Below are 57,671 nucleotides of genomic sequence, written 5' to 3'. Positions count from 1 at the left end.
GTGGTCGTCGACGCTGATGATGCGGGGCAGTTCGGTCGCGCTCGTCATGGGTCCCCTCCGCCGGCGTGTCCTGTGACGGCGTGATCTGACGAGTCGTCAGATACGGCTCACGGAGGAAGGCTAGCCCCGCACCCCTGGACCGACAAGGCGCCGGGCCCTACGCTTCCCGCACGATCTGACGGTTCGTCAGCAAAGGGGCCGGGGGATGGACGCCACCGCGCACGCACTGAGCGGATCCCGCACGCTGTGGGAGCTGGTGTCCCGGCGGGCCGCGCTGACCCCCGGCCGGCCCGTGCTGCTCCAGGACGAGCGCGCCCTGACCTTCGGCGGGCTGCGCGAGCGGGCCGAGCGGGTGGCGGCGGGGCTGTACGGCATGGGCGTGCGCCCCGGAACGGTCGTCGCCTGGCAGCTGCCCACCCGGATCGAAACCGCCCTGCTGTCCTTCGCGCTGGCCCGCCTCGGCGCCGTGCAGACCCCGCTCATCCCCTACTACCGCGAGCGCGAGGCCGGCTTCGCGCTGCGCGAGTCGAGGGCGGAGTTCTTCGCGGTGCCGGGCACCTGGCGGGGCTTCGACCACACCGCGATGGCCCGGCGGCTCGGCGCCAGGGGGGTCTTCGAGGCGTACGACTCGCTGCCCGACGGCGATCCCTCGGTGCTGCCCGCACCGCCCGCCGAGGGAGCCTCGGTGCGCTGGATCTACTGGACGTCGGGGACCACCTCGGCGCCCAAGGGCGTGCTGCACACCGACCGTTCACTGATCGCGGCCGGCTCCTGCCTCGCGCACGCGCTGCGCCTGACACCGGACGACGTCGGCTCGATGGCCTTCCCCTACGCCCATGTCGCCGGCCCCGACTACACGGTGATGCTGCTGCTGTACGGCTTCCCGGCGCTGATGGCGGAGCACTTCGCGCTGCCGGACACGCTGGAGGACTACCGCAGGCACGGGGTCACGGTGGCCGGGGGCTCGACCGCGTTCTACTCGATGTTCCTGGCCGAGCAGCGCAAGCGGCCGGGGCGGAAGGTGGTGCCCACCCTGCGGCTGCTCGCGGGGGGCGGGGCGCCCAAGCCGCCGGAGCTCTACCACAGCGTCGTACGGGAGATGGGCGTGCAGCTCACCCACGGGTATGGCATGACCGAGGTGCCGATGATCACCATGGGCTCGCCCGGCGACAGCGCTGAGGACCTGGCGGCCACGGAGGGGCGGCCGCCGCGGGAGATGGAGGTACGGATCGTCGACGGGGAGGTCCGGCTGCGCGGGGAGGCCGTGTGCCGGGGCTATCTGGACCCGGCGCAGACGGCCGAGGCCTTCGACGAGGACGGGTTCCTGCGCACCGGCGACCTCGGGCACCTGACCCCCTCCGGGCACCTGGTGCTCACCGGCCGCCGCAAGGACGTGATCATCCGCAAGGGGGAGAACATCTCGGCCCGGGAGATCGAGGACCTGCTGCACCGGCACCCCGCGGTGGGCGACGTGGCGGTCGTCGGGCTGCCGGACGCCGAGCGCGGGGAGCGGGTGTGCGCGGTGGTGGAACAGCCGCCGGGGGCCGGGGAGCTGACCCTCGCGGACGTGACCGCGTTCCTGCGCGCGCAAGGGCTGTCCGTGCACAAGCTGCCGGAACAGCTGGAGGTGGTGGACGCCCTTCCGCGGGGCGACACGCTGCGCAAGGTGCTCAAGTACCAGTTGCGCGAACGCTACTCGGGGACGGTGAAGTAGCGGGCGAAGGCGGGCACGATCTCCGCCTCGCCGACCCTGCCGTCCCCGTCGGCGTCCAGCGCGGCGGCGGTGGCGCGGGCGGTGCCGCCGGGCACGCCGAGCACCCGGAGCACGCGCTCGGTGTCCGCGACGGTGGCGGCGCCGTCGCCGTCGCCGTCGGCGACCGCGAGGGCTGCGTGCAGGAAGGGGCGGGCGATCTCGGCGAAGCGCTCGGGGTTGTCGCGCAGCCGCTTGACCGCGCCGGTCACGAACTCCTCGCGGGTGATGCGCTGGTCGCCGTCGCGGTCCGCGATCCCGGCCATGCCCTGCCAGAACGCCTCCGCGCCCGCGTAGAGGGCCTGGCCCCTGTCGGAGCGCGCGGTGACGCCGAACTCCGCGAGCAGCGCCTTGGCCGCCACGCTGAAGTCCTCCCGGTCGATCCAGCCGTTGCCGTCCTGGTCGAAGGTGGCGAACCGGGCCGCGATCCTGCGCTCGTACTCGCTGCTGACCATGTCTTCTCTGGCCGCCTTAGGTGAGGGGTCGGTCTGCCAGGGAGCGTACGACGCCGGGCACGCCTCGGGGACGGGAAAACGACGCTTGTGCCAAGACCGGGGGAATTCCCGGACAAGAGTGTGGCCCGGGGGCCGGACCGCCCGAGCGGATCACGAGCGTTCCCCGAGCGCGAGGCGCCTCAGGCGGAGAGCGGCTCCTCGTGGACGGCGGCCGCGAGGTCGGGGTAGACGTCGAAGAGGCGGCGGACGCCGAGCGCGTTCAGGACGCGGTTGACGTGCGAGCCGTCGAGTCCGCCGCGGGCCGGCAGGATCAGGCGCAGCCGGCCCTGGCAGGAGCGGATCAGCCGGCGGGCGGCGACGAGGACGCCGACGCCGCTGGAGTCGCAGAAGAAGACCTCCGAGAGGTCCAGTACGAGGTCGTGCCGGCCCTCGGCCACCACCTCGTGCACCCGCTGGCGCAGCGCCGGCGAGGTCACCAGGTCCAGTTCGCCCGCGACCTGGAGCACGCTCCACTCGCCCTCTTCACCGCCGGTCACCTTGAACGCCACGGCCCGTCCTCCGCTCGCCGGAACTTCCCGGAACCGCCCGGAAACGGAGCCAGTTCCTACGCTTCTTTCCGCGCGGCTGCCCAGCGGCCGTTCCCCCAAACTCCACGTGACAAACCGATACCGTTCATTCAGGGGCTTGTTCCAGTCACCTTCGATCGTGTTCGATCGGAGTTGGTGCAAAAGTGGACGCATCGGTTCGGAGGTCCACTACCACCTGCGACGCCGCAGGGGGCGCACATTGCAGCAAAGGGGCGTGCGTCCTTGGGCGTGCCGACTACATTCGACAAGACCAAGCACACACGCTGGAAAACGGGACGGACCGGCGAAGGGGGCCGCATGGCGAAGAAGGACGCACCGCCCCGCTGGGACCGAAGGATGCAGCAGCGGCTGGCGAGCGGGGAGGCGGCCGCCCTCGGCGAGCTCTACGACCGCTTCGCCTCCCTCGTGCACGGCCTCGCCCACCGGGTGCTCGGCGACGAACAGGCCGCCGACGGCATCACCCGCGAGGTCTTCGCCCACGTCTGGGAACACCCCGACGCCTACGACCCCCGGCAGGGCCCGCTGCGCTCCTGGGTGGCCGCCCTGGCCCACCGCCTGGCCGTGCAGCGACTGCGCGCCACCATGGGCGCCGCGCAGGCCCGCGAGGGCGACGGCTCGCCGGAGGAACTGGAGCGCAGGGTGCGAAGGGCCTCGGCCGCCGCCCGCGCCGACTACATCGTCCACTCCATGCCCGCCCCGCTGCGCGCCGCCCTGGAACTGGCGTACTTCCAGCGCCGCGACTACCGCCAGACCGCCGTCGACCTCGGCGTCACCGACGACGAGGCCCGCCGCCGGCTCCGCCTCGGACTGCAACTGCTGTCCACCGCCCACGACGCCGGCGCCCCGGACTCCCCCGGCGCCCCGCCGGGTTACGGGGGTGCGGCATGAGCGGGGGAACCGGGCCGCCCGCCGAGGGCGGCGCCCACGACGAGCACGGCGGACGCGCGCCGCGCATACCGATGCCCCGCACGTCAGTGGAGGACGGCGGGCAACCGCTGCCCGGACCGGAGGAGTTGGCGGAGCTGAAGGAGCAGGGCGGACTCGTGCTGGACCACGACGTCCTGAAATCGCTCCTCGGGGCGTGGGCGCTGGCCGCCTGCTCCCCGCAGGAGACCGCGGCCGTCGAGGCGCACCTCGGGGCGTGCGGCGGCTGCGCGGACGAGGCACGCCGGCTGCGCGAGGCGGTCGGCCTGCTCCACCCGCCCGAGAGCCTGGACCTCGACCCCGGGCTGCGCACCCGCGTCCTGGACGGCTGCCTCGAGCGCCGCCCGGCCCGCGTCCCGGTGCCCGGCTGGGCGTCGCCCTACGACGCCGAGACCGCCCGACTCGACGCGCTGCTCCAGGACTTCGGGGACGCCGAGTGGCACGCGCCGGTGCGGCTGCGGTGGTTCGAGGGCGAGGGCACGGCGAGCCGCCGTACGACCGTCGCCGGGGTCATCGCGCACCTGATGAGCGTCGACGGACTGGTCTCCGTCGCCCTCGGGCTCGACGACCCGCTCGGCGACATCCCCGGCGGCGGTCCGACCCCGGCCGCGCGCACCGAGGCGTACTGGCGCGCCTCGCACTTCCCGCCCACCCGCTCGGTGCGCACGCCGTGGCGGGAGCAGACCCACGCCCTGGTGCGGACCGTCTCGCTCACCGGCCCGGACGCGGCGCCCGCGCCCGCCGTCCCCTACGGCGGCTTCGAACTGCCGCTGCCCGACGCGATGCTCGACCGCGCCTTCGAGTGCTGGGTGCACGCCGAGGACATCGCGGACGCGGTGGACTACCCCTACGAGCCGCCCGCCCCGCGCCACCTGAACCGGATGATCGACCTCGCCGCCCGGATGCTGCCGGCCGTGCTGGCCGCCCGCCGCCAGGCCGGGCTCGCCTCCCCCGCCCACGCCCGCCACCTGGTGACCGCGGGCGAGCCGGGGCGCAGCCTGCGCCTGGAGATCGAGGGCCTCGGCGGCGGCGAGTGGCTGATCCCGCTCGACTCGCCCGGCGCGGTGGGCTCGGCCGAGTACGAGGTGGCCCATGTGGCGCTGGACGGCGTGGAGTTCTGCCGTCTCGCGGCCGGCCACGTGCCCCCGGACGAGGCGGCCGCCGGGCAGGCGGGCGACCGCCTGGCCATCCGCGACGTCCTGCACGCGGCGGCTTCGCTCAGCCGCATGTAGGCGGGCGGGGCGCTCCCGGCGCCGTCGCCGGGACCGGCTCAGGCGAAGACGACCGTGCGGCGTCCGTTGAGCAGGATCCGGCGTTCGGCGTGCCACTTCACCGCACGGGCCAGGGCCTGGCACTCCACGTCGCGGCCCACGGCGACCAGTTGGTCGGGGGTGACGTCGTGGCCGACGCGCTCGACCTCCTGCTCGATGATCGGGCCCTCGTCGAGGTCGGCGGTCACGTAGTGCGCGGTCGCGCCGATCAGCTTCACGCCCCGGGCGTGCGCCTGGTGGTACGGCTTGGCGCCCTTGAAGCTCGGCAGGAAGGAGTGGTGGATGTTGATGATCCGGCCGCTGAGCTGCTTGCACAGATCGTCGGAGAGGACCTGCATGTAGCGGGCGAGCACGACCAGTTCGACGTTCTCCCCGCGCACGATCTCCAGCAGCCGCGCCTCGGCCTCGGCCTTGGTGTCCCTGGTCACCGGGATGTGGTGGAAGGGGATGTCGTACGACCCCACGAGCTCGGCGAAGTCGGTGTGGTTGGACACCACGGCCGCGATCTCCACCGGCAGCGCCCCGATGCTGGCCCGGAACAGCAGGTCGTTCAGGCAGTGCCCGAACCTGCTGACCATCAGCACCACGCGCATCTTCTCGTCGGCCCGGTGGATCTGCCAGTCCATCGCGAAGGAGTCGCCGATCGCCGCGAAACTCGCCCGCAGCTTGTCCACCGTCACCGGGGCCTCGGCGGAGAAGTGGACGCGCATGAAGAACAGGCCGGTGTCGTGGTCGCCGAACTGCTGGCTGTCCTCGATGTTGCAGCCGGTCATGAACAGATAGCTCGACACGGCGTGCACGATGCCCTGCTTGTCCGGGCAGGAGAGGATCAGTACGTACTCGTCGGCCGTGGCCGCGGCTCCGGTGGACTGCTCGTTCATGCAGGACAGGGTCCCACAACGGCCCACCGGAGCGGGCGGCCGTCCCGCAGGACGGGACGGCGTCAGGCCCGTCAGGCCGAGTGGGTCATTATTCGCAGTACCTCGAGGCTGCGCGGCGGTGAGTCGGGGTCGTCGCCGTCGCTCGCCGCGAGCCGCACGTGCGCGTCCCGGGCCGCCCGCACCGCCTCCGGCCAGGCGTGGTGGTCGAGGTAGGCGGACACCGGCGCGTCCGGGCCGACCTGGTGCATGATGCGCAGCACCCGCAGCACCGCCGTGTCGACGAGCGCGGCCTCCTGCGAGTCCCGGAAGATCGTGCCGACGTACTTCTCGGCGGACCAGTTGTCCAGCCAGGTGTCCTCGACCAGGCGGTAGACGGCGTCCGTGACGTCGCCGTACCCCTCCACGCCGGCCAGCCAGACGTCCCGCTGGAACACCGGATCGGAGAGCATGTGCAGCGCGGAGCGCACATTGCTGCGCCAGCGCCACCACGGCATGTCGTTGAGTGGCATGCCGCCCATGGTGGATGAGCGACGGCCGCGACGGGAAGAGTTCTCCACACCTTGCACGGTCACCGATCGTACGTTCCCGGCCGCGGCGCCCTCACCGGCCCCGGCAATTCACCTTCACGTCACCCACCGTCGACCTCCGGTCACTGTTCGGTTATAGGTGTGACGGAATCGTGCATGCCCATGACCGGCAGGCGACGCACGCGCAGCACGTTCTCCCCCACCTCCGCCCGGCCCGCCAGAAGAAGGCGCCTGCTCCTCGCCTGCGCACTGGCGGCCTGCGCGTCGCTCGCCGCAGGATGCGGTGTCATCCCCGGTGCCACGGGGGGCTCCGGGGGCGACACCGTCACCGTCATGACCTGGGCGCCGGAGAACACCCGGGCCACCAACAAGCCGGGCATGCCGGCCATGGCCCGGGCCTACGCCCGCTGGGTCAACTCCCACGGCGGCATCGCCGGCCGCAAGCTGGACGTGCTGACCTGCAACGAGAGCAACGACGGCGTGGAGGCGGCCAAGTGCGCCCGGCTCGCCGCCAAACGGAACGTGGTCGCGGTCGTCGGCTCCTACAGCCAGTACAGCGACTCCTTCTTCCCCGCCCTGGAGGGCGCGGGCATCCCGTACGTCGGCGGCTACGGCGTGACCACCGCGGAGTTCACCCGCGCGCTGTCCTACCCCGTCAACGGCGGTCAGCCCTCCCTGCTGGTCGGCCTCGGCAAGGAGCTCGCCGCGGACTGCGGCCCCGTCGTCCTCGTACGGCCCGACACCATCGCGGGCGACGAGCTGCCCGGCCTGCTCAACGCGGGCCTGAAGGCCGCGGGCCACTCGCCCGCCCAGGACCAGCGGGCCCCCGAGGACGCCACCGAGTACTCCGACCAGGCCGACCGCGCGCTGCGGCAGGCCACCTCGCAGCCGGGGAAGCGGGGCTGCGTGATCCCGGCCCTCGGGGAGCGCACGGACATCTTCATGGACTCCTTCCGCCGCGAGCGCCAGAGCTACCCGGCGGTGCGCACAGCCGCCGTGCTGGGCAGCGTCGACCAGACGGTGATCGACGCGAGCGGCGGGCAGTCGGGGCCGTACGAGGGCTCGTACATCACCGGCTGGTACCCGGCGGCGGACGATCCGCGCTGGGACGCCATGAAGAAGGTGATCAACGAGGAGGCCTTCGGCGACAACCGCATCGACCCCGCGGACGCCGGAGTGCAGACCACGTGGATCGCCTACACGGTGCTGCGGGCGGTCCTGGAGAAGATCGGCCCCGGGGAGGTGAGCGCCGACACCGTACGGCGCACCCTGAACGCCGGGCTGAGCGTCGGCACCGGCGGTCTGACGCCGCCGCTGCGCTGGCGGCTGTCGGACCTGCTCGACTCGACCGGCTTCGCCCGCCTGGTCAACGCCGACCTGACCCTGCAGGTGGTACGGCAGGGCCGGCTGGAGTCGGCCACGAAGGGCTTCGTCGACGTCACGCGGACGCTGGCGGACGCAGACGTCGGCTGAGCCTCAGAGCTGGACCGGCTGGCGCTGGGTGAGGCCGTACTTCTGGGCGATCGCGTTCCACAGCCGGGCCGCCTTGGCCTTCTGGGCGCTGGCGACACCGCTCTCGCGGTTGCCGGCCTGGGTCTCGCCGGTGATGCGGGCGTGGCCCTTCTTGCAGCCCTTCTTGCCGTCGACCTGGTCGGCCCAGGCCGCGTAGTGCCGGTCGGCCTCCGCGGAGGCCTTCCAGGCGCTGTTGAGCGCGGCGGTCAGCGCGGCGTTGTCGGGGAGCTTGTCGACGGACAGCTGTCCCAGGCGGGTCACCAGGTCGTTGCGCTGCTTGGCGGCGTCCCGCAGGTTCGAGGCGGCCTCGCCGAGGTTGTCGCAGTTCCTGACGTCGGCCACCGCCTTGATCACGGAGGCGCGGCTGCCGCCGCTGTCGGCGAGCAGCTTGTCCAGCTGGACCGCCTGCTGCCGGGCCGGGTCGGCCGCGGCGGACGCGGTGGAGCCGTCCGTGGCGGGGGCGGACGCGGAGACGTTCTTGTTCTTGTCGCCGCTCTGGCCGTCGCCACCGCCGCCACCGCCGAGCAGGGCGCCCGCGCCGACGCCGAGCACCACGATGCCCACGCCCACGGCCGCGATCAGCGGCACCCGCGAGCCCCGGCGGCCACTGCCGGCGCCGTCGCCGTCGCCGTGCGGGCCGAAGGAACCGGCGCCCGGGCCCGCCGGCCCGGCAGGGGCGTAGGCGGGGCCGCCGGGCGGCTGCTGGAAGGGGGGAATCTGCTGGGTCGAGGGACCCCCGGCCGGGGGCGGGCCGCCGGCGTCGCTGCGGAAGAGGTTGTCGAACTCGGCGGGCGTGTGCCGTCCGCCGCCCTGCGGGTCCACGGACGCGATGAACTGAGTGGGCTCGGCGTCGGAGCCCCGGGGTGCGGAGCCGGGCGGCAGCGGTCCGGCGCCACCGCCCTGGGGTATGCGGCCCAGGTAGTGGGTCGAGGGGTCGCCGGCGCCCTCGGGCGGCAGGGCGCCCGGCGCGACCGGCGGCAGGAACTGCGTGGCCCCCTCGTTGACCGGCGCGGCCGGCACGGGCGGCAGGAACTGGGTGGCCCCCTCGTCCGCCGACGCGACGGCGACCGGCGGCAGGAACTGCGTCGCGCCCTCGTCGGCGGCGGCGCCGTGCCCGTGTCCGGCGTGGGCTCCCTGGGCGGCGTGGGCGCCGTGTCCGGCGGGCGGGCCGTAGGGGTCGCCGGGCGCGGGCGGCAGCGGGGCGCCGGGCGCCGCGCCGTAGGCGTCCTGTCCGTAACCGGACTGGGCCGGGGCCGGGGCGCCCTCCGGGGGCAGCGGGCCCGCGCCCGGGTGGGCGGAGCCGCCCTGGGCGTCCCACTGCGGCGCCTGCTGGTACGGCTCCTGGGCGCCCCAGGGCTGCTGCCCGGGCGCCGCCTGCCAGCCCTGCTGCGGGGGCTGGGCCTGGCCCTGGGCCTGGGTCTGGGTCTGCTGGTGGCCGGGGCCCCATGGCTGGCCCCACGCCTGGCCCTCGGCGGGGGCCGCGGCGGGCTCCTGGCCGGCCGGCTGCGCGGGCGGCTGCGGCTGCGCGCCCGGGTGCGGCGGCCTGCCGCCCGGTCCGCCCGTCATGCCCGGGAGCAACGGCTCGCCTCCATCGGAGGGCAGCACGATGCCTTCGCGCGCGGGCCGCGCCGAGGGCTCCTCGCCCTGTCCACTCTGCGTCACCGGGACTCCTACGAATGGGGGACCTTCGGAATCGTCGGCTCACGCTACCGGGTCCCCGGAGCCCCATGCCACGCAGCACAGGACGCGGCCTCCTTCCCTGTGACCGCAGTAACAAAACCCGCGCTTCCCGCGCTGTATAAGGTCCCGCACCCTCCTCGCACCCCTCCGCGGGCGCGGGACACCGCTCGCTCAGGCCGCCGCCTGCACCTCCAGCCGCGCCCCGAACTCCCGCACCACCGGCTCGTCCCGGAACGGCTCGAGACGCTGCTGGAGGTCCTCCAGATACTCCGCGCCCCGGTCGGAGCGGAGCGACTCCAGCAACTCCACCGCCTTCGTGCCGGTGTTGCAGGCCTGCTCGATCTCCCGCTGCTGCACCTGCGCGGTGGCGAGCAGCACGTAGCCGATCGCCCGCCGCCGTGCGCGCGTCGGGGGATGCCCGGCCAGCGACTCCTCGGCCCGCCGCGCCGCCGCCTCGGCCTGCCCGAGGTCCCGGTGGCAGTGCGCCAACTCGTCGGCGAGATACGCCTCGTCGAAGTGGGCGATCCACACGGGGTCGTCCCCGGAGTCCGGTTCGGCGGCCTCCAGCGCGCTCACCGCGCGTCCGGCCGACAGCTGCGCGGCCCGCGCGTCGCCCAGCAGGGCGTGCCCGCGCGCCTCCGCCGCGTGGAACATCGACTCCGCGCGCGGGGTGACCCGGCCGCGCGCCCCCTCCTGCGCCGCACGGGCCAACTGCGCGATCTCGCGCGGGTTTCCGAGCTGCGCGGCCAGGTGGCTCATGGACGCGGCGAGCACGTAGCCGCCGTAACCGCGGTCGCCGGCGGCCTGGGCGAGCCGCAGCGCCTGGATGTAGTACCGCTGGGCCAGGCCGGGCTGGCCGGTGTCCACGGCCATGTAACCGGCGAGCTCGGTGAGCCGGGCCACCGCGGCGAACAGGTCCCGGCCCACCGCCTCCCGGTACGAACCGGCGATCAGCCCGGACACCACGCTGTTGAGGTAGTGGACGACGACCGGGCGCACGTGCCCGCTGCCGTAGGTGTGGTCCAGGTCGACCAGGGCCTGCGTCATGGCCCGTACCGCCGCCACGTCGGACTGGCCCACCCGCGGGCCGGCCGAGCGCGCGACCTGGCCGTCCGGCGCGGAGATCAGCCAGTCGCGGCTCGGCTCCACCAGTGCGGAGGCGGCGACGGAGGAGCCGGACAGGAAGTCCCTGCGCCCCACGTCGCTGCGCCACAGCTCGCAGACCTGCTCGATGGCCCCCAGTACCGTCGGCGAGAACTGGAGGCCCACGCCCGAGGCGAGGTTCTTGCCGTTGGCCATGCCGATCTCGTCGATCGTGACCGTGCGGCCGAGCTTGCGGCCCAGGGCCTCGGCGATGACCGCCGGGGCCCGTCCGCGCGGCTGCTGCCCGCGCAGCCAGCGGGCCACCGACGTCTTGTCGTAGCGCAGGTCGAGGCCGTGCTCGGCGCCGCACATGTTGACCCGGCGGGCCAGCCCGGCGTTCGAGCAGCCCGCTTCCTGGATGAGCGCCTGCAGCCGTTCGTTCGGCTGCCGCGCGACGAGAGGCCTTGCGGCCATGGCGTGAACCCCCTGTGGCTGCGGTGCCTGTCCTCGCACCGGGTGGACGTCTCTTGCGCGGCCGGAGGCGATCGCGTCCCGGCGAACCGGTCCGGCCGTGAAGATCAATGCCCCACGGACACAACGAAAATGCGAGGCTTGCGAAGATTGCCGGGATGAAGCCGGTTGCCCCCCGGACCGAACTGCCCGGACTGCCCGGGACTGCCCAGACAGCACTACCCATCGCCGGGCGACGATCCTCCCGCGCGCCCCCACCCGTGCACCCGTGCGCCCCGGCCAACGAACCGATGCTCCTCCCCCGCGCGCGGTGTGTCGCGTAACCCCAGGTGGACACGGGAGTTGAGTGGGTCGTGGAAGAGACGATCCCGGGCACCCAAGCCGCACAGATTGCCGGTCAGATCCCCAAGCAGCGCGGAGACTCCCTGCTGGACACGGCCGTTCGCTACGCCGAGGAGCGCCACTGGGACGTGTTCCCCGGCACCTGGCTGGAGGCCGTGGACGGGGTGCAGTACTGCTCCTGCGGCGAGCGCGCGTGCGCCGCACCCGGCGCACACCCGGCGCGCGAGGACTGGGTGACGCAGGCGACGGGCAGCGCCACCGTCGCCCGCCGGATGTGGCAGAGGCAGCCGACGGCGTCGATCCTGCTGCCCACCGGCCGCACCTTCGACGCGATCTGCGTGCCGGAGACGGCCGGGTTCCTCGCGCTGGCCCGGATGGAGCGGATGGAGCTGACGCTCGGGCCCGTGACGCTCACGCCCGAGCGGCGCATGCAGTTCTTCGTGCTCCCGGGCGCCTGCGCGAAGGTGCCCGAACTGGTCCGCGCCCTCGGCTGGTCCCCGGCGTCCCTGGACCTGATCACCCTGGGCGAGGGTGCCTACGTGGCCGCCCCACCGACCCGCTACGGCGCCCGGGGCGCGGTCCAATGGGCCTGCCGCCCAACAGCAGCCAACCGCTGGCTGCCGGACGCCGAGGAACTGATCTCACCTCTGGCATACGCCTGCGGAAGAGAGCGGTAACAGCCACCGGCCTTGCCGGGGCGTACCGGCGGGGCCGGGGTGGCGGGCGGGCCGGCCCAGGCGTCCCGGGGCCTGGGCAAGGCCAGCGTGGGCGGGCGGCGCGGGGCCGGTGGCGGACCGCCGGGACGGCCGGGCGGCCGGTCGGGGGTCCGAACGGAACCGGCAGCGGGCGGCCGGGACGGCGCCGGTGGCAGTGGCGGTGGCCGGGCGGTCGGCCCAGGGGCCGGTGGTGGGCGGGTGGCGCGGCCCCGGTGGCGGTGGCCGAGCACGTCGGCCCAGGCGAGGCAGGGGCCTGAGCGAGGCCGGCGGCGGACCGCCGGGACAGCCGGGCGGGCTGCCGGAGGCCCGAACGGAACCGGCAGCGGGCGGCCGGGACGGCGCCGGTGGCCGGGCGGGTCGGCCCAGGCCAGGCCGGGCCTGAGCGGGGCCGGTGGTGGGCGGGCGGCGCGGGGCTGGCGGCCGGAGGCCGAGGCGGGGCCGGCGGCAGGCCGTTCGGTGGGCGGGCGGACGAACGGGGACCTGAACGGAACCGGCAGCCGACGGCCGCGGCGGGGCCGGTGGCGGGCGGGCGGCGCGGGGCTGGCGGCCGGAGGCCGAGGCGCGGGCGCCGGTGGCCGGCCTGGAGGGACGGGCCAGGGACCGCAGGGGAAGGCGGGGGCAAGCGGCCGGATGGTCTACGTTTCTTGTGGCGGCTGGTGCCCGTAGGGTTCGGGGCATGACGGGTGTAGGTGCGGATTCTGCCGCCGTGCGGGTGCGGGGGCTCTGGAAGCGGTTCGGGCAGCAGGTCGCGGTCGCCGGGATCGATCTCGAGCTGCCCGCCGGGAAGTTCATCGGGCTGGTCGGGCCCAACGGGGCCGGGAAGACCACCACGCTCTCCATGGTGACCGGGCTACTGCGGCCCGACCAGGGCACCGTGGAGGTCGTCGGGCACGACGTCTGGCGCGACCCGGTGGCCGTCAAGGCGCGGATCGGGGTGCTGCCGGAGGGACTCCGGCTCTTCGAACGGCTCTCGGGGCGCGAACTGCTGTCGTACTCCGGCCGGTTGCGCGGACTGCCAGGGGCGGAGGTGGACCGCAGGGCCACGCAGCTGCTCGACGTGCTCGACCTCGCCGGCGCCCAGCACAAGCTGGTCGTCGACTACTCCACCGGCATGCGCAAGAAGATCGGCCTCGCCACCGCGCTGCTGCACAACCCCGAAGTCCTCTTCCTGGACGAGCCGTTCGAGGGCGTCGACCCGGTGTCCGCGCAGACCATCCGCGGCGTCCTCGAGCGCTACACCGCCTCCGGCGCGACCGTCGTCTTCTCCTCCCACGTCATGGAACTGGTGGAGTCCCTGTGCGACTGGGTGGCGGTGATGGCCGCCGGCCGCATCCGCGCCCAGGGCACGCTCGCCGAGGTGCGCGGCGAGGCGCCCACCCTCCAGCGGGCGTTCCTCGAACTCGTCGGCGCGCAGAGCCGGGACACCGCTTCCGACCTCGACTGGCTGGGGGGCGGCCCCCGATGAGCACCGGCGCGCACACCGACCCGGCAGTCGGCACGTTTCCGATCACGCCGGTCGTCGTACGGCTGAAGCTGTCCCTGCTGCGCAACGGGCTGAGGCAGTCCGGCGGACGGCGGGCCGCGTACGTCGCCTCGGCCGTCGTCGCGCTGCTGTTCGCCGCGCTCCAGCTGACCGGCTTCGTCGCGCTGCGCGGCCACGCGCACATCGCGTCCGTGTCCGTGCTGGCCGCGGCCGTCCTGGCGCTCGGCTGGGCGGTGATGCCGCTGTTCTTCCCCAGCGGCGACGAGACGCTCGACCCGACCCGTCTGGTGATGCTGCCGCTGCGGCCCCGGCCGCTGGTGCGGGCGCTGCTCACGGCCTCACTGGTCGGCATCGGGCCGCTGTTCACCGTACTCCTGCTGGTGGGCTGCGTGGTCTCGGTCGCGCACGGGGCCGCCGCGTACGTCGTCGCGGTGCCCGCGCTCGCCCTCGCGCTGCTGGTGTGCGTGGCCCTCGCGCGCGCCGTGGCGGCGGCCAACATCCGGCTGCTGACCAGCCGCAAGGGACGGGACCTGGCCGTCCTCAGCGGTCTGGTGATCGCGATCGGGGCGCAGTTGGTCAACTTCGGGATGCAGCGCCTCGGTTCGGCGGGGCTCGCGCAACTCGAACCGGCGAGGGAGGTGCTCCAGTGGGTGCCGCCCGCGTCCGCCGTGGGCGCGGTCGACGCCGCGAGCCGGGGCTCGTACGGCATCGCGGTCGCCCAACTGGCCCTCACCGCCGCCGCGCTGGCCGCCCTGCTCGGCGTCTGGGCGCGCAGCCTGACCCGCCTGATGACCTCCCCGGACGCCTCCACGCTCCAGCCGGCCGACACCGCGGTGCGCGAGCGGAGCCGCTCGGCCGGCCTGACCCGGCTGCTCCCGGCCGGCCGCACCGGCACGGTGATGGAACGCGGCCTGCGCTACGTGTGGCGCGACCCCAAGACCAAGGCCGCGTGGGTGACCTCGCTGGCCATCGGCCTGATCGTGCCCGTGTTCAACGCGCTCCAGGGCACCGGTTCGCCCTACTTCGCCTGTTTCGCGGCGGGGATGCTCGGCATCCAGATGTACAACCAGTTCGGGCAGGACACCTCCGCCTTCTGGATGGTGGCCCTGACGATCTCCTCCCCGCGCGACGCCTACGTCGAACTGCGCGGCCGCGCCCTGGCCCTCCTCCTGATCACCCTCCCGTACGCCACCCTCGTCACGGTGGTGACGACGGCGCTGCTGGACGACTGGGCGCGGCTGCCGGAGGTACTGGGGCTGTCCTTCGCCCTGCTCGGCGCGATGCTCGCCACCGGCGCCTGGACCTCCGCCCGCTTCCCGTACTCCATCCCGCAGGAGGGCTTCAAGAACGTGGCCCCCGGCCAGACGGGCCTGGCCTGGATCTCCATCTTCGGCGGCATGGTCGCGGCCGCCCTGCTCTGCTCCCCCGTGATCGCCCTGTTGATCTGGGCCAACGTCAGCGCCGGCGGCGCGTCCCTGACCTGGCTCCTCCTCCCCGTCGGCGCGGCCTACGGCGCCGCGATCACCTTCCTCGGCCTCCGTCTCGCGGCCCCCCGCACAGCGGTCCGCCTCCCGGAGATCCTCACGGCGGTGAGCAAGGGCTGAACAGGCGCACGGGGGCGCCGCCGCCCAGCGCGGGCGCACCCGCGCCCCCGCTCCCGCCGAGCGCGCGCCGGTCGGGCAGCTCAAGCCCCGGCTAGGGCGCGATCGGCGAGCACTGCGGACCGGAAGGCGACCGCACCAGCCCCGCAACGGCCTCGACGTCGGCCAAGTCGCCACCCCTGCCCGGGCATCCGCACTCGTCGCGCCCGGCCGGCGGCCGGTGCACAGCGGGCGTCAGCCGGTGAGTACCGCGTCCAGGAAGGGTTCGATGGCCGCGCGCCAGGAGTCCGGCTGGTCGTAGTGGACGAGGTGCCCTGCGTCGGCCACCTCGGCGTACTGGCCGCGGGGGAGGACGCGGACCATTTCCTGGGCCTCGGCCCGGCCGAGCTCGCCGTCGAGGCCGCGTACGACCAGGGCGGGGCAGCGGACCTGGGCGAGCTCCTCCCAGTGGGCGTCGTAGACCCACGTCTCCCGGGAGGCGAGCATCTGGCCGGGGTCGAAGACGGGACGCCATCCGTCCGCGCCCTCGTGCATCACCTCGGCGTAGAAGGCCCCGCGGGCGGGGTTGGGCCGCTCGACCCAGGGATCGTCCTCGCCGAACCACTTGCGGACGTCGGCGAGGGTGGCGAAGGGAACCGGCCAGGCCTTGAACCAGTCCTCCCATTCGCGCTGGGAGGCCGCGCCGAGCGCGGAGGCCCGCATGTCGCAGATGATCACACCGCGCACCAGGTCCGGGCGCCGTGCGGCGAGCTGCCAGGCGGTCAGCGCGCCCATCGCGTGGCCGATCACGACGGCCGGGCCGAGACCGAGCTGCTCGACGGCGGCCTCGGCGTCGTCGACGTAGGCCTCGCGGGTGTACGCGGCCTGCGGGGGCTTCTCGCTCTGCCCGTGCCCGCGCTGGTCGAGGGCGACCGCGCGGTGCCGCTCGGAGAGCCAGCGGGCGGTGGACGCCCAGTGTGAGGCACGGCCCATCAGGCCGTGCAATAACAGCACGCCACCGCCGCTTCCCGCACCCGGCGGAGGACCGGCCGGCGGCTGGGACACGGGGGTCCGGGGGGCGAGGTCCCCGTCCGGCCCCGGGGCGGAGTCCCCGCCGGCGTCCGGGGCGCGGAGGGGCGGATCGGGCGGGTCCGCGGGCTCCTCGGGGTCCCTCCGGTGCGCCTGGGCCGGTACGAACGGCCGGCCGGCCGGATCGTCCGCCGCGAAGCCCTCGGGATCGGCCTTGGGGGGATCGCCGAACTCCCAGGCGGCCAGCCGCACGCCATCCGCCCCGGTCACGTCGATGCGCCGCGCCATTGGTCCTGGCACCCCCCTAGCTCCGCTCGGACCGCTCGCTTCCGTCGAGCCGGCCGGTCTCGTGAACCACGTTCCCCGTCGTGTCTGCCGCCCCGCACACTCCTGTAGCGCGGAGCCCACCGGACCCGTCACCCACAGGCTATCGAATGCGCATTCGAAAACCGCGTCTGCGCCGCCAACACCGCTCGTTCGAGTGACCCCCGGCGAGGAATGATCGCCGCCGCCACGGGGAGATCTTCAACGGGAGGCGGACCACTCGGGGAAAAGAGGTCCGAGGGGGATGACCCTGAGAGCTCGGGGCTCCGGGTCAGCACAGGGGAGGACAGGCCCCGGCGCCACACGGTGCCGGGGCTCTCCCCGTCTCCACGCCGCATCCTCCCGCCCCCTCCACGCCCTGAACGTCATATGCCTCTCGCGAGACAGCCTCGCATGCGGGGCGGCGAAGCGCTGCGATTCGGCGCACGAAAATCTGGATTCACCGACCCGACAGAGAGGCAACAACAACCCCTGTCGGGATAGCAATTGGCCAAAATTGCTAAAAGCTCACCCGGAAGGGTGACGCCACGTCAGTGGCGCACCGAGGACGGCGACGGCCGCTCGCACCCTCGGGAAGCCCGCTCAGCGCTTGGCCACGAAGACGTGGGAGGCCACGTCCGCCGCCAGCTCCGCCGCCTCACCGCTGCTGCCGACCAGCACGCCGCCCGCCGACTCGGTCACGCTCACCACGGAACCCGGCTGCACTCCCGCGCGCCGCAGCGTGTACATCAGCTGCGCGTCCGTCTGGATCGGCTCCCCGATCCGCCGGACCACGACCGTCTTGCCGTCCGAGCCCGGGTCCAGGTCGGCCAGCGACACCATGCCCTCGTCCAGGAACGGGTCCGCGCCGTCCTTCTCCCCCAGCTCCTCCAGGCCCGGGATCGGATTGCCGTACGGCGACTCGGTGGGGTGGCGCAGCAGCTCCAGCACGCGGCGCTCCACGGCCTCGCTCATCACGTGCTCCCAGCGGCAGGCCTCGGCGTGCACCTGCTCCCACTCCAGGCCGATCACGTCGACCAGCAGACACTCGGCGAGGCGGTGCTTGCGCATCACGCGCGTGGCCAGCCGGCGGCCCTCGTCGGTGAGCTCCAGGTGCCGGTCGGGGGCGACCGCGACCAGGCCGTCCCGCTCCATCCGCGCCACCGTCTGGCTCACCGTCGGCCCGCTCTGGTCGAGCCGCTCCGCGATCCGGGCGCGCATGGGGACGACGCCTTCCTCCTCCAGCTCGAGGATGGTGCGGAGATACATCTCCGTGGTGTCGATCAGTCCGGACATACGTGCCCCTCGATTACCTCTGCCGGAGGCCCACGGCTCCCCGGCGCGCGTGCGCTGGCCCTGTTCCCAATTCTGACGCATCCCACTGACAACCGAGGCGCTCCGGGAAAACGCCGGGGGCCGCCGACTGGTACCCGGCGCCGGCGAGGCCGTGCCCGGAGCCGGGGCCGGCAGGGCCGTACCGCCGTACGGTCCCGTACACGCAGACGACCCGCGAGCTGGGTCCCCGCGCCTTGACGGCGCGGGAGCCGGCCGGACGTACCGGCAGCTCGCGGGTCGGGTGACTGCGTTGGTTTGGGCCGGCTGCGTGCTACTCGCGCACGCTGGTCCGGCACCGCACTGGGTGTGGTGACGGGCCGCTAGCCCGCAGCCACCTCCGACGTCCGGTGTGCATGCATGCTCCGAACCACCTCCCTTCCTCGGTACGACAAACCCTAGGAAGCACTCGGCCCCCGATCAACCACTTTTTTTTCCGCCGATGGCCGCCGGGGGCCGCCCGCCCGGCCCCCGCGGATGGCCTGCGGCCCATGAACACGCCCCTGACCAGCGAAGAAGCTACCGGCCCCGTCCACCTGGACGCGGCGCCCTGCGCACCGCCTGGACCGACGGGCGCCCACGGTCGGCGATCGCCGCCACGACAAGGTCTTCTGCGCAGTGGATCTCCGCCCTAGCGTTCCCTCCATGACGGAGCGACGGGCGATTCTCAGCGGGTCGGTGTTCGAGGAGCGGATCGGGTACGCGCGCGCGGTGGTCGACGGGGACTGGGTGCACGTGTCGGGGACGACCGGGTTCGACTACGCGGCCATGACGATCCCCGACGACGTGGTGGAACAGGCGGAGCAGTGCCTGCGGAACATCGGGGCGGCGCTGGCCGAGGCCGGGTGCGGTTTCCAGGACGTGGTGCGGGTGCGGTACCTGCTGCCCGCGCGGGAGGACTTCGAGCCGTGCTGGCCGGTGCTCCGGCGGGCGTTCGGCGAGGTGCGGCCTGCCGCGACGATGATGGTGTGCGGGCTGGCCGACCCGCGGATGCGGATCGAGATCGAGGTGTACGCGCGCAGGCCGGACGCCGGCGCGTGAGGTCTCACTCGCGCCCGTCCCCCGGCCCCTCCGCCAGGCCCGCCAGGTCCAGCGCGGCGGCGATGCGGACGGCGACGTCCTCGGCGTAGGAGGCGTCGGGGCGCTCGAAGGGGGCGCGGCCGAAGGCGCGCAGGAACGTGACGACGCCGAGGGTCCGGCCCCGGCTGCGCAGGACGGCGCACAGGGCGTGCACGGTGTCGGGCGGCCACTGGCGGGCGAGGGCCCAGGCGCGCGCCTGCTCGGGCGGGACGCTGCCCGCGCCGGCCCGTACGGAGCCGATGCGGTCCACGCACTGGAGGGCGGGGTGGCCCTCGGCGTAGCGGACGGGAAGCTTGGCCCGGCCGGTGAGCAGGCTGGGGCCGGGGCCGCCGGAGGGGGTGGCGGCGAGCCGCACGAGACGGACGGCCTTCGCGGTGCCCTGGTCGTCGGGGTGGGTGCCGCCGCAGACGGTGTCGATGAGCGCGTGGTCGGCGAAGCCGGCGAGGGCGAAGTCGAGGTGGACGGTGGCGGCCTCGGCGGGGTCCTCGCACTCGGCGGCGGCGCGGGCGGCGCGGTGCAGCTGGTTGGCGCGGAAGCGCAGCAGGGATGCCTCCTGCTCGCTGTGCTTGGCCTCGGTGACGTCGGTGAACAGCCAGGCCACGCCGAGCGGTACGGGTTCTTCGGCGAGGGGGGAGGCGAGGCGCACGAACCCGCTGCGCCAGCAGCGGCGGCGTTCGCCCTCGGGGGTGCGGACGCCGACCCAGATCTCGGCGGGCGCGGGCGGGGCGCCCTCGGCGAGGACGTGGGTCAGGGCGCTCTCGAGTTCCTCGACGCCCTGGGCGAGCAGTTCGCCGAGGGGGCGGCCGAGGGCGGCGGCCCGGCCGGCGCCGAGGGCGCGGGCCGCGTGCGCGTTGACGACGGCGGGGCGCAGGTCGGCGTCGACGAGGACGACGCCCCAGGAGGCGTCCTCGAAGAGGGCCTCGCTCAGGGCGATGGACCGCTCCAGGTCGATCTGGGCGTGCACCTCGCTGAAGGCGCAGTAGAGCCCGGCGGGCTCGCCGTCGGGTCCGCGCACGGCGGCGGACTGGGTGCGTACGAGGACGCGGCCGCCGTCCTTGGTGAGCAGGGCGAATTCGTGCACCTGGCGGCCGGGGGCGTGCATGGCGGACATCAGCCGGCGCTCGACCTCCTCGGCGTCGGCGCTGCGCACGGCCCAGCCGGCGAATCCAGCGCGTCCCACGGCCTCGGCGGCGCTCCAGCCGAGGATGCGCTCGGCCTCGCGGTTCCAGTGGGTGACGACGCCGTGTGCGTCGAAGGCGCACAGGGCGGCGTCCATGCCGTCGAGGAGCGCGGCGAGCAGGTCGGCGCCGGCCGGTCCCTCGGGGCCGTGTCCGCCCTTAGGACCGTCCCGTTCCGGCTCGGGCTCGTCCGGCCCCAGCTCGTCGGTCGTCCCACTACGCCGGGAAGCACTCACCTGGACCCCCTGCAGGCTGCGTCCGCACGAACGGCGCGTCGGTTCGCTCTCTGCTCCTCATTCAACTGGAACGTGATGCAGCACACACCTGGTTCCCGGAACATTGGGCGAATTGTTGTAGACACCCGCGATCGGCGGCACTTTACCTTCCCGCCGACCCGCCCCGCAGCGTGATCCACAGCTCGCTCTCCCCGGGCAGCACGTACCGCTCGGTCTCGACGAAGCCCCTGGCCTCGGCGAACGCCACACCGTCCCGATTGGCGGCGAGCACGACGGTCTCGACCACCCGCGCGCCGAGCCCCCGCGCATGCGCCAGCCCCCTCTCGTACAGCGCGCGCCCGATCCCGGCCCGCCGGTAGGGGGGCAGCACGCGCGCGATGACGGTGGCGACGGCGTCCTCGCCCTCGGGCGGGCGGACGGTGGAGCAGCCGACGAGGACGTCGCCGAGGTAGGCGTTCTCCAGCCGGTAGCGGCCGTTGCGCTCCCGTACCTCGTCGAGGGTCATGGCGGCCGGCGGCACGATCTCGTTGTGGACGTGCCGCCAGTCGCGGAGCATGGCCTCGCCGGTCACCGGTTCGATGCGGAGATCAGACATCGTCGCAGCGAATCGCAGGGCGCGGGGCGCGTCAAGCGCGGGGCCGCGCGGGGCCGCGGGGGTCAGTGCCGGTAGAAGATACGGTCCGCGTACTCCGCGAAGACGTGGGCGTTCCATTCGTGGCCGCCGTCGACGTTGCCGGAGCGCAGGAGCGGGGGTTCGATGCCGCGGTCGGCGAGGGTGGCGGCCGTGGTGGCCATGACCGCCTGGAGCAGAGCGGTGGTGACGACCGTGGAGGCGGGGGCGAAGGGCGCGGGCACGGTGTCGAGGGCGAGTTCGGCGTCCCCTACGGCGATCTTGGAGTCGAGGACGAGGTCGCAGTGGTCCTTGAGGAAGGTCCCCGAGGCGTGCCGCGAGGTCGTCTGGGCGGCGTAGGCGACCGAGGTGACGCCGATGACGCGGACGCCGAGGGCGCGGGCGTGCAGGGCCATCTCGACGGGGAGGGCGTTGCGGCCCGACAGGGAGATGATCACCAGGGCGTCGCCCGCGCGCAGGGGCGAGCTGTCCAGGACGGCGGCGGCGAGGCCGTCGACGCGTTCGAGGGCGGAGCCGAGGGTGGCGGGCACGACGTCGACGCCGACCGCGCCGGGCACCGCGAGCAGGTTCATCAGGGCCAGGCCGCCCGCCCGGTAGACGAGGTCCTGGGCGGCGAGGGAGGAGTGGCCGGCCCCGAAGGCGAACAGGCGGCCGCCCGCGGCGACGGTGTCGGCGAGCAGGGTGCCGGCGGCCCTGATCGGCTCGGCCTCCTCGTCGCGGACGCGCTGGAGCAGGCCGATGGCCGCGTCGAGGAACTGGCCGGCCGGCGTGCGGTCGCTCATGCGGGGTCCGTCCCTTCGGGGTGCCGGTGTGTCGCGGATCACGGTGAGGTCTGGACCAGTGCCATGTCAATACGGCACCCACACCGCCCGGCACCCACCCGCACATCCGCCCACTACGAATTCACGCGCGCGTGCCTGACGGTGCGGGCCCACGCGCGCGTGCCTCACGGTTCCAGGCGCACCCACGCAATGCCTCTCCGGTGCCAGGCCCACGCGCGCGTGCCTCACGGTGCCAGGCCGCGCGCGTGCCGCGACCGCCGCAGGCGCACACCCACGCCCACCGCCCGGCCGTAGGCGCAACTGGCGTGCCTCTCACGGCGAGGCCACGAGCGCGTGCGCGGGGGTGCGCCCCCGCGCGCCCGCCCTGGCACCGCAGCCGCAGGCAGGCGAACCCGCACACCCACCGCCCCCCTGCCGGCCCACGCGCGCGTGCCTCACGGTGCCAGGCCGCGCGCGTGCCGCGACCGCCGCAGGCGCACACCCACGCCCACCGCCCGGCCGTAGGCGCAACTGGCGTGCCTCTCACGGCGAGGCCACGAGCGCGTGCGCGGGGGTGCGGCCCCCGCGCGCCCGCCCTGGCACCGCAGCCGCAGGCAGGCGAACCCGCACGCCCACCGCCCCCCCCTGCCGGCCCACGCGCGCGTGCCGAGGCGCCGTGCGCCACGCGCGGGCACGCGTGAGCCCCGCAGCGTGCCCTCTCAGGGGCTGAGCCGTTCCACGTGCCAGCCTCCGTCGGGTTCGGCCACGTAGCGGAGGCGGTCGTGGAGGCGGTTCTCGCGGCCCTGCCAGAACTCGACCGAGCTGGGGGCGACCCGGAAGCCGCCCCAGTGCGGCGGTACGGGCACCTGCTCGCCCTCGGGGTAGCGCGCCGCGAGTTCGCTGTACGCGGCGTCGACCTCGGCGCGGGTGGCGATCACCGAGGACTGGGCGCTGGCCCAGGCGCCGAGCTGGGAGCCGTGCGGCCGGGTGCGGAAGTACGCGGCGGTCTCGTCGCGGCCGGTGCGGCGCGCGACGCCCTGCACGATGACCTGGCGGGCCATGGGATGCCAGGGGAAGAGCAGCGAGACGTACGGGTTCTCGGAGAGGTCGCGGCCCTTGCGGGACTCGTAGTTGGTGTAGAAGACGAACCCGCGCTCGTCGAAGCCCTTCAGCAGGACCGTGCGGGAGCTGGGCCGGCCCTCGGCGTCGGCGGTGGAGACGACCATGGCGTTGGGCTCGAAGAGCCGCCCCTCGGTCGCGGCCTGCTGGAACCAGGCGGCGAACTGGGCCACGGGGGTGGCGGCGAGGCCGGATTCGGCCAGGCCCTCCTCCCGGTAGTGCTTGCGCATGGAGGCGAGGTCGAAGGGTGCGGTTTCTCCGGCTTCTCGGTCGGTCACGCGGTCATCTTGCCGTACGGACCGCCCCTGACCGACAGGGTGTCCTTCGTCACTGCGTGGCACTGAGTGCCGAGCACTCTCCCCAACCGTGGCACTCGGAGATATCGTGCTGCTGCCGTCCGGGTTGGGTGACCGACGGCCGTACGGGGAATCAGTGGAGGACCGCCCCAGGACCGCGAGCCGGTGGCAGCGACCACGACCGCGGATCCGCGAGGGCGGACGACCGCACCGCATCCGCACACCCGCCCTTCAGTCGCCACCGCACCATCTGCCGCACAGACCGCACAGATCACGAGGAGCCGCCTGATGTCCGACTTCGTACCCGGGCTCGAGGGAGTCGTCGCGTTCGAGACGGAGATCGCCGAACCGGACAAGGAGGGCGGCGCCCTGCGGTACCGGGGCGTCGACATCGAGGACCTCGTCGGTCACGTCTCCTTCGGCAACGTCTGGGGGCTGCTGGTGGACGGCGCCTTCAACCCCGGTCTGCCGCCCGCCGAGCCGTTCCCGATCCCCGTCCACTCCGGTGACATCCGCGTGGACGTGCAGTCGGCGCTCGCCATGCTGGCGCCGGTGTGGGGCCTGAAACCGCTCCTGGACATCGATGCCGGGCAGGCCCGCGAGGACCTGGCGAGGGCGGCCGTCATGGCGCTCTCCTACGTCGCCCAGTCCGCGCGCGGGCAGGGCCTGCCGATGGTGCCGCAGCGCGAGATCGACAAGGCGAACTCGATCACCGAGCGGTTCATGATCCGCTGGCGGGGCGAGCCGGACCCGCGGCACGTCGCGGCCGTGGACGCCTACTGGTCCTCCGCCGCCGAGCACGGCATGAACGCCTCCACCTTCACCGCCCGCGTCATCGCCTCCACCGGCGCCGACGTGGCGGCCGCGCTGTCGGGCGCGGTGGGCGCGATGTCCGGCCCGCTGCACGGCGGCGCCCCGTCCCGCGTGCTCGGCATGATCGAGGAGATCGAGCGCACGGGCGACGCGGAGGGCTACGTCCGGAACGCCCTGGACCGCGGTGAGCGGCTGATGGGCTTCGGCCACCGGGTGTACCGGGCCGAGGACCCGCGCGCGCGGGTGCTGCGCCGCACCGCCAAGGAGCTGGGCGCCCCGCGCTACGAGGTCGCCGAGGCGCTGGAGAAGGCGGCCCTGGAGGAGCTGCACAACCGCCGCCCGGACCGCGTGCTGGCCACGAACGTCGAGTTCTGGGCGGCGATCATGCTGGACTTCGCCGAGGTCCCGGCGCACATGTTCACCTCGATGTTCACCTGCGCCCGCACGGCGGGCTGGTCGGCGCACATCCTGGAGCAGAAGCGCACCGGCCGCCTGGTCCGCCCCTCCGCCCGCTACGTGGGCCCGGGCCCCCGCAGCCCCCGCGAGGTCCCGGGCTACGACGACATCGCCCACTGACCCCGCTCCCGGCCCCGGACGGCCCCCTCGGCCGGGAACGGCCCCTCAGCCGAGGGCGTCGTCCAGGAGCCTGGCCCACTGGGCGACCACCCGCTCGCGGCGGGCGGTGTCGTCGGTGAGGAGGTTGGCGAGGCCGAGGCCGCGGGCCATGTCCAGGAAGCCCTGGACGGTCTCGCGGGTGCCGGGCCGGGACTCGTCGGCGCCGAGGAGGTCCACCGCTATCCGGTGCGTCTCCCGGCCCACGCGGGCCTCCAGCTCGGTGACGCGGGCGCGCAGCTGGTCCTCGTTGGAGGCGGCGACCCACAGGTGCAGGGCGGCGCGGAAGAGCGGGCCGGTGAACAGGTCCACGAGGGCGGAGACGACGGCCCCGCGGTCGCCCGCCGCGCCCTCGGGGAAGAGGTCGCGCAGGGCGGTGGAGCGCTCCTCGGCGACGTACTCGACGGCGGCCGTGAAGAGGTCCTCCCGCGTGGGGAAGTGGTGCTGGGCCGCGCCCCGGGAGACGCCGGCGCGCTCGGCGACGACGGACACCGTGGAGCCCGCCCAGCCGTGCTCGGCGAGGCAGGCCACGGCGGCCTGGAGGAGCCGCTGCCGGGTGGCCCGGCTCCGGTCCTGCTTGGGAACGCGGTCCGCGCGGTCGGCCCGCGCCTCGCGGTCGGTCCGAACCTCGGGGTCGGTCCGGTCCGCGCCCTCAGTCCGGGCCGCGCCGTCGGTCCGGTCCGTGCCTCCCGTGCGGTCGGCGCCGTCGGCTCGGTCTGCGCGGTCCTGTGTCGTCACACCGCCCATTGCGGATCCCGTCGTTCTAGGAAGGCCGTCATCCCCTCGCGCGCGTGCGGCGAGGCGAACAGCCGGGCCGAGAGCGCGGTCAGATCGGCCGCGTCCCGGTCGAAGGCTTCCAGCACCCTAGCCGTGAGCAGCCGTTTCGTCTCGGCCAGGGCGTGCGGCGAGGACCGGCGCAGACCGTCAAGGACGGGTTCGAGTACGGCGTCGGCGTCGTCCCCGGCCGCGGTGAGCAGGCCGGTCCGGGCGGCCTCGGCCGCGTCGAAGCGCTCGCCGGTGAGGTAGTACCGGGCGAGCGCGCGCGGGTCGGCGCGCGGCAGCACGGTCAGGGAGATCACCGCGGGCGCGACCCCGATGCGTACCTCGGTGAAGGCGAAGCTCGCCGTGTGCGAGGCGACCGCGAGGTCGCAGGCCGCGAGCAGGCCGAGCCCGCCCGCGCGGACGTGGCCGGTGACGCGCGCGAGGACCGGCTTGGGCAGTTCCACGATCTGCCGCAGCAGGGCGACGAGCGCGTCCGGGTCCGGCGGATCGCGCAGGTCGGCGCCCGCGCTGAAGGTGTTGCCGGTGTGGGTGAGGACGACCGCGCGGACGTCCTCGTCCCCGGCGCACTCGGTCAGCGCCTTCGCCAGCTCGGCGACGAGCGCCGCCGACAGGGCGTTGCGGTTGGCCGGCGAGTCGAGGGTCAGCGTCTCGACGGCACGCGCGCGCGTGCGGGCGATGAGCGTCACGGTTGCTCCTTGGGTTCGCGCTGCTGCTTCTCGCGCAGGTCCCGCAGTTCCCGGCGCAGGATCTTCCCGGAGGCCGCGCGGGGCACGGCGCCGAGGAAGGTGACCTGGCGGACGCGCTTGTAGGGGGCGACGCGCTCGGCGACGTACATCATGACCTCGCCCTCGGACAGGCCGTCCGCGTCGGGCTGGCGCACCACGAAGGCGTGCGGGACCTCGTTGCCGTCGTCGTTGTAGGCGCCGATGACGGCGGCGTCGGCGATGCCGGGGTGCGTGAGCAGCAGCGCCTCCAGTTCGGCGGGGGCCACCTGGAAGCCCTTGTACTTGATGAGTTCCTTGACCCGGTCGACGACGAACAGCCAGCCGTCGCCGTCCACATGGCCGACGTCGCCGGTGTGCAGCCAGCCGTCGGCGTCGATCATGGCGGCGGTGGCGTCGGGCCGGCCGAGGTAGCCCTTCATGACCTGGGGGCCGCGGATGAGGATCTCGCCGGGTTCGCCCACCCCGAGGTCCTGGCCGGGGTCCGCCAGGGAGACGATGCGCATCTCGGTGCCGGCGATGAGCCTGCCGACCGTGCCGGGAGGCGCGACGTGCATGGCGTCCGGCGGCACGACGTGGGTGCCGGGCGACAGTTCCGTCATGCCGTAGGCCTGGCCGACCGGGGGCAGGCCTAGGCGGCGGGAGCAGGCGGCGGCCAGCTCGGCGTCCAGGGGTGCCGCCGCGCTGATGATGTACTTCAGCGACGACAGGTCGTACCGCGCGACGGCCGGGTGCTTGGCCAGGGCCAGCACGATCGGCGGGGCCACGTACAGGCCGGTGATGCGGTGGTCCTGCACGGCCGCGAGGAAGGTCTCCAGCTCGAAGCGGGGCAGGACGACGACGGTGGCGCCCTTGCGCAGGGGGGCGTTCATCAGCGCGGTGAGCCCGTAGATGTGGAAGAAGGGCAGCACGGCGAGGATGCGGTCGCCGGGTCCGGTGGTGATCGCCGGTTCGAGCTGGGCGAGGTTGGTGGCGATCTGCCGGTGGGTGAGCATCACGCCCTTGGGGATGCCGGTGGTGCCGGAGGAGTACGGCAGTACGGCGACGTCCTCGGCCGGGTCCACGTCGACGGCGGGCTCGGGCGCGGCCGAGGTGAGCATGTCGGCGAGCGAACGGTGCCCGGGCGCGCCGTCGCAGACGAAGACCTCCTCGACGCCGCCCGCGAGTTCGGCGGCCCGCCGCGCCGCCTCCAGCAGCGGCGAGACGGTCACGATCCAGCGGGCCGCCGAGTCCTTCAGCTGTTTGGCGAACTCCTCGGCGGTGGCGAGCGGGTGCACGGTGGTGACCGAGGCGCCCGCGCGGGTGGCGGCGTAGAAGGCGATGGGGAAGGCGACGGTGTTCGGGCTGTGCAGGGCGAGGACGTCGCCCTTGCGCACCCCGGCCTCGGCGAGCGCGGCGGCGACGCGCCGGTGGAAGCGGTCCACCTGTTCGTAGGTGAGGGTGGTGCCGTCCGTGCCGTCGATCAGCGCGGGCAGGTCGCCGAAGTCGGCGGCGTGCCCCAGCACGGCGTCGTGAATGGGCAGTTCCACGGCCGGAACGTCTGCGTACTCGCTGCGGAACACGGTTCCTCCTCGCACGCCGGCCGGCAGGCCGGTACGGGTCGTCAGTACGACTTGGGCAGGCCCAGGCTCTGGTGGGACACGTAGTTGAGAATCATCTCCCTGCTCACCGGAGCAATACGAGCCACGCGTGCGGCTGTTATCAACGAGGCGAGGCCGAATTCGCGCGTGAGCCCGTTGCCGCCGAGGGTGTGCACTGCCTGGTCGACGGCCTTCACGCACGCCTCGGCGGCCGCGTACTTGGCCATGTTGGCCGCCTCACCCGCGCCCATGTCGTCGCCCGCGTCGTAGAGATGGGCCGCCTTCTGCGTCATCAGACGGGCCAGTTCCAGCTCGATGTGCGCCTGCGCGAGGGGGTGCGCGATCGCTTGGTGGGCGCCGATGGGCGCCTTCCACACGGTGCGTTCGCGCGCGTACTCCACCGCCCGGCCGAGCGCGTGACGGCCCATGCCGATCGCGAAGGCGGCCGTCATGATCCGCTCGGGGTTGAGCCCGGCGAACAGCTGGAGCAGGCCCGCGTCCTCGTCGCCGACGAGCGCGCCGGCGGGCAGCCGCACGTCGTCCAGGACGAGCTCGAACTGCTTCTCCGCGGCGGTCAGTTCCATGTCGATGGGGCGCCGCTGGAAGCCGTCGGCGTCCGGCGGGACGATGAACAGGCACGGCTTGAGGCGTCCGGTGCGGGCGTCCTCGGTGCGGCCGACGATGAGCACGGCGTCGGCGATGTCGACGCCGGAGATGAACACCTTGCGGCCGGTCAGCAGCCAGTCGGCGCCGTCGCGGCGGGCGGTGGTGGTGATGCGGTGGGAGTTGGAGCCGGCGTCGGGCTCGGTGATGCCGAAGGCCATGGTGCGGGTGCCGTCGGCCAGGCCGGGCAGCCAGGCGCGCTTCTGCTCCTCGGTGCCGAAGCGGGCGATCACGGTGCCGCAGATGGCGGGCGAGACGACCAGCATCAGCAGCGGGCAGCCGGCGGCGCCGAGCTCTTCGAGGACGATCGCGAGTTCGCTGATGCCGCCGCCTCCGCCGCCGTACGCCTCGGGCAGGTTGACGCCGAGGTAGCCGAGCTTGCCGGCCTCGGCCCAGAGTTCGACGGGGTGGCGCCCCTCGGCGACGGTCCGGGTGATGTAGTCGCGGCCGTAGCGTCTGCCGAGGGCGGCCACCGCGGACCGGAGGGCCTTGTGCTCGTCGGTTTCCAGCGTGGCGCTCACTGTTCCTCCTGGTGTGCCTCTACGGGGGTTTCCGTCACGACGGCCAGCAGGGCACCGACCTCCACCTGCTGTCCGGGGGCGGCGTGCAGGGCGCTGAGCGTGCCCGTGACGGGCGCGGAGATCCTGTGCTCCATCTTCATCGCCTCCAGCCACAGCAGGGGCTGTCCGGCCCGTACGGCGGCTCCCGCGGCCAGTCCTTCGGCGACGCGGACGACGGTGCCGGGCATGGGGGCGAGCAGCGACCCGGGGGCGCGCTGGGCGGCCGGGTCGGGGAAGCGGGGCAGTGCGGTGAGGGCGGTGGCGCCCACGTACACCTGGTCGCCGTACCGGGCGACCTCGAACCGGCGGCGCACGCCGTCCACTTCGAGGACGACCGTGCGCGCGTCGACGTGCGCGACACGCACCTCCCCGGTGTCGGCGGCCAGTCCCGCGCGGGTGTGCCGGTAGCGCGCCTCGTGCTCCTCGCCCGCCATGAGGTAGCGCTTGACCTGCGGCTGGGAGGGCAGGTTGCGCCAGCCGCCGAACCGGGAGCGGCCGTGCGCGTCGGCGAGGGCGGCGGCCAGCGGCGCGTACGGGTCGGGGGCCGGCGCGGTCAGCTCGGCGAGGTGGCGGTCGTAGAAGCCGGTGTCCATGCGGCCGGACGTGAACTCCTCGTGGCGCAGCGAGCGGACGAGCAGGTCCCGGTTGGTGACCGGGCCGTGCACGGCGGCCCGCTCCAGGGCGCCGGCGAGCCTGCGGACGGCCTCCGCGCGGGTGGGCGCGTGGGCGACGACCTTGGCGAGCATGGGGTCGTAGTGGACGCCGATGGTGTCGCCGCCGGTGTACCCGGTGTCCAGGCGCACGCCCTCGGGGACGGTGAGGCGGTGCAGGGTGCCGGTCTGCGGGGCCCAGTCCCGCGCGGGGTCCTCGGCGTACAGGCGGGCCTCGACCGCGTGCCCGCGCGGGAGGGGCGGTTCGGGGTCCAGGGCGTGGCCCTCGGCGATCCGGATCTGCAGGGCGACGAGGTCGACGCCGAACACGGCCTCGGTCACCGGGTGCTCGACCTGGAGGCGGGTGTTCATCTCCAGGAACTGCGCCCTGTCCCCGGCGACCAGGAACTCGACGGTGCCGGCGCCCACGTAGCCGACGGCGCGGGCGGCGCGTACGGCCAGGCCGTCCAGCTCCCGCCGCAGCGCGTGCGGCAGTCCGGGCGCCGGGGCCTCCTCGATCACCTTCTGGTGGCGGCGCTGGAGGGAGCAGTCGCGGGTGCCGAGCGCCCACACGGTGCCGTGCGTGTCGGCGAGGATCTGCACCTCGACGTGGCGGCCGCCCTCCAGGTACGGCTCGACGAAGACCTCGCCGTCGCCGAAGGCGCTCGCCGCCTCCGCGCGAGCGGCCGCCAGTTCCGCGTCCAGGTCGGCGAGCCGCCGTACGATCCGCATCCCGCGCCCGCCGCCGCCGGCGGCCGCCTTGACGAGCACGGGCAGGTCGGCCTCGGTGACCTCGCTCAGGGGCTCCACGCCCATCAGCCGCTTGGCGCGCGTCTTGGACGCCATCGCCTCGATCGCCTCCGGCGGCGGCCCGATCCAGACCAGGCCGGCGTCGAGGACGGCCCGCGCGAAATCGGCGTTCTCGGACAGGAAGCCGTAGCCCGGGTGGACCGCGTCCGCGCCGGCGGCGACCGCCGCCTTCACGATCAGGTCGCCGCGCAGGTACGTCTCAGCGGGCGTCACCCCTGGCAGGCGTACGGCGGCGTCGGCCACGCGCGCGTGCAGCGCGCCCTCGTCGGCGTCCGAGTGCACGGCGACCGTGCGGATGCCCGCCTCGGCGCAGGTGCGGAAGACCCGGCACGCGATCTCGCCCCGGTTGGCGACGAGCACCGTGGAAATCGTCATATGCGTCGAAGTCACTGGGGTGTTCCCTCACATCCGGAAGACGCCGAAGCCGCCGCGGGCGCCCTCGTAGGGGGCGGTGTGGACGGCCGACAGGCACAGGCCGAGCACGGTGCGGGTGTCGCGCGGGTCGATGACGCCGTCGTCGTAGAGCCGCCCGGACAGGAACATCGGCAGCGACTCGGTCTCGATCTGCTGCTCCACCATGGCGCGCAGCGCCGCGTCCGCCTCCTCGTCGTACGGCTGGCCCTTCGCCGCCGCCGACTGGCGGGCCACGATCGACAGCACGCCGGCGAGCTGCTGCGGCCCCATGACGGCCGACTTGGCGCTCGGCCAGGCGAACAGGAAGCGCGGGTCGTAGGCCCGCCCGCACATGCCGTAGTGCCCGGCGCCGTACGACGCCCCCATGAGCACCGACAGGTGCGGCACGCGCGAGTTGCTGACGGCGTTGATCATCATGGCGCCGTGCTTGATGATGCCGCCCTGCTCGTACTCGCGGCCGACCATGTAGCCGGTGGTGTTGTGCAGGAACAGCAGCGGGATGTCGCGCTGGTTGGCGAGCTGGATGAACTGGGCGGCCTTCTGCGACTCCTCGCTGAACAGCACGCCCCGGGCGTTGGCGAGGACGCCCACGGGATAGCCGTGCAGTGTGGCCCAGCCGGTGGTCAGGCTGGTGCCGTACAGCGGTTTGAACTCGTCGAAGTCGGAGGCGTCGACGATCCGGGCGATCACCTCGCGGGGATCGAAGGGGATCTTCAGATCGCCGGGAACGATGCCCAGGAGCTCCTCGTTGTCGTATTTGGGCGGCTCTGCGAAGGGGGGATCGGGATGGGCCTTGCGGTGGTTGAGACGGGCGACGACCCGGCGTGCCTGCCTCAGCGCGTCCCGCTCGTCCACGGCGAAGTAGTCGGCGAGGCCGGACACGCGCGCGTGCATCTCGGCGCCGCCCAGGGACTCGTCGTCGCTCTCCTCACCGGTCGCCATCTTCACCAGCGGGGGCCCGCCGAGGAACACCTTGGCGCGCTCCTTGACCATGATCACGTGGTCGGACATGCCGGGGACGTAGGCGCCGCCGGCCGTGGAGTTGCCGAAGACGACGGCGACGGTCGGGATGCCGGCCGCCGAAAGCCGGGTCAGATCGCGGAAGATGGCGCCCCCGGGGATGAAGATCTCCTTCTGGGACGGCAGATCGGCGCCGCCCGACTCCACCAGGCTGATGCAGGGCAGCCGGTTGGCGAGCGCGATGTCGTTGGCCCGCAGCGCCTTCTTCAGGCTCCACGGATTGCTGGCCCCGCCGCGCACGGTGGGGTCGTTGGCCGTGATCAGGCACTCCACGCCCTCGACGACGCCGATGCCGGTGACCAGCGAGGCGCCCACCGCGTAGTCGCTGCCCCAGGCCGCCAGCGGCGACAGCTCCAGGAAGGGCGTGTCCGCATCGAGCAGCAGCTCGACGCGCTCGCGGGCGAGCAGTTTGCCGCGCCGCCGGTGCCGTTCGACGTACTTCGGGCCGCCGCCCGCGAGGGCTTTGGCGTGCTCGGCGTCCAGTTCGGCGAGCCGGGCGAGCATGGCCTCGCGGTTGGCCCGGTAGTCGGGCGAGCCGGTGTCCAGGGCGGAGTCAAGGACCGTCACAGGAGGGCCTCCGGGATGTCCAGGTGGCGCGAGCGCAGCCATTCGCCGAGCGCCTTGGCCTGCGGATCGAAGCGGTACTGGGCGGCGACGCCCTCGCCGAGGATCCCCCCGGCGACGAAGTTGAGCGCGCGCAGGTTCGGCAGTACGTGCCGGGTGACGGGCAGCGCGCCGCTCTCGGGGATCAGCTCGCGGAACCGCTCGGCGGTCAGCTCGTGCGCCAGCCAGCGCCAGGCGTCCTCGGAGCGCACCCACACGCCCACGTTGGCGTCCCCGCCCTTGTCCCCGCTGCGCGCCCCGGCGACCAGCCCGAGCGGGGCGCGGCGCGTCGGCCCCGGCGGGAGCGGCTCCGGCAGCGGCGGCCCGGGCGCCTCCTCCAGCACGCGCGCGTCCTTGGCCGGGGGCACGGCGATACGCCGGCCGTCGTGGAGGACGGCCACATGCTCCACCGACTCCTGGGGGACGTACGCGGCCTCGAAGACGCCGTAGGGCGCGCCCTTGCCGGGTGGCGCCAGGACGTGGAAGCCGGGATAGCCGGCCAGCGCCAGCTCCACGGCGGCCCCGCTGAACGCCCGCCCCACGGGCTCGGCCTCCCCGTCCCGCACCACCAGCCGGAGCAGGGCGCTCGCCCTCTCCTCGGTGTCGGCGTCGGGCCGGTCGGTGCGCACCAGGTCCCAGCGCACCTCACCGGGCGCGGACCGGGCGGCGCCGAGCGCGTCCTCCATCTGCCGGCGCACCAGCTCGGCCTTGCGCTCGATGTCCAGTCCGGTGAGGACGAAGGTGACCTCGTTGCGGAAGCCGCCGAGGCGGTTCAGGCCGACCTTGAGGACGGGCGGCGGCGCCTCGCCGCGCACCCCTTCGATCCGCACCCGGTCGGGCCCGTCCCGTGTGAGCCGTACGGTGTCCAGCCGGGCCGTCACGTCCGGCCCCGCGTACCGGGCGCCCGCCGTCTCGTACAGCAGTTGCGCGGTCACCGTGCCGACCTCCACGACGCCGCCGGTGCCGGGGTGCTTGGTGATGACCGAGGTGCCGTCGGCGTGGATCTCGGCGAGCGGGAAGCCGGGGCGGCGCAGCCGGTCGAGGGCGTGGTCGGCGAAGAAGGCGTAGTTGCCGCCGGTGGCCTGCGCCCCGCACTCCAGCACGTGCCCGGCGACCACCGCGCCCGCGAGCCGGTCATGGTCTCCCGGCTGCCAGCCGAAGTGGGCGGCCGCGGGCCCGGTGACCAGGGCCGCGTCCGTGACCCGGCCGGTGACGACCACGTCGGCGCCCGCGCGCAGGCACTCGGCGATGCCGAAGCCGCCGAGGTAGGCGTGCGCGGCGAGGCTGTCCGGGTGGCGCTCGCGCAGGTCGTCGCCCTCGACGTGGGCCACGCGCACGGGGAGGCCGAGCCGCCCGGCCAGCTCCCGCACCCGCTCGGCCAGCCCGGCCGGGTTGAGCCCGCCGGCGTTGGCGACGATCCGCACGCCCCGCTCGTGCGCGATGCCCAGGCACTCCTCGAGCTGACGCAGGAAGGTGCGGGCGTAACCGGCGGCCGGGTCCTTCAGCCGGTCCCGGCCGAGGATGAGCATGGTCAGCTCGGCGAGGTAGTCGCCGGTGAGCACGTCCAGCTCGCCGCCGGTGAGCATCTCGCGCATGGCGTCGAAGCGGTCGCCGTAGAAGCCGGAGGCGTTGCCGACGCGCAGGGGGCGCGGGGAGGTCTCGCTCATCGGGCCGCCCCCTGCCCGGCGTCGCCGCCGGACTTGGGGGCGCGTCCGTTGCCGGGCGGTCCCGCGAAGGCCTGGGCGATGTCGAGCCAGCGGTCGGCGTCGGGGCCCTCGGCACGCACGGCGAGGTCGGCGCGGTGGGCGCGCTGGGTGACCAGCAGGCAGAAGTCGAGCGCGGGCCCGGTCACCCGCTGGGCCGCGTCCTCGGGCCCGTACGCCCACAGCTTTCCGGACGGGGCGCGGACCTCCACGCGGAACTCCTCGGCGGGCGCGGGCAGTCCGCGCGCCTGGAAGGCGAAGTTCCGCGCCCGCACCCCGATGCGCACCACATGCCCAAGACGGTCGGTGGGTGTGCGGACCACACCGAGCGCGTCCGCCACGTCCTGGCCGTGCGCCCAGGTCTCCATCAGGCGCCCGGTGGCCATGGAGGCGCCCGACATCGGCGGCCCGTACCAGGGGAAGCGCGCGCCGGCCGGCGCCGCGCGCAGCGCCTCGTCGAGCGCGGTGCGCCCCTCACGCCAGCGGGCCAGCAGTTCGGCGGGAGGCAGCCGGGCGCCCTCGGCAGCGCCCTGGTCGACGAAGGAGTCCGGCGCGGCGAGCGCCTTGTCCACCAGGGCGCCGAAACCCTCCTGGTCGGTCACGGCGAGGAGCGCGGAGCGGTCGGTCCATGCCAGGTGGGCGATCTGGTGGGCGACGGTCCAGCCGGCGGCGGGCGTGGCCAGCGCCCACTGCCCGGCGTCCAGACCGGCCACCAGCCGGTCGAGTTCGTCGCTTTCCTCGCGCAGGTCGTCGTAGACGGGCGTCGGATCGGGCATGGGGGGAGCATGGCAGCGGCGCAAAAAACAATCAAGCATGCTTGCATGAATTTATGGCCGACGGCGTGGCGCGGGAGCGCCCACCGGTGAGTTCAGGGCTCAGGCGTCCACCGGGGGCAACGGCCGCTTCCCCCGCCCCACCTGGGTGCGCACCGCGCCCATGCTGGCCGCGATGACCAGGGCGATGGCGACCGCCTGGATCGGGGTGAGGGCCTGGCCGAGGACGAGGAGGCCCGCGGTGGCGGCGATGGCCGGCTCCAGGCTCATCATCACGGCGAAGGTGGAGGCGGGCAGGCGGCGCAGGGCGAGCAGTTCGAGGGTGTACGGCAGCACGGAGGACAGCACCGCCACCGCCGCGCCCAGCCCGAACGTCACCGGATCGGCGAGCTTCGCGCCCGACTCCGCGATGCCCAGCGGCATGAACAGCACCGCGCCCACCGCCATCGCCAGCGCCAGCCCGTCCGCCTGCGGGAAGCGCCGGCCGGTGCGCGCGCTGAAGACGATGTACGCCGCCCACATCGCGCCCGCGCCCAGCGCGAACGCCACACCGGCGGCGTTGAGGCTGCCGAACCCGCCGCCGCTCAGCAGGAAGACGCCCGCCAGGGCGAGCCCCGCCCAGACGAGGTTGAGGGCGCGGCGGGAGGCCAGGACCGACAGGACCAGCGGGCCGAGCACCTCCAGGGTGACCGCCGGGCCGAGCGGAATGCGGGCGATGGACTGGTAGAAGAGGCCGTTCATCGCGGCCATCGCGATGCCGAAGACGACGACCGTGCCCCAGTCGGCGCGCGAGTGTCCGCGCAGCCGCGGCCGGCAGACCAGCAGCAGCACGATCGCCGCCACCAGCAGTCGCAGCGTCACCACGCCCAGCGCGCCCGTCCTCGGCATCAGCGTCACGGCCAGCGCGCCGCCGAACTGCACCGAGAGCCCGCCCGCCAGCACCAGGCCCACCGGCCCCAGGGAGCCGAAACGGCCCTGACCGCCGGGGGCCGGCGCGGGCGCGGGGCCCGGTGCCGCGGCGGCCGGGGCCGACGAGGAGGGGGCGGCGGCACGGGAGGTGCTGGGGGTACTCACGGGCGGTCCAGGGCTGGCTCGGGGAGTGGGGTGCGGGAGCGCGGGGCTCGCGTTCATCGCGGTGTACTTCTGCGTCCAGGGTAATGGACTGCCGTCAGGTGCGTGAAGTCCTTATACAACTGTCCGCGTCGCCGGGCGGCTGCTGTGGGCCCTCGTCGAGCGCCTGCGCCAGCACCTCCGCCAGGTGCCGGCCCCGTACGCCCGCCAGCTGCTCCAGCTGCGTACGGCAGGAGTAGCCGTCCGCGAGGATCACCGTGCCCTCGGCGGACCGGCGCACCGACGGCAGGAGCTGTTCCTCCGCGCAGGCCGTGGACACCTCCCAGTGGCCCTTCGCGAAACCGAAGTCGCCGGCCAGTCCGCAGCAGCCGCCGGACAGCTCGCCGGTCAGGCCGGCCGCCGCGCGCAGCCGCCGCTCGGCCGCGTCCCCGAGGACGGCGTGCTGGTGGCAGTGGGTCTGGCCGGCCACCGGGCGGTCCAGGCGGGGCGGCCGCCAGCCGGGGGCGTGCCGCTCCAGCGTCTCGGCGAAGGTCAGGACGCGGCCGGCCAGCAGCCGTGCGCGCGGGTCGCCGGGCAGCAGGTCCGGCAGGTCGGCGCGCAGCGCGGCGGCGCAGCTCGGCTCCAGGACGACCACCGGGGCGCCGGCCTCCAGGACCGGTTCCATCAGGTCCAGGGTGCGCCGCAGCACCGCGCGGGCCCGGTCGAGCTGGCCGGTGGAGACGTACGTCAGACCGCAGCAGACCCGGCCCCGGCCGCGCAGCACGGACACGGGGTCCAGGATCCGGGTCCTCCCGTCGCCCACGGGAGGCCGGCGCAGGCGCAGGGTGGGCGGCAGCGCCACTCGCAGCCCGGCCGCCTCCAGCACCCGTACGGCCGCGCGCCCCACGGCGGGCGACAGATGCTCGGTGAAGGTGTCGGGCCACAGGACGACCAGCTCGCCCGAGCCGCCCCGCTCCCCCGGCACGCCCGGCCCGCCGGTCCGGCCCCGCTCGCCGGTCTCCTCCCCGCCCGGCCGCCGCCTCCGGCTCCACCAGCGGGTGAAGGGCTCGGCCGCCAGACGCGGTATCCCTCTTTCGGGTGCGATCCCGGCCAGCCGCCGGGCCACCGCCGCCAACGGCCGTACGGCGGCCAGCGCGTTGACGGCGGGCGCGATCCGGGTGCGGCCCGCCCACCGCAGCCACACCGGGAGCCACCCCAGCGCGTAGTGCGCGGCCGGGCGGCGCCGGCCGGCGTAGTGGTGGTGCAGGAACTCCGCCTTGTACGTGGCCATGTCGACCCCGACCGGGCAGTCGGAGCGGCAGCCCTTGCAGGACAGGCACAGGTCGAGTGCGTCGCGGACCTCCGTTGACCGCCAGCCGCCGGTGACCACCTCGCCGGCGAGCATCTCGTGCAGCAGCCGGGCGCGTCCGCGCGTGGAGTGCTCCTCGGCGCCGGTCGCGCGGAAGGAGGGGCACATCACGCCCGCGCCCGGGGCGTGGGCCGTACGGCACTTGGCCACGCCGACGCACCTGCGCACGGCGGCCGCGAAGTCCCCGCCGTCGGCCGGGTAGCCGAAGGCGACCTCGACCGGCTCGCGGGGCAGCACGGCAAAGCGCAGGTTCGAGTCCAGGGGCGCCGGGCGGACCAGCATCCCCGGGTTGAGCAGGTCGTCCGGGTCCCACACGGCCTTGGCCCGCTCGAACAGGGCGACCAGGCCGGCCCCGTACATCCTCGGCAGCAGTTCGGCGCGGGCCTGCCCGTCCCCGTGCTCCCCGGACAGCGAACCCCCGTGCGCCACCACCAGTTCCGCGAGCTCCTCGGAGAACCGCCGGAAGCGTGCCGTCCCGGCCGGGGTCAGCAGGTCGAAGTCGATGCGGACGTGGACGCAGCCGTCCCCGAAGTGCCCGTACGGCGTGCCGCGCAGCCCGTGCCCGGCCAGCAGGGCCCGGAAGTCCCGCAGGTACGCGCCCAGCCGCGCCGGCGGCACCGCACAGTCCTCCCAGCCGGGCCACGCCTCGCTGCCGTCCGGCATCCGTGTCGCCGTACCGCTCGCGTCCTCCCGGATCCGCCACAGGGCGCGCTGCGCGGCGGCGTCCGTGACCACCAGCGCGTCCGCCGCGTCGGCCGCGCGCACGACACCCTCCGCACGCGCGCGTGCCTCGGCCGCCGACTCCCCTCCCGTCTCCACGAACAGCCAGGCGTCCCCGCGCGGAAGCCCGGCCGAGAGAGAAGGCACCAGGTCCCGGGCCATCCCCTCCACCGTCAGCGGCCCGAGCGGCAGCAGTCCGGCCGCCGCCTCCGCCGCGGCGCCCTCGTCGGCGTACCCCAGCACGGCCAGGGCCCGCGCGCGGGGCGTGTCCACCAGTCGTACGACCGCCTCGGTCAGCACGCCCAGGGTGCCCTCCGAGCCGCAGAAGGACCGCGCCACGTCGGCGCCCTTCTCGGGGAGCAGGGCGTCCAGCGCGTACCCCGAGATACGGCGGGGCAGGTCGGGGAAGCCGGTCCGCAGCCGCGCCAACTCCCCCTCGGCCAGCGCGCGCAGCCCGTCCGGGGCCCCGGCCCATCCCTGCCCGAGCCGCAGCCGCCGCCCGCGCGCGGTGACGACGGACAGCTCCCGCACGCTGTCCGCGGTGGTCCCCCAGGCCACCGAGTGGGAGCCGCAGGAGTTGTTGCCGATCATCCCGCCGAGCGTGCAGCGGCCGTGCGTGGACGGGTCGGGCCCGAAGCGCAGTCCGTGCGGGGCGGCGGCCTCCTGGAGCCGGTCCAGGACCAGGCCCGGCTGCACGACGGCCGTGCGCGTGTCCGGTTCGAGGGCGAGCAGCCGGTCCATGTGCCGGGTGAAGTCCAGGACCACTCCCGTGCCGGTGGCCTGCCCCGCGATCGACGTGCCCCCGCCGCGCGCCACCACCGGCACGCCGTGCGCCCGGCACACCTCCAGCACGGCCGCCACGTCGTCCGCGTCCCGCGGCGCCACCACGCCCAGCGGGACCCGCCGGTAGTTGGAGGCGTCCATGGTGACCAGCGCCCGCGCGGTGACGCCGAAGTCGACGTCACCGCCGCGGACGGCCCGGCGGAGCTCGCGCGCGAGGTCGTCGGCGCCGGCGCGGCTCGCGCGCTTCCCGTGGTCCGAGAGATCGGTCATGCGTCCAGGATGCATCCGGCCACTGACAGTGACGACGGCCGGCCGCCGGAGCGACGACGGCGGGCCGTGTCTCGTAGGTCCCGACATGTCCGCCGCCCGGCGGGACCCGTCTCATCGGACGGAACGCGTTTCCGTCCGGTTTCGCCGAAGAGATACCCTCCGGCTCGTGGCTGAGATCCAGATTCCTGACGACATCAAGCCCGCGGACGGCCGTTTCGGCGCGGGTCCCTCCAAGGTGCGGACGGAGGCGCTGGACGCCCTCGCCGCCACGGGTAAGTCCCTGCTCGGCACGTCCCACCGCCAGGCCCCGGTCAAGAACCTGGTCGGCAAGGTGCGCGAGGGCATCCGCGAGCTGTTCCGGCTCCCCGACGGCTACGAGGTCGTGCTCGGCAACGGCGGCTCCACCGCGTTCTGGGACATCGCGACGCACGGCCTGATCGAGAACAGGTCGCAGCACCTCACCTTCGGCGAGTTCAGCTCGAAGTTCGCCAAGGCCGCCAAGCTCGCCCCGTGGCTGGCCGAGCCGGACGTCGTCTCCGCCGACGCGGGCACGCACCCCGAGCCGGCCGCGCGCGAGGGCGTCGACGTGTACGCCTTCACCCACAACGAGACCTCGACCGGCGTCGCCATGCCCATCAAGCGCGTGGCCGGCGCCGACGAGGGCGCCCTGGTCCTGGTCGACGCCACCTCCGGCGCGGGCGGCCTCCCGGTCGACGTCGCCGAGACCGACGTCTACTACTTCGCCCCGCAGAAGTCCTTCGCCTCCGACGGCGGCCTGTGGATCGGCGTGTTCTCCCCGGCCGCGATCGAGCGCGCCGAGCGGATCCACGCGTCCGGCCGCCACATCCCGGAGTTCTTCAGCCTGCCCACGGCGATCGACAACTCCCGCAAGAACCAGACGTACAACACCCCGGCGCTGGCCACCCTGTTCCTGCTCAACGAGCAGCTGGAGTGGATCAACGGCCAGGGCGGCCTGGACTGGGCCACCGGCCGCACGAAGGACTCCTCGTCCCGCCTGTACGCCTGGGCGGAGGAGTCGAAGTACGCCACCCCGTTCGTCGCCGACCCGGCCAAGCGCTCGCAGGTGATCGGCACGATCGACTTCTCCGACGAGATCGACGCCGCCGCCGTCGCCAAGGCCCTGCGCGCCAACGGCGTCGTCGACACCGAGCCCTACCGCAAGCTCGGCCGCAACCAGCTGCGCGTCGCGATGTTCCCGGCGATCGACCCGGCGGACGTCGAGGCGCTCACGAAGTGCGTCGACTACGTCATCGAGAAGCTGTAGTCGCCTTCACTCTCCGCTCGTACGAGTGAAGTGCGGGGTGGCGGGGGGCCGTTGCGCCGGTTCCCTGTCACCCCGCCTCCGTGTCGGCCGTACGGGCTCGGACCGCGATGCTCCGCCGCACCCGCGCCTCCACACTGGCGTGCCCGTCGGGCGGGCCCCGTCAGCCGCGGCGCCTGAGCCGTCGTAGCCCGAAGACCGCGACTGCCGCGAGCGCGACGGCCACCGCGCCGGTCCTCACCGTGCCGCTCAGCCCGCCGCCGTGCTTCGCGCTCCCGCCGGACGCCTGGGAACCGCCGCCCGTCGAGGGCGACTTGGCGCTGCCGGGCGCGTCCTTGGCCTGTACGGGGCTTTCGGCGCCCTCGCTGCCGTACAGGAGCTTCCTGCCGTCGATCGTGTACGTGATCGACTCGCCCTGGGCCTGGAGGGGGACGTCGAGGGTGCCTTCGCGTTTGATCCGGCCGCCGTTCCAGTCGTAGTAGATGCCGCCGAAGTAGCCGCGCACGGCGAGCTGGGTGCCGTCCGGTGAGAATGCGGCGTCGGTGGCCCAGAGGTCGACCGGGGCGATGGGGCGGAAGACGTTGGTGCCCGTGGGGGACAGGTGGGCCGGGCCCTCGAAGAGGTGTCCGCCGTTCTCGTTCTTGTCGATGATGTAGACCCGGCCGGTCCTGGGGTGCACGACCAGGGACTCGGCGTTGCGGGCGCCGCCGGCGTACTTCACCACGTACTGCGTGGCGCGGATCGTCTGGTCCTTGAGCACCTTGGGCTCGGGCAGCCGGTAGATCCAGACGTAGGGCCAGGTGCCGCCGAGGTTGTCGCCGATGTCGCCGACGTAGATCTGGTTGCCGGGGCCTATGGAGATGGCCTCGGCGTCACGGGGCTTGCCGATGCCGCTGAGGGTGATCGTGGCGACCGTCTTCCCGGTCCTGCCGTCCACGGCGTAGATCTGGGGGCCGTAGCCGCTGTCGTTGTGGGTCCAGTAGACGCCGGGGTGCAGACGGGAGGCGGCCAGGCCGCTGGACTCCTTGATCCGGGGGTCCTCGATCGTGAAGCCGCCGTCCCCGCCGACGCCGGAATCGGCACGTGCGGTGGCACTGGCGGTCGTGGCGGGCGCGGCGAAGGCGCCCACGAGGAGGGCCCCGGCGAGGAGGGCGAGCGGTCGGCGCATCCCTCAAGCCTGCCATCCCCGGCCGGGGTTCACTCGGCGTGGTGGGAGCGTGGTGGGAGCGTGGTGGGCCTCACATCGCGGGCGGAGCCGTGATCGTCCATCATGAGCGGATGCTCAGGTTCATGCCCGTCGGTGACTCCATGACGATCGGCAGCGCGGGCGAACACACGTGGCGCTACCGGCTGTGGCAGCACCTGCGCGACACCTACGACGGCCCGTTCGCGCTCGTCGGCCCGCGCGAGACGCTCTACGACAAGGCGACGGACGCGCCCACGTCGTACGAGTACGCCGACCCCGCCTTCCCGCGCGCCCACCTGGCCGGCTGGGGCGAGGGCTGGGGGCACATGGCCCCGCTGATCGCGGACGCGGTGCGCGAGTGCCGTGCCGACGTCCTGCTGGTCTCGCTCGGCCTGATCGACCTGGGCTTCTACACCAACGCCGAGCAGACCGCGGCGAACGTGCGCGCCTTCGTCACGGCGGCCCGCGAGGCCAACGCGCGCCTGCGGATGGTCGTGCTCCCGGTGATACCGAACATCCGCGCCGAGGCCGACCCGCCCTTCGCCACCCAGGTGAGCCTCTTCAACGAACTGCTGGCCAAGACGGTGGCCGACCTGGACGAGCCGCGCTCCCCCCTGCTGCTGGCGTCCCCGCCGCCCACGTACGACATCCACACGGACACCTACGACGGCACCCACCCGAACACCCACGGCGAGCACAAGATCGCCGCCACCTTCGCCGACGCGATGCATCAGGCATGGGGATTCGGCCATCCGTACGCGGCCGCAACAAGCTGACCGCTTTCCGGCGCACCCCGGTCACCGTACGTATCGTTGTACCGCGCGGCCGCACCCGTTCGTGGACGGCCGGGGAGGAGCGCGACCGTGACCGTCCTCGAAGACAGGATCGAGATGGCCGACGCCGACAGCGAGAGCTTGGACGAGTGGTTCGAGCGGCTCAAGCGCATGCCCGTCCCCGAAGGATTCAGGGTCGAGATCGTCGGGGGCAGCGTTTTCATGACGCCACAGCGTGACACTCACTGGCAGATCATCCGCATGTTCTTGTGGGCCATCGAGGACAGGTTCGGGAGGAAGGCCAAGGTCTTCTCTGACGTCCGCATCGACTTCCCGGGCCACCAGAACGGCTTCTGCCCCGACGTCGCCTTGCTCAGGGACTCGGCGAAGAAGGACGACAAGGGCCACTGGCGCTTCGAGGACGTCCAGTTCGTCGCCGAGGTGATCTCCGAGGCGACGGCCGCCAACGACTACGGGCCCAAGCGGATCGCCTACGCCGAGGCCGGAGTCCCCGTCTACGTCATCGCCGACCCCTACCAGGGCCGGTGCCACATCTACACGGACCCGGAGGACGGCGACTACGCCGACCCGACGAAGGTGGACTTCGGCACCGACATCGACCTCACCGGCACCGTCGTCGATCTCATCCTCAAGACCGACAAATTCCCCCGCGACTGACCGCCGTCCCCTGCGTCCCCGCCGTCCCCGGCTGCCCTTGCTTCGAGGGCACTCCAGGACGTTGGCTTGGGGACCATGGAGTACACACAGCTCGGACGCACGGGACTCAAGGTCAGCAGGCTCGTCCTCGGGACGATGAACTTCGGTCCGCAGACCGACGAGGCGGACAGTCACGCGATCATGGACGCGGCGCTGGACGCCGGGATCAACTTCTTCGACACCGCCAACGTGTACGGCTGGGGCGAGAACAAGGGCCGTACCGAGTCCATCATCGGCAACTGGTTCGCCAAGGGCGGCGACCGGCGCGACAAGGTCGTCCTCGCCACCAAGGTGTACGGCAACATGTCGCCGGACAACTCCTCCGTCTGGCCCAACCACGACAAGCTCTCCGCCGTGAACATCCGGCGGGCCGTGGACGCGAGCCTCAAGCGGCTGCGGACCGACCACATCGACGTCTACCAGTTCCACCACATCGACCGCGCCACCGGCTTCGACGAGATCTGGCAGGCCATCGACGTCCTGGTCCAGCAGGGCAAGATCCTCTACGTCGGCTCGTCCAACTTCCCCGGGTACAAGATCGCCCAGGCCAACGAGGCCGCCGCCCGCCGGGGCGGGACCATCGGGCTGGTCAGCGAGCAGTGTCTCTACAACCTCGCCGAGCGGCGCGCCGAGATGGAGGTCATCCCGGCCGCGCAGGACTACGGGCTCGGGGTCATCCCCTGGTCCCCGCTGCACGGCGGGCTGCTGGGCGGTGTGCTGAAGAAGCAGGCCGAGGGCGGCCGGCGCTCCTCCGGGCGGGCCGCCGACGCCCTGAACGACCCGGCGGTGCGCAAGCAGATCCAGGCCTACGAGGACCTGCTCGACAAGCACGGCCTGGAGCCGGGCGAGGCGGCCCTGGCCTGGCTGCTCACCCGGCCCGGCGTGACCGGCCCGATCGTGGGGCCGCGCACCGCCGGGCAGTTGGAGTCGGCGCTGCGGGCGGTCGAGCTGGAGCTGAGCGAGGAGGTGCTGGCCGGGCTGGACGAGGTCTTCCCGGGCCCGGGACCGTCCCCGGAGGCCTTCGCCTGGTGAGCGGGTGATCGGCGCCGGTCACTGAACGTCCCGCGGCGGCCGTGCTCGGCATGCTCGACGTGCTCGGCGGCGTCACCTGCCGAGCACGGCCGCCAGGGCGACGACGGCGAACATCAGCACAAGCGCACCGGCCATGATCCGGTTCCGGGTCTTCGGGTCCACGTATTCGAGACTAACCGGCGCCGCCGAGCGGCCGGCGGGCGACCGCCTCGTAACGGGGCTGCTCCCCGGGCACGCCCGACCTCGGCAGGTGGCTGCGGACCAGGACCAGCTCCTCCACGGTCCAGGTGCGCGTGCCGAAGCCCTCCAGTGCCTTCACGTACGGCCGCACGTCCACCGCGTCCCGGCCGCGGGCCACGGTCAGGTGGGCCTTGTAGCGGCGGTGCTCCCCCATCTCCACGCCGGCCTTGCGCGCCGCCGCCTCCGCGCGCTCGGCCAGCAGCCGCATGGTCCGCAGATCGCCCTCGGCCCCGGCCCACAGCGCCTTGCCCCGCCCGAACTGGCCGCCCCCGCTCAGGGCGAGCCCGAAGGCCGGCGTACGGCCCGCGGCCCGCCCCAGCCGCTCCTCCAGCTCCGGTACGACCCCGTCGTCGACCTCGCCGTAGAACGCGAGCGTGAAGTGCCACCCGGCCGGCCCGGTCCACCGCAGCCCCTCCGCCCCCGGCAGCCCCCGCAACTCCCGGACCATCCGCTCGAGCTCACGCACGACATCCTCGGGGGGCAGCACGGCGGCGAAGAGTCTCATGGGCCCAGTCTCCGCCACGCCCCGGACGTGTCCGAGCGACCGTGCGTATCGTTGTACCGCGCGGCCGTACTCGTTCATGGGGCGGCCGGGGAGGAGCGCCACGATGACCGTCCTTGAAGACAGGATCGCGATGGCCGAGAGCGACAACACGATCACGCTCGACGAGATGTTCGAGCGGCTCGAGAAGATGCCCGTCCCCGAGGGATACAAGGTCGAGGTCGTCGAGGGGACCGTCTTCATGTCGCCACAGCGGGACACCCACTGGGAGATCATCCTGGACTTCATCGAGCAGTTGCGGACCAAGTACCCCCGCAAACGCGTCAAGTCGGACGTCCGGATCGACTATCCGGGCCACCTCAACGGGTTCGCGGCCGACGTGACGGTGATCGCCGAGGACGCCGGCAGGACGGAGGGGGGCCACTGGCGCTGTGAGGACGTCGAGTTCGTCGCCGAGGTCATCTCCAAGGGCACGGCGGCCAACGACTACGGCCCGAAGAAGGCCGCCTACGCCAAGGCCGGGGTCCCCGTCCTCGTGATCGCCGACCCCTACCGGGGTGAGTGCGTCGTCCACACCCACCCCCGGGACGGCAAGTACGCCGTCGAGGTGAAGGCCGACTTCGGGGAGGAACTGGACCTCACCGGCACGGTCGTCGGCCTTGTGATCAAGACCGGCGAGTTTCCGCGCGACTAGGGGCCGGGCGGGCGGGCGGAGGCCGGCCCTCCGGCCCGCCGGCTCGGCTCACGCGACCGGGGCCAGTTCCTCACGGTGGTTTCGGGGGACCAGGTTCACCCGGGGGTGGCCGTGGTCCCAGGCGAGGGTGAGGCGGAGGCCGCCGAGGCGGGTGAGGATCAGGCCGACGGCGGTGGCCGCGGCGACCGAGACGATGCCGCCGAGGGCGAAGCCGATCCGGGCGCCGTAGGCGTCGGTGACCCAGCCGACCAGCGGGGCGCCCAGGGGCGTACCGCCCATGAAGACCATCATGAACAGGGACATCACCCGTCCCCGCATGGCCGGGTCGGTGGCCATCTGGACCGCGGTGTTGGCGGTGACGTTGACGGTCATGCCGAAGACGCCGATCGGGGTCATCAGCAGCGCGAACAGCCAGTACGACGGGGCCAGCGAGGAGACGATCTCCAGCGTGCCGAAGGCGACGGCCGCCGCGATCAGCACGCGCAGCCGGGCCGTTCCGCGCCGGGCGGCGAGCAGGGCGCCGATCAGGGAGCCGATCGCCATCATCGTGTTGAACAGGCTGTACGCGCCGGCGCCGGCGTGGAAGACGTCGTCGGCGTAGGCCGACAGCCAGACCGGGAAGTTGAAGCCGAAGGTGCCGATGAAGCCGACCAGGACGATCGGCCAGATCAGGTCGGGGCGCCCGGCGACATAGTGCAGGCCCTCGCGGAGCTGGCCCTTGCCGCGCGGGGCGCGCTCGACGACGTGCAGCTCACGGGCGCGCATCAGCAGCAGTCCCGCGATGGGCGCGACGAAGGACAGGCCGTTGGCGAGGAACGCCCAGCCGGTGCCGACCCCGGTGATCATGACGCCCGCGACGGCGGGGCCGATCAGCCGGGCGGACTGGAAGTTGGCCGAGTTCAGGCTGACCGCGTTCTGCAGTTGGCCGGGGCCGACCATCTCGGAGACGAAGGACTGGCGGGCCGGGTTGTCGACGACCGTGGCGAGGCCGACCGCGAAGGCGGCCACGTAGACGTGCCAGACCTGGACGTGTCCGGTCAGGGTGAGCGCGGCGAGCGCGAGGCCGGTGACGGCCATCGACGACTGCGTGACGAGCAGCGCGGGCCGCTTGGGCAGCCGGTCGACGAGCACACCGCCGTAGAGCCCGAACAGCAGCATCGGCAGGAACTGGAGGGCGGTGGTGATGCCGACCGCGGCGGAGGAGCCGGTGAGGCTGAGCACCAGCCAGTCCTGGGCGATGCGCTGCATCCAGGTGCCGGTGTTGGAGACGACCTGGCCCAGGAAGAACAGCCGGTAGTTCCTGATGCGCAGCGAGCTGAACATCGAGGACTTGCGGGGGACCGGGGTCGAAGGGGTGGTCGGTGCGGGGGCGGAAGCTGCTCCGGATCCCGTACTCAAAGGGTTCGCCTCCTCGCGAAACGCTGCCTGTTTACAGATGTGCGAGCTTCTCCAGCACGGGGGCGGCGGCGCGCAGTTTGGCCCACTCGTCCTCGTCGAGCCCTTCGACCAGGCCGGCCAGGAACGCGTTCCGCTTGCGGCGGCTCTCCTCGAGCATGGTCACGGCCTGCTCGGTCCTGGTGACGACCTTCTGGCGCCGGTCCTCGGGGTGCGGCTCCAGCCGGACCAGCCCCTTGGCCTCGAGCAGCGCCACGATGCGGGTCATCGACGGCGGCTGCACGTGCTCCTTGCGGGCGAGCTCGCCCGGGGTGGCGCTTCCGCAGTTGGCGAGGGTGCCCAGCACCGACATCTCGGTGGGGCTCAGCGACTCGTCGACGCGCTGGTGCTTGAGCCGACGGGACAGCCGCATCACGGCGGATCGCAGCGAGTTCACGGCGGCAGCGTCGTCGCCATGGGTAAGGTCCGGCATGTTCTTTAGAGTAACTCATTACTCTCGCTAAAGACCACCTGGGACACGCCGTCCCGCCCGTGACCCCGGCCACGCGCGGGCCGTTTCGCGCCAACATCACTCAAATGGGTGATCTTGCCGCGGAACGTGACGCGACCCGCGCGGCCGTGCGGCGACCCTCGATCCCATGGGGACCAGCGTGCTCAGCCTGCGCATAGACCGTGAGCTGCTCGAACGGCTCCGGCACCATGCCGCCAAAAGAGGAATGAGCGTCCAGGACTATGTCGTCCGGACGCTCATTCGCGATGACTTCGACCAGCGGTTCCAGACCGCCGTCGAGGAGACGGAGAGGTTCTACGGGGTCACCCGGCCCACGTGAACCCCACCCGGGGTCAGGTCAGGCCCAGGGCCGGCATCAGGTAGTAGAAGCCGAACACCGCCGCCACCACGTACATCGCCGCCGGCACCTCGCGGGCGCGGCCGGCCGCCAGGCGCAGCAGGACGAAGGTGATGAAGCCCATGCCGATGCCGTTGGTGATCGAGTAGGTGAACGGCATCATCACCATGGTGACGAAGGCCGGCATCGCGATCGTGTAGTCGGACCAGTCGATCTCCCGCACCGAGCCCGCCAGGATCAGGAAGCCCACCGCGAGCAGCGCCGGGGTGGCCGCCTGGGACGGGACCATGGTGGCGACCGGGGTCAGGAACAGCGCCACGGCGAACAGCGCGCCGGTCACGACGTTGGCGAAGCCAGTACGGGCGCCCTCGCCGACACCCGCGGTCGACTCCACGAAGCAGGTGGTGGCCGAGGAGGAGCTGGCGCCGCCGGCCGCGACGGCGATGCCGTCGACGAAGAGGACCTTGTTGATGCCGGGCATCTGCCCCTGGGCGTCGGTCAGCTTCGCCTCGTCGCTGATGCCCATGATCGTGCCCATGGCGTCGAAGAAGCAGGACAGCAGCACGGTGAAGACGAACAGGACGCCGGTGAGCACGCCGACCTTGGCGAAGCCGCCGAACAGGCTGACCTGGCCGATCAGGCCGAAGTCGGGCGTGGAGACCGGGTTGCCGGGCCACTTCGGGGTGGTCAGACCCCAGGAGGGCACCTTGGCGACGGCGTTGACGACGACACCGAGGACGGTCATCGCGACGATCGAGATCAGGATCGCCCCGGGCACCTTGCGCACGATCAGCGCCAGGGTGAGCAGCGCGCCCAGCACGAAGACGAGCACCGGCCAGCCGCTGAGGTGGCCGTCGGCGCCCAGCTGGAGCGGGACGGTGGTGTGGGCGGCGTCCGGGATGCGGGAGACGAAGCCGGAGTCGACCAGGCCGATCAGCATGATGAACAGGCCGATGCCGATGGAGATGCCCTTGCGCAGGCCGAGCGGCACCGCGTTCATGACCCGCTCCCGCAGGCCGGTGGCGACCAGCAGCATCACCACGAAGCCGGCGAGGACGACCATGCCCATCGCGTCCGGCCAGGACATGCGCGGGGCGAGCTGGAGCGCGACCACGGTGTTGACGCCGAGCCCGGCGGCGAGCGCGATGGGCACGTTGCCGATGACGCCCATGAGCAGCGTGGTGAACGCGGCGGTCACGGCGGTGGCGGTGACCAGCTGGCCGCTGTTGAGCTGATGCCCGTACACGTCCTTCGCGCTGCTCAGGATGATCGGGTTCAGCACGATGATGTAGGCCATCGCGAAGAAGGTGGCGAAACCGCCGCGGATCTCCCGCGACAGCGTGCTGCCGCGTTCGGAGATCTTGAAGTAGCGGTCGAGAGCGCCGTACACGGGCGGCGTGCCCGGCTGCTCGGGGGCGGGGGCCTTGGCGGTGGCCGAGGTGGACATGCGGGTGACCTCAAGGGGGCGGGGGGTAGGGGTGCCGAGGCGGGCCCTTGGGGGCTTCCGTCGCGCCGCCGTGGACTTCCTTGGCGTTTCATACGAACAGAAGTGGCCAGACTCAGACTGTTTCAGTATGAACATATAAAGCCGAAAAGGCTATCTCCGCGCGTAGACCCTGGGGAGAACTTGCGCAGCCCCGGCGTGGCACACACGCAGACCCGCGTCGACGGCACCGAGGCCCACGGCGGCGAAGGCTCCCCCGGCCGGGGACGTAAGCTGAGGCCCATGGCGAAGTGGACTCCCACGCACGAGGCGCCGGAGCCCCTGGAGGGCCCCGTGGTCGCCACCATCACCGGCGGCACGATCCTCTGGTTCGTCCTCTTCCTGGTCCAGCTCCCCTTCTACGGCTGGTTCTCCGACCACGGCCACACCTGGTGGGTGTGGACCTGCCTGGCCGGCGGCGGACTGGGCCTCATCGGCGTCTGGTACGTCCGCAGGCGCGACGCCGCCATCAAGCGGGCCGCCGCCACCCCCGACGTCACCTCCGCGCAGAAGACGCCGGCCGAGTAGGCGACGCCCGGCCCCGCCGAGCGGGCGGCTCCCCCGCGCGGCCCGTACAACCTCCGCAGGACACCGCCCCGCGGCCCGCTCCTCCCCAGGTCGGATCTTCGCCCCGCTCGACGGGTCAAGCCGCATCCGGGCACGTACCGTCGAATGCATGACCCATGTCGACGCGGGCGCAGAGCTGGACCCCGTGCACCCCGTGCCCCACCCGCCGGCCCGGGCGGACGGCCTGACCCACGCCGAGGTCGCCGAGCGCGTCGCCCGTGGCCAGGTCAACGACGTGCCGGTGCGCAGCAGCCGCTCCCTCGCCGACATCGTCCGCGCGAACGTCCTCACCCGCTTCAACGCGATCATCGGCGTGCTCTGGCTGATCATGCTGTTCGTCGCGCCGATCCAGGACGGCCTGTTCGGCTTCGTGATCCTCGCCAACACCGGCATCGGCATCATCCAGGAGTGGCGGGCCAAGCAGACCCTGGACTCACTCGCCGTGATCGGCGAGGCCCGCCCCACCGTGCGCCGCGACGGCTGGGCCACCGAGATCGGCACCTCGGAGATCGTCCTCGACGACGTCATCGAGATCGGGCCGGGCCACAAGGTGGTCGTGGACGGCACCTGCGTGGAGGCGGACGGTCTGGAGATCGACGAGTCGCTGCTCACCGGGGAGGCCGACCCGGTCGTCAAGCGGCCCGGCGACCACGTGATGTCCGGCAGCTTCGTCGTCGCGGGCGGCGGCGCCTTCCGCGCGTCCCGGGTGGGCCGCGAGGCCTACGCCGCCCAGCTCGCCGAGGAGGCCTCCCGCTTCACCCTCGTCCACTCGGAACTGCGCACGGGAATCTCCACCATCCTCAAGTACGTGACGTGGATGATGATCCCCACCGCGATCGGCCTGGTCATCAGCCAGCTGGTGGTCAAGCACGGCGGTCTGAAGGAGTCCGTGGCCCGCACGGTCGGCGGGATCGTCCCGATGGTGCCCGAGGGCCTGGTGCTGCTCACCTCGGTCGCCTTCGCGATCGGCGTGATCCGGCTGGGCCGCAAGCAGTGCCTGGTGCAGGAGCTGCCCGCGATCGAGGGCCTGGCCCGCGTCGACACGGTCTGCCTGGACAAGACCGGCACCCTCACCGAGGGCGGCATGGACGTCACCGAGCTGCGCACTCTGAACGGCTACGACGACTCCTACATACGCAAGGTGCTCGGCGCCCTCGGCGAGTCCGACCCGCGCCCCAACGCCTCCCTCCAGGCGATCATCGACGCCTGCCCGGACAGCGAGGAGTGGCGCTGCGTGGAGTCGCTGCCCTTCTCCTCCGCCCGCAAGTACAGCGGCGCGAGCTTCAGCGAGGGCGACGGCGAGTCCAGTACGTGGCTGCTGGGCGCCCCCGACGTGCTGCTGGACGGGGACGCGCCCGCCCTCGCCGAGACCGGCCGGCTGAACGAGCAGGGCCTGCGCGTGCTGCTGCTGGCCCGCGCCGCCCGCGACCTGGACGCCCCGGACGTCGACAAGGGCGTCACGCCCGCCGCCCTCGTCGTGCTCGAGCAGCGGCTGCGCCCGGACGCGGCGCAGACCCTGGGCTTCTTCGCCCGGCAGAACGTCCGCGCCAAGGTCATCTCCGGCGACAACGCGGTGTCGGTGGGCGCGGTCGCCGCCAAGGCCGGCCTGGCCGGCACCGCCGTCGACGCGCGCCGGCTGCCCGCCGAGCGGGAGGCGATGGCGCGGGAGCTGGAGGACGGCACGGTCTTCGGGCGGGTCACCCCGCAGCAGAAGCGGGAGATGGTGGGCGCCCTCCAGTCGCGCGGGCACACGGTCGCGATGACCGGCGACGGCGTGAACGACGTGCTCGCCCTGAAGGACGCCGACATCGGCGTGGCCATGGGGTCCGGCTCCGAGGCCACGCGGGCGGTCGCGCAGATCGTGCTGCTGGACAACAGCTTCGCCGTGCTGCCGTCGGTGGTCGCCGAGGGGCGGCGGGTGATCGGCAACATCACCCGGGTCGCGACCCTGTTCCTGGTCAAGACGGTCTACTCGGTGCTGCTGGCGCTGATGGTGGTGTTCTCGCAGGTGGAGTACCCCTTCCTGCCCCGGCACCTGACCCTGCTGTCCACCCTCACCATCGGCGTGCCGGCCTTCTTCCTCGCCCTCGCCCCGAACACCGAGCGGGCCCGGCCGCACTTCGTGCGCCGCGTCATGCGGTACTCGCTGCCGGGCGGGGTGGTGGCGGCGGTGGCGACCTTCGTGACGTATCTGATCGCCCGCCTGCACTACACCGGCCCGGGCAGTCTCGACGCCCAGACCAGCGCGGCGACGCTCACGCTGTTCCTGGTCTCGATGTGGGTGCTGGCCATCATCGCCCGCCCCTACACCTGGTGGCGGATCGCGCTGGTCCTGTCGATGGGCGGGGCCTTCGTGGTAGTGCTGGCCGTGCCCGCGCTGCAGTCCTTCTTCGCGCTCGAACTGGTGGGGACGGCGATGCCCTGGCTGGCGGTGGGCATCGCCGTCGTGGCGTCGGCCGTACTGGAACTGCTGTGGAAGTGGGTCGACCACCGCTTCCCGGCCTAGGGCCCTTCTTCCGGATCAGGCCGGCTCCGAGCCACCTCGCCTCCCGGCAGACCCGAGCCGTGGCTGGTGCGTGCACCCGCCCGGGTGCAAGCTCGATGCCCGCGTCGCGGGCCGAGCCGCAGGGGTGGGTCACCGTCACCCCCGCCGCTCACTCACCGCAACCACCACGACGCCGGCACCGGCTCCGGGCCCTAGTCGAACCAGCGGTCGCGGGCCAGTTCCTCCGTGCGGGAGGGGTCCTCCAGGAGGGCGGCCACCTCGAAGCGGCGCGGCCACTGGCCCGACGCCCAGGCGAGACCGGCGGCCACGCCCTCCAGGGTCGCCGCGTGCAGGACGCCGTCCGAGGTCAGGCGCCAGTCCAGCTCGGTGCCGTCGACGACCAGCTCCTCGTGCTCGACGTACGTCCGCGGGGTGCGCGGGCCGAGCAGGACCCGTACCGGCTCGGGTACGTCGTGCTCGGTGCCCGCGGAGTCCACCGACCCGGCGACCGACTCGCTCAGCCGCCGCACCTGGAACAGCTCGGCCAGCTCCGCCGCCAGCGCCGGCCGCACCGGCAGCAGCGGCACACCGGCGGTGAAGGGCAACAGGTCCGGCGAGTCGCACACCACCGCATCGGCCGCGTCCACCACCTCGACCCGGCCGTCGACCACGGCCCGCAGGTCGTCGGGCAGTGTCACCCGCTCCGGGTCCAGCTGGGCCAGCGCGCCGTACAGGGCGTGCAACTGGGCAGTCGTGACCGGGCGTTCGGGGTCGGCCAGCCGGTCGAGCAGTTCGGCGGCCCCGCCCGGCTCGTCGAGCAAGGCGGCCACCGAGGTGCGTACACCCAGGGCCCGCAGCACCTGCTCGTCCTCGAAGCCGGTGGCGTCCGCCTCGTCGTACAGCCCGCGCAGCAGCGGGTCGGAACCGGCGGCGCGCAGGCCGGCCGGGCGGCGGCCGCCGAGCACCGGGTGCCCGCGCAGCCACCAGGCGGTGTAGGGCCGTACGACCTCGTGGGTGCCGTCGGGCAGCAGGACGCGCACCGGCTGGGTGAGCGCGTCCCGCAGCGGCGGCCGGGCGAGCAGGGCGAGGGCGCGCGGCCACTGGTCGTCGTCGACGAGGTCCAGGTCGCGCACGGCGACGACCTCGGTGGCGACCGGCGGCACGGGCGTGTCCGGGAAGCGGTCGAGTACGTCCTCGCACCACACGTCCACCGCGTCGAGCAGTCCGGGGTCGTCCGGCTCGGGGAAGTCCCCTTCGCGGGGCTCGAGTTCGTCGGGGTCGAGGACGACGTCGGTGGCCCGGACGAGCGCGAAGTCCACGAGCACCCCGCAGGCGGCGAGCGGCTGTTCGCCCCACCTCTCGGCCAGTTCCGGGTCGACCGCGGGCAGTTCGCCCTCGCGCATCACGCTCGCGAACGGGCCGCCGGGGAAGACCAGTTCGCCGGCCGGGGCGAGCTCGCCGTCCTCGTCGGGCAGGGCGAGCGCGCCGAGCCAGGGCTCGTCCCCGGGTTCCAGGTCGGCGTCCCGGACCAGGGCGAGGATGGTGTCGGCGAGTTCCTCGGCGTCCGGGGTGTCCTCGTCCCAGGCGCCGGCGTCCTCGTCGAGGGAGGCGGCCACCGCGGCCCGCACCTGCGGGGTGGTGAGCACCGCGCGCGGGGTCGCGGGCAGCGCGCCCAGCTTCTGCAGGATCGGGTGGGCCGCGTCCGGATGCGCGACCTTCAGCCCCAGCCGGGCCAGCACCCGCGCGTCGAAGGGCGTGGCACCCGTGGTCCCCGTGTCCGGCGTCGGCAGCAGGACCTGCCGGGGGCCGATGGCCGTACGCCCTCCCCCGGCGCCGAACGCCTGGGAGGCGGCGCCGGCGAGCGGCACGGGCAGCCCGGAGAGCCGGTCGGGGTCCACTCCCGCGAGGCTGTCGTACAGCCTCCACCACCAGCCCGGCTCCTTCTCCAGCCCGGCCAGCCGGTCCACCGCGTCGGTCAGCGGCAGCCGCGCCACGCCCAGCGTGCGCAGCTCCACGCGCCGCTCCAGCCCGGCCGGCAACAGGGTCGGCAGCACCTCCGCCAGGACCCGCACCGTCTCGGCGCCCGCGCCCTCCACCACCTCGGCGTCACGCGGGCGCAGCGACTCGGGCAGATCGTCCGGGGCCTCCTCGTCGCCGTGGGGTACGGCGGCGGGCGGCAGGAAGGAGGTGCGCGGCAGCCGGTCGAGCACGGCCCTGCGCAGGGCGCCGTCCAGCTCGCCCTTGCCCAGCGGGCCCGGCACCAGGCCGATGATGCCCTCGGTCACCGGGCGCCAGTCGGCGAGGAGCCCGGCGTAGGCGTCGGCCGCGCGCTGCACCAGGAAGTCGGTGAGCGGTCCCGGCGCGGTGTGCCGGCGGGTGGTGTCCAGCGGGAACGACGCGATGAGCAGCGCGGGCACACCGAGGGGCTCGTCGCTCGGGGTGGGCGCGTGCAGGACCGGGCTGGTGCGGGGGCGGGCCGGGGCGCCGTCGGCGTCGACGGGGACGGCCCAGGTCACGGACCAGTACGGGCGCAGCCGCTCCTCGACCGGGCGGTCGGCGAGGAGTTCCGGCGTGAGCGGCCCGTGCGCGGCGGCCGTACGCCACCTGGTCTCGCCCTCGCGGGTGTCCTCGACCACGGTCAGGGAGCCCTCGGCGCGGCGGCGCAGGGTGCGGGGCGTGCCGTCGCCGATCTCGACGACGACCTCCTCGAGGCCCGGCAGGGCGAGCAGCAGCGCGTCGTCCACGGCGTGCAGCAGCCGCTCGGCCAGGTCGGCGGCGGCGGTGTCGCGCAGGGGCAGGATGACGACCGTGTCGTACGGGTCGGGCGCGGTGCCCTCGGCCGCGAACGGCAGCCTCAGCAGCGGGACGTGGCCGTCCCGGCGGCGGATCTCGTCCCCGAGTCCGGGGCTGTGCCGCGCGGTCTCCCCGGCCAGGCCCCGGGCCTCGGCCAGGGACCAGCGGACCCCGCCGTGCCGGCCGACCACGGCGGGTTCGTCGGTGACGGCGAGCACGGCGGCGAAGCCGACGCCGAACCGGCCGACGGAGGTCACCTGCGAGCCGGTGGCCTCCCGCTTGGCGGAGGCGCGCAGGGTGGACAGCGACTCCACGCCGGCCGCGTCCAGCGGGGCGCCGGTGTTGGCGGCGACGAGGACGCCGTCGCGCAGGGTCAGGCGCAGCCGGCCGGGCACGCCCGCGCGGGCGGCCGCGTCGGCGGCGTTCTGCGCCAGCTCCACCACGAGCCGGTCCCGGTAGCCGCCGAGGACCAGGTCCTCCTCGGCGTTGGCGTCCTCACGGAACCGGGCCGGGCTGGTCGCCCACGCGTCCAGCACGCCGCGCCGCAGACGCACGGTCCCGAACGGGTCGCCCCCGGCGGACGGCTGCACCAACATGCTCACGTTCACTCTCCTCCTGGGCGGATGCCCCGAAGGTACCGCGAGGGGGCGTGGGGGTCGGTCCTCGGCAGTCGGGCTTTGGGGTTGCGGCTTCGGGGGGCGGGACTTTGGGTTTGGGCGGCGGGGCTTTGGGCTGGGCCGCTTTTGGGTTCGGCGGCCGGGCTTGGGCTTGGGCCGCTCTTGGGTTCGGCGGCCGGGCTTGGGCTTGGGCCGCGGGGCCTTGGGCTCGGCTTCGGGCTTCGGGCTTCGGGCTTCGGCCGCGGGGGCTTTGGGCTTGGGCCGGACTTCGGGCTTCGGGCTCAGGCCTCGGGCGGGTCCGAGGGTGCCGTGGTGCGGTGGCCGGCCGTGCGGCCACCGCGGCGGCGGGTCACGAGTGGCCCAGCTCGGCCGTTTCGTCGTCGGAGACGGGGACCGAGCCCGAGTCGCGCGCCGGGCGCAGCGGGAACGGGTCCACACGGGTCTCGTCGATCACCGGCGGGGCCGGCTGCGGCGGCCTCGGCATGACGGCGGCCTCGGAGTGCCCTCCGCAGCCGTACGCCAGGGAGACCACGTGGCCGTCGGCCGGGGAGAACTCGTTGGCGCACAGGCCGAAGGCCTGGCCCAGCGAGCCGCCGATCGGCACCAGGAAGCCGCAGCTCACGCAGGGCGCCGGGGCGGCCTGGGCCATCGGCGTCTTCGCGCCGAACGCCTCCTCCCAGCGGTCGGCGGCCATGTGCAGGCCGTAGCGGGACAGCACGCGGGCGCGGCGCATGCCCAGTTCCTCGGCGAGCGCCGCGATCGAGCCGCGCGAGGGCGCCGCGGGCAGCTTCCTCGGCGGGACCGCGGTGACCTCGGCGTCCTCCGCCTCCACGAGTTCGGCCATGTCCGCGGAGACCGCGGAGTCCGGCGCGGGCTCGTCCTCGCCGGAGAAGCCGGGCTCGAGGCGCAGGTCGTCGGCGTCGGTGGGGAGCAGGTCGCCCGGGCCCATGTCGCCCGGGCGCAGCCGCTCGCTCCACGGCACCCACTCGGGGGCGAGCAGCGCGTCGGGGCCGGGCAGCAGGACCGCCTCGTCCAGGGTGACGATCTTGGCGCGGGAGGCGCGGGCCACGGTCACGGCCCAGCGCCAGCCGCGGTACCCCAGTTCCTTGCACTCGAAGAAGTGCGTGACGACGCGGTCGCCCTCGGACACCAGGCCGGTGTGCTCACCGACCACGCCGGGCGCGGCCGCCTCCTCTGCTGCGGCGCGGGCGAGGTCGACGGCCTCGGCGCACAGGCGGTCGGGGGTGCGGCTTCGCGTGGTCGCTGCGCTCACAGGTATCGCTTCTCTCCTACGCCGTCTCTCGGGTGCGCCGGCCTGAAGGCGGCGGGGCGGACGGAGCGGACCCGCGGACCGCGTCGACGTACGCGCCCGATCGCGCTCGGGCGCACCCACGTCATCCATTCTGCGGTATGTCCGTAGGGCGCGCGGCCGAGAACGTTCGCCACGGCGCGCTACGCACGCTACCTTCTCGTCGGCGCTGGGCCTACACCGGTGGTGGGGTGGGTTTCCCTCCGGGGGTGGTGCGGGGGCTGCCCACCCGCCCGCCCGACTCGGTGGGAGACCAGTCCCGCCACGGGGCTGCGCCCCGGACCCCGGCGTTTCCCACCCACCCGCCCGACTCGCTCGGACACAAGTCCCCCCACGGGGCTCCGCCCCGGACCCCAGGGTTTCCCACCCACCCGCCCGACTCGGTTGGACACAAGTCCCCCACGGGGCTCCGCCCCGGACCCCGGCGGGGGCTCCGCCCCCTGCACCCCGTGCGGTCCGCCCCAGCACCCCCGTGCGGTCCGCCTCGGGCGCCCCGCGGGGGCTGAGCCCCCTGCACCCCCACGGGGTTGGCGCGGAGCGCCCCCGCACCCCCCTGCGGTCCCCCCGGCCGGGGCTTCGTCCCCGCGCGCCACGGGGCACCGCCCCTTCCACCCCGGTGGCCG

Annotated in this window: 47 protein-coding genes (1 of these 47 only partly in view); 17 read left to right on the top strand and 30 right to left on the bottom strand. The window is 73.8% G+C overall.

All coding sequences use genetic code 11. The annotated features are described in order from the left end of the window. Window positions 1-48: the beginning of an amidohydrolase family protein gene (locus IE217_RS20035; protein ID WP_190179273.1), read on the bottom strand. The gene continues 1,155 nt to the left of window position 1, outside the view; the window shows 48 of its 1,203 coding nt (coding positions 1-48); it begins with the start codon at window positions 46-48; the stop codon falls past the left edge of the window. 157 nt (window positions 49-205) lie between these two features. Here IE217_RS20035 and IE217_RS20030 point away from each other — a divergent pair, with 157 nt between their 5' ends. After that, window positions 206-1,714 carry a class I adenylate-forming enzyme family protein gene (locus tag IE217_RS20030; protein WP_190179272.1) on the top strand — a complete coding sequence of 503 codons (1,509 nt, stop codon included), beginning with the start codon at window positions 206-208 and terminating at the stop codon, window positions 1,712-1,714. Here IE217_RS20030 and IE217_RS20025 read toward each other — a convergent pair. Continuing rightward, a complete protein-coding gene (locus IE217_RS20025; protein ID WP_190179271.1) occupies window positions 1,693-2,205 on the bottom strand; it encodes an EF-hand domain-containing protein in 513 nt (170 codons plus the stop codon). The genes IE217_RS20030 and IE217_RS20025 overlap by 22 nt on opposite strands. Window positions 2,206-2,384: 179 nt before the next feature. Next, window positions 2,385-2,753: an STAS domain-containing protein gene (locus IE217_RS20020; protein WP_190179270.1), complete on the bottom strand. Its 369-nt coding sequence runs from the start codon at window positions 2,751-2,753 to the stop codon at window positions 2,385-2,387. Between the two features lie 336 nt (window positions 2,754-3,089). Here IE217_RS20020 and IE217_RS20015 point away from each other — a divergent pair, with 336 nt between their 5' ends. Together IE217_RS20015 and IE217_RS20010 are read left to right on the top strand one after the other, a co-directional pair. Next, window positions 3,090-3,680 carry a sigma-70 family RNA polymerase sigma factor gene (locus tag IE217_RS20015; protein ID WP_190179269.1) on the top strand — a complete coding sequence of 197 codons (591 nt, stop codon included), beginning with the start codon at window positions 3,090-3,092 and terminating at the stop codon, window positions 3,678-3,680. Beyond that, window positions 3,677-4,948 (top strand): maleylpyruvate isomerase N-terminal domain-containing protein, encoded by a 1,272-nt coding sequence (locus IE217_RS20010; protein ID WP_190179268.1) that lies wholly within the window; start codon window positions 3,677-3,679, stop codon window positions 4,946-4,948. The genes IE217_RS20015 and IE217_RS20010 overlap by 4 nt, the downstream gene beginning before the upstream one ends. A gap of 38 nt (window positions 4,949-4,986) precedes the next feature. Here the strand turns inward: IE217_RS20010 and purU are convergent, their stop codons facing one another. Both purU and IE217_RS20000 read right to left on the bottom strand, forming a co-directional pair. Beyond that, window positions 4,987-5,868 (bottom strand): formyltetrahydrofolate deformylase, encoded by an 882-nt coding sequence (gene purU, locus IE217_RS20005; RefSeq protein WP_190179267.1) that lies wholly within the window; start codon window positions 5,866-5,868, stop codon window positions 4,987-4,989. A gap of 71 nt (window positions 5,869-5,939) precedes the next feature. Further along, window positions 5,940-6,440, bottom strand: coding sequence for an SCO4402 family protein (locus tag IE217_RS20000; RefSeq protein ID WP_190179266.1), 501 nt, complete (start codon window positions 6,438-6,440; stop codon window positions 5,940-5,942). 117 nt (window positions 6,441-6,557) lie between these two features. Here IE217_RS20000 and IE217_RS19995 point away from each other — a divergent pair, with 117 nt between their 5' ends. Further along, on the top strand, window positions 6,558-7,868 hold the full coding sequence (locus IE217_RS19995) for an ABC transporter substrate-binding protein (RefSeq protein ID WP_190179265.1): 1,311 nt from the start codon (window positions 6,558-6,560) through the stop codon (window positions 7,866-7,868). 3 nt (window positions 7,869-7,871) lie between these two features. Here the strand turns inward: IE217_RS19995 and IE217_RS19990 are convergent, their stop codons facing one another. Beyond that, window positions 7,872-9,569, bottom strand: a complete 1,698-nt coding sequence (locus IE217_RS19990; protein WP_190179264.1) for a hypothetical protein — start codon at window positions 9,567-9,569, stop codon at window positions 7,872-7,874. Window positions 9,570-9,758: 189 nt separating this feature from the next. Then, on the bottom strand, window positions 9,759-11,144 hold the full coding sequence (locus IE217_RS19985; protein WP_190179263.1) for an NsdA family TPR-like regulatory protein: 1,386 nt from the start codon (window positions 11,142-11,144) through the stop codon (window positions 9,759-9,761). A 350-nt stretch (window positions 11,145-11,494) separates the two neighbouring features. Here IE217_RS19985 and IE217_RS19980 point away from each other — a divergent pair, with 350 nt between their 5' ends. From IE217_RS19980 to IE217_RS19970, 3 genes are all read left to right on the top strand, one after another. Continuing rightward, window positions 11,495-12,160: a bifunctional DNA primase/polymerase gene (locus IE217_RS19980; RefSeq protein ID WP_190179262.1), complete on the top strand. Its 666-nt coding sequence runs from the start codon at window positions 11,495-11,497 to the stop codon at window positions 12,158-12,160. Window positions 12,161-12,875: 715 nt separating this feature from the next. Next, window positions 12,876-13,664, top strand: a complete 789-nt coding sequence (locus tag IE217_RS19975; RefSeq protein WP_190179261.1) for an ABC transporter ATP-binding protein — start codon at window positions 12,876-12,878, stop codon at window positions 13,662-13,664. Then, window positions 13,661-15,286, top strand: a complete 1,626-nt coding sequence (locus IE217_RS19970) for a transporter (protein WP_190179260.1) — start codon at window positions 13,661-13,663, stop codon at window positions 15,284-15,286. Before IE217_RS19975 ends, IE217_RS19970 begins: the two co-directional genes overlap by 4 nt. A 231-nt stretch (window positions 15,287-15,517) precedes the next feature. Here the strand turns inward: IE217_RS19970 and IE217_RS19965 are convergent, their stop codons facing one another. Both IE217_RS19965 and IE217_RS19960 read right to left on the bottom strand, forming a co-directional pair. Then, a complete protein-coding gene (locus IE217_RS19965) occupies window positions 15,518-16,579 on the bottom strand; it encodes an alpha/beta fold hydrolase (RefSeq protein WP_190179259.1) in 1,062 nt (353 codons plus the stop codon). Between the two features lie 618 nt (window positions 16,580-17,197). Beyond that, window positions 17,198-17,890 (bottom strand): iron-dependent transcriptional repressor DtxR, encoded by a 693-nt coding sequence (locus IE217_RS19960; protein ID WP_189705921.1) that lies wholly within the window; start codon window positions 17,888-17,890, stop codon window positions 17,198-17,200. 681 nt (window positions 17,891-18,571) lie between these two features. Between IE217_RS19960 and IE217_RS19955 the strand changes: the two genes are divergently transcribed. Continuing rightward, complete coding sequence (locus IE217_RS19955; RefSeq protein WP_190179258.1) at window positions 18,572-18,967, top strand: RidA family protein; 396 nt, start codon at window positions 18,572-18,574, stop codon at window positions 18,965-18,967. A gap of 4 nt (window positions 18,968-18,971) precedes the next feature. On the opposite strand, the gene IE217_RS19950 is transcribed toward IE217_RS19955, so the two are convergent. The 4 genes from IE217_RS19950 to pdxH form a co-directional block, all read right to left on the bottom strand. Continuing rightward, window positions 18,972-20,420 (bottom strand): PAS domain-containing protein, encoded by a 1,449-nt coding sequence (locus IE217_RS19950; RefSeq protein ID WP_190179257.1) that lies wholly within the window; start codon window positions 20,418-20,420, stop codon window positions 18,972-18,974. Between the two features lie 142 nt (window positions 20,421-20,562). After that, entirely contained in the window at window positions 20,563-21,015 is a 453-nt protein-coding gene (locus IE217_RS19945) for a GNAT family N-acetyltransferase (RefSeq protein ID WP_190179256.1), read from the bottom strand. A gap of 62 nt (window positions 21,016-21,077) precedes the next feature. Beyond that, window positions 21,078-21,833, bottom strand: a complete 756-nt coding sequence (locus IE217_RS19940; protein WP_190179255.1) for an SIS domain-containing protein — start codon at window positions 21,831-21,833, stop codon at window positions 21,078-21,080. Window positions 21,834-22,531: 698 nt separating this feature from the next. Then, on the bottom strand, window positions 22,532-23,209 hold the full coding sequence (gene pdxH / locus IE217_RS19935; RefSeq protein ID WP_190179254.1) for a pyridoxamine 5'-phosphate oxidase: 678 nt from the start codon (window positions 23,207-23,209) through the stop codon (window positions 22,532-22,534). Window positions 23,210-23,515: 306 nt separating this feature from the next. On the opposite strand from pdxH, the gene IE217_RS19930 reads away from it, so the two are divergent. Further along, a complete protein-coding gene (locus tag IE217_RS19930; RefSeq protein WP_190179253.1) occupies window positions 23,516-24,616 on the top strand; it encodes a citrate synthase 2 in 1,101 nt (366 codons plus the stop codon). Between the two features lie 45 nt (window positions 24,617-24,661). Here the strand turns inward: IE217_RS19930 and IE217_RS19925 are convergent, their stop codons facing one another. The 10 genes from IE217_RS19925 to IE217_RS19880 form a co-directional block, all read right to left on the bottom strand. Beyond that, a complete protein-coding gene (locus IE217_RS19925; RefSeq protein ID WP_190179252.1) occupies window positions 24,662-25,390 on the bottom strand; it encodes a TetR/AcrR family transcriptional regulator in 729 nt (242 codons plus the stop codon). After that, window positions 25,387-26,121 (bottom strand): enoyl-CoA hydratase family protein, encoded by a 735-nt coding sequence (locus tag IE217_RS19920; RefSeq protein WP_190179251.1) that lies wholly within the window; start codon window positions 26,119-26,121, stop codon window positions 25,387-25,389. The genes IE217_RS19925 and IE217_RS19920 overlap by 4 nt, the downstream gene beginning before the upstream one ends. Beyond that, window positions 26,118-27,719, bottom strand: a complete 1,602-nt coding sequence (locus tag IE217_RS19915) for a 4-coumarate--CoA ligase family protein (protein WP_190179250.1) — start codon at window positions 27,717-27,719, stop codon at window positions 26,118-26,120. The genes IE217_RS19920 and IE217_RS19915 overlap by 4 nt, the downstream gene beginning before the upstream one ends. A 41-nt stretch (window positions 27,720-27,760) precedes the next feature. Next, complete coding sequence (locus IE217_RS19910; protein ID WP_190179249.1) at window positions 27,761-28,921, bottom strand: acyl-CoA dehydrogenase family protein; 1,161 nt, start codon at window positions 28,919-28,921, stop codon at window positions 27,761-27,763. Beyond that, window positions 28,918-30,795: an ATP-binding protein gene (locus IE217_RS19905; protein WP_190179378.1), complete on the bottom strand. Its 1,878-nt coding sequence runs from the start codon at window positions 30,793-30,795 to the stop codon at window positions 28,918-28,920. Before IE217_RS19905 ends, IE217_RS19910 begins: the two co-directional genes overlap by 4 nt. A gap of 27 nt (window positions 30,796-30,822) precedes the next feature. Next, the gene (locus IE217_RS19900) at window positions 30,823-32,421 is read right to left on the bottom strand and encodes an acyl-CoA carboxylase subunit beta (RefSeq protein WP_190179248.1); all 1,599 of its coding nucleotides are present in this window, start codon (window positions 32,419-32,421) and stop codon (window positions 30,823-30,825) included. Continuing rightward, entirely contained in the window at window positions 32,418-34,124 is a 1,707-nt protein-coding gene (locus tag IE217_RS19895; RefSeq protein WP_190179247.1) for an acyclic terpene utilization AtuA family protein, read from the bottom strand. The genes IE217_RS19900 and IE217_RS19895 overlap by 4 nt, the downstream gene beginning before the upstream one ends. Then, entirely contained in the window at window positions 34,121-34,936 is an 816-nt protein-coding gene (locus IE217_RS19890) for a TIGR03084 family metal-binding protein (protein WP_190179246.1), read from the bottom strand. Before IE217_RS19890 ends, IE217_RS19895 begins: the two co-directional genes overlap by 4 nt. Window positions 34,937-35,035: 99 nt before the next feature. Continuing rightward, a complete protein-coding gene (locus IE217_RS19885; protein ID WP_190179245.1) occupies window positions 35,036-36,007 on the bottom strand; it encodes an EamA family transporter in 972 nt (323 codons plus the stop codon). A 94-nt stretch (window positions 36,008-36,101) separates the two neighbouring features. Next, window positions 36,102-39,125, bottom strand: coding sequence for an FAD-binding and (Fe-S)-binding domain-containing protein (locus IE217_RS19880; RefSeq protein WP_190179244.1), 3,024 nt, complete (start codon window positions 39,123-39,125; stop codon window positions 36,102-36,104). Between the two features lie 166 nt (window positions 39,126-39,291). Between IE217_RS19880 and serC the strand changes: the two genes are divergently transcribed. After that, the gene (serC, locus tag IE217_RS19875; protein ID WP_190179243.1) at window positions 39,292-40,410 is read left to right on the top strand and encodes a phosphoserine transaminase; all 1,119 of its coding nucleotides are present in this window, start codon (window positions 39,292-39,294) and stop codon (window positions 40,408-40,410) included. Between the two features lie 160 nt (window positions 40,411-40,570). Here the strand turns inward: serC and IE217_RS19870 are convergent, their stop codons facing one another. Further along, window positions 40,571-41,575 carry a WD40 repeat domain-containing protein gene (locus tag IE217_RS19870; RefSeq protein ID WP_190179242.1) on the bottom strand — a complete coding sequence of 335 codons (1,005 nt, stop codon included), beginning with the start codon at window positions 41,573-41,575 and terminating at the stop codon, window positions 40,571-40,573. 110 nt (window positions 41,576-41,685) lie between these two features. Between IE217_RS19870 and IE217_RS19865 the strand changes: the two genes are divergently transcribed. From IE217_RS19865 to IE217_RS19855, 3 genes are all read left to right on the top strand, one after another. Then, entirely contained in the window at window positions 41,686-42,369 is a 684-nt protein-coding gene (locus IE217_RS19865; protein ID WP_190179241.1) for a GDSL-type esterase/lipase family protein, read from the top strand. An 87-nt stretch (window positions 42,370-42,456) separates the two neighbouring features. After that, on the top strand, window positions 42,457-43,044 hold the full coding sequence (locus tag IE217_RS19860) for a Uma2 family endonuclease (protein ID WP_190179240.1): 588 nt from the start codon (window positions 42,457-42,459) through the stop codon (window positions 43,042-43,044). 75 nt (window positions 43,045-43,119) lie between these two features. After that, window positions 43,120-44,115 carry an aldo/keto reductase gene (locus tag IE217_RS19855; protein ID WP_190179239.1) on the top strand — a complete coding sequence of 332 codons (996 nt, stop codon included), beginning with the start codon at window positions 43,120-43,122 and terminating at the stop codon, window positions 44,113-44,115. 172 nt (window positions 44,116-44,287) lie between these two features. Here the strand turns inward: IE217_RS19855 and thpR are convergent, their stop codons facing one another. After that, complete coding sequence (thpR, locus tag IE217_RS19850; protein ID WP_190179238.1) at window positions 44,288-44,860, bottom strand: RNA 2',3'-cyclic phosphodiesterase; 573 nt, start codon at window positions 44,858-44,860, stop codon at window positions 44,288-44,290. A 103-nt stretch (window positions 44,861-44,963) separates the two neighbouring features. Here thpR and IE217_RS19845 point away from each other — a divergent pair, with 103 nt between their 5' ends. Further along, a complete protein-coding gene (locus tag IE217_RS19845) occupies window positions 44,964-45,551 on the top strand; it encodes a Uma2 family endonuclease (RefSeq protein ID WP_190179237.1) in 588 nt (195 codons plus the stop codon). A 48-nt stretch (window positions 45,552-45,599) separates the two neighbouring features. Here the strand turns inward: IE217_RS19845 and IE217_RS19840 are convergent, their stop codons facing one another. Both IE217_RS19840 and IE217_RS19835 read right to left on the bottom strand, forming a co-directional pair. Further along, window positions 45,600-46,949, bottom strand: coding sequence for an MFS transporter (locus IE217_RS19840; protein WP_229865420.1), 1,350 nt, complete (start codon window positions 46,947-46,949; stop codon window positions 45,600-45,602). A gap of 31 nt (window positions 46,950-46,980) precedes the next feature. After that, the gene (locus IE217_RS19835; RefSeq protein WP_189705899.1) at window positions 46,981-47,418 is read right to left on the bottom strand and encodes a MarR family winged helix-turn-helix transcriptional regulator; all 438 of its coding nucleotides are present in this window, start codon (window positions 47,416-47,418) and stop codon (window positions 46,981-46,983) included. 166 nt (window positions 47,419-47,584) lie between these two features. Between IE217_RS19835 and IE217_RS19830 the strand changes: the two genes are divergently transcribed. Continuing rightward, window positions 47,585-47,776, top strand: a complete 192-nt coding sequence (locus IE217_RS19830; protein ID WP_190179236.1) for a ribbon-helix-helix protein, CopG family — start codon at window positions 47,585-47,587, stop codon at window positions 47,774-47,776. A gap of 13 nt (window positions 47,777-47,789) precedes the next feature. Here IE217_RS19830 and IE217_RS19825 read toward each other — a convergent pair whose 3' ends face one another. Further along, window positions 47,790-49,241, bottom strand: coding sequence for an NCS2 family permease (locus IE217_RS19825; RefSeq protein WP_190179235.1), 1,452 nt, complete (start codon window positions 49,239-49,241; stop codon window positions 47,790-47,792). 279 nt (window positions 49,242-49,520) lie between these two features. Between IE217_RS19825 and IE217_RS19820 the strand changes: the two genes are divergently transcribed. Both IE217_RS19820 and IE217_RS19815 read left to right on the top strand, forming a co-directional pair. Next, window positions 49,521-49,805, top strand: coding sequence for a DUF2530 domain-containing protein (locus IE217_RS19820; RefSeq protein ID WP_190179234.1), 285 nt, complete (start codon window positions 49,521-49,523; stop codon window positions 49,803-49,805). A gap of 148 nt (window positions 49,806-49,953) precedes the next feature. After that, window positions 49,954-52,350, top strand: a complete 2,397-nt coding sequence (locus IE217_RS19815; protein ID WP_190179233.1) for a cation-translocating P-type ATPase — start codon at window positions 49,954-49,956, stop codon at window positions 52,348-52,350. A 191-nt stretch (window positions 52,351-52,541) separates the two neighbouring features. Here the strand turns inward: IE217_RS19815 and IE217_RS19810 are convergent, their stop codons facing one another. Together IE217_RS19810 and IE217_RS19805 are read right to left on the bottom strand one after the other, a co-directional pair. Continuing rightward, window positions 52,542-55,724: a sacsin N-terminal ATP-binding-like domain-containing protein gene (locus IE217_RS19810; RefSeq protein ID WP_190179232.1), complete on the bottom strand. Its 3,183-nt coding sequence runs from the start codon at window positions 55,722-55,724 to the stop codon at window positions 52,542-52,544. 364 nt (window positions 55,725-56,088) lie between these two features. After that, a complete protein-coding gene (locus IE217_RS19805; protein ID WP_190179231.1) occupies window positions 56,089-57,012 on the bottom strand; it encodes a DUF3027 domain-containing protein in 924 nt (307 codons plus the stop codon). Window positions 57,013-57,671 lie beyond the last annotated feature (659 nt).

The sequence above is a fragment of the Streptomyces naganishii JCM 4654 genome (assembly GCF_014650575.1).
Lineage (GTDB): Bacteria > Actinomycetota > Actinomycetes > Streptomycetales > Streptomycetaceae > Streptomyces > Streptomyces naganishii.
Note: the sequence above shows the minus strand (reverse complement) of the source record. Positions and strands in the feature narration are given on the sequence as shown.

Excerpts from the sequence above, each read along its gene's own strand:
- IE217_RS20030 (WP_190179272.1), top strand. The coding sequence starts at position 206 with ATGGACGCCACCGCGCACGCACTGAGCGGATCCCGCACGCTGTGGGAG.
- IE217_RS20025 (WP_190179271.1), bottom strand. The coding sequence starts at position 2,205 with ATGGTCAGCAGCGAGTACGAGCGCAGGATCGCGGCCCGGTTCGCCACC.
- IE217_RS20015 (WP_190179269.1), top strand. The coding sequence starts at position 3,090 with ATGGCGAAGAAGGACGCACCGCCCCGCTGGGACCGAAGGATGCAGCAG.
- IE217_RS20010 (WP_190179268.1), top strand. The coding sequence starts at position 3,677 with ATGAGCGGGGGAACCGGGCCGCCCGCCGAGGGCGGCGCCCACGACGAG.
- purU (WP_190179267.1), bottom strand. The coding sequence starts at position 5,868 with ATGAACGAGCAGTCCACCGGAGCCGCGGCCACGGCCGACGAGTACGTA.
- IE217_RS19995 (WP_190179265.1), top strand. The coding sequence starts at position 6,558 with ATGACCGGCAGGCGACGCACGCGCAGCACGTTCTCCCCCACCTCCGCC.
- IE217_RS19985 (WP_190179263.1), bottom strand. The coding sequence starts at position 11,144 with ATGGCCGCAAGGCCTCTCGTCGCGCGGCAGCCGAACGAACGGCTGCAG.
- IE217_RS19975 (WP_190179261.1), top strand. The coding sequence starts at position 12,876 with ATGACGGGTGTAGGTGCGGATTCTGCCGCCGTGCGGGTGCGGGGGCTC.
- IE217_RS19970 (WP_190179260.1), top strand. The coding sequence starts at position 13,661 with ATGAGCACCGGCGCGCACACCGACCCGGCAGTCGGCACGTTTCCGATC.
- IE217_RS19965 (WP_190179259.1), bottom strand. The coding sequence starts at position 16,579 with ATGGCGCGGCGCATCGACGTGACCGGGGCGGATGGCGTGCGGCTGGCC.
- IE217_RS19960 (WP_189705921.1), bottom strand. The coding sequence starts at position 17,890 with ATGTCCGGACTGATCGACACCACGGAGATGTATCTCCGCACCATCCTC.
- IE217_RS19955 (WP_190179258.1), top strand. The coding sequence starts at position 18,572 with ATGACGGAGCGACGGGCGATTCTCAGCGGGTCGGTGTTCGAGGAGCGG.
- IE217_RS19945 (WP_190179256.1), bottom strand. The coding sequence starts at position 21,015 with ATGTCTGATCTCCGCATCGAACCGGTGACCGGCGAGGCCATGCTCCGC.
- IE217_RS19940 (WP_190179255.1), bottom strand. The coding sequence starts at position 21,833 with ATGAGCGACCGCACGCCGGCCGGCCAGTTCCTCGACGCGGCCATCGGC.
- IE217_RS19930 (WP_190179253.1), top strand. The coding sequence starts at position 23,516 with ATGTCCGACTTCGTACCCGGGCTCGAGGGAGTCGTCGCGTTCGAGACG.
- IE217_RS19905 (WP_190179378.1), bottom strand. The coding sequence starts at position 30,795 with ATGACGATTTCCACGGTGCTCGTCGCCAACCGGGGCGAGATCGCGTGC.
- IE217_RS19895 (WP_190179247.1), bottom strand. The coding sequence starts at position 34,124 with ATGAGCGAGACCTCCCCGCGCCCCCTGCGCGTCGGCAACGCCTCCGGC.
- IE217_RS19890 (WP_190179246.1), bottom strand. The coding sequence starts at position 34,936 with ATGCCCGATCCGACGCCCGTCTACGACGACCTGCGCGAGGAAAGCGAC.
- IE217_RS19880 (WP_190179244.1), bottom strand. The coding sequence starts at position 39,125 with ATGACCGATCTCTCGGACCACGGGAAGCGCGCGAGCCGCGCCGGCGCC.
- IE217_RS19870 (WP_190179242.1), bottom strand. The coding sequence starts at position 41,575 with ATGCGCCGACCGCTCGCCCTCCTCGCCGGGGCCCTCCTCGTGGGCGCC.
- IE217_RS19865 (WP_190179241.1), top strand. The coding sequence starts at position 41,686 with ATGCTCAGGTTCATGCCCGTCGGTGACTCCATGACGATCGGCAGCGCG.
- IE217_RS19855 (WP_190179239.1), top strand. The coding sequence starts at position 43,120 with ATGGAGTACACACAGCTCGGACGCACGGGACTCAAGGTCAGCAGGCTC.
- thpR (WP_190179238.1), bottom strand. The coding sequence starts at position 44,860 with ATGAGACTCTTCGCCGCCGTGCTGCCCCCCGAGGATGTCGTGCGTGAG.
- IE217_RS19845 (WP_190179237.1), top strand. The coding sequence starts at position 44,964 with ATGACCGTCCTTGAAGACAGGATCGCGATGGCCGAGAGCGACAACACG.
- IE217_RS19835 (WP_189705899.1), bottom strand. The coding sequence starts at position 47,418 with ATGCCGGACCTTACCCATGGCGACGACGCTGCCGCCGTGAACTCGCTG.
- IE217_RS19830 (WP_190179236.1), top strand. The coding sequence starts at position 47,585 with ATGGGGACCAGCGTGCTCAGCCTGCGCATAGACCGTGAGCTGCTCGAA.
- IE217_RS19825 (WP_190179235.1), bottom strand. The coding sequence starts at position 49,241 with ATGTCCACCTCGGCCACCGCCAAGGCCCCCGCCCCCGAGCAGCCGGGC.
- IE217_RS19820 (WP_190179234.1), top strand. The coding sequence starts at position 49,521 with ATGGCGAAGTGGACTCCCACGCACGAGGCGCCGGAGCCCCTGGAGGGC.
- IE217_RS19815 (WP_190179233.1), top strand. The coding sequence starts at position 49,954 with ATGACCCATGTCGACGCGGGCGCAGAGCTGGACCCCGTGCACCCCGTG.